62 protein-coding genes (1 of these 62 only partly in view) are annotated in these 55,386 nt (G+C 59.5%); 35 read left to right on the forward strand and 27 right to left on the reverse strand.

What is annotated here, in order from left to right; genetic code table 11:
* The first annotated feature begins 369 nt into the window (after positions 1 to 369).
* From SIL87_RS01370 to SIL87_RS01435, 14 genes are all read left to right on the forward strand, one after another.
* A complete protein-coding gene (locus SIL87_RS01370) occupies positions 370 to 663 on the forward strand; it encodes a DUF736 domain-containing protein (RefSeq protein WP_319612496.1) in 294 nt (97 codons plus the stop codon).
* A gap of 383 nt (positions 664 to 1,046) precedes the next feature.
* Positions 1,047 to 1,541, forward strand: a complete 495-nt coding sequence (locus SIL87_RS01375) for a hypothetical protein (RefSeq protein ID WP_319612497.1) — start codon at positions 1,047 to 1,049, stop codon at positions 1,539 to 1,541.
* Between the two features lie 358 nt (positions 1,542 to 1,899).
* Positions 1,900 to 3,765, forward strand: a complete 1,866-nt coding sequence (locus SIL87_RS01380; RefSeq protein WP_319612498.1) for a ParB/RepB/Spo0J family partition protein — start codon at positions 1,900 to 1,902, stop codon at positions 3,763 to 3,765.
* 278 nt (positions 3,766 to 4,043) lie between these two features.
* Positions 4,044 to 4,373, forward strand: coding sequence for a hypothetical protein (locus SIL87_RS01385; RefSeq protein WP_319612499.1), 330 nt, complete (start codon positions 4,044 to 4,046; stop codon positions 4,371 to 4,373).
* Positions 4,374 to 4,630: 257 nt separating this feature from the next.
* The gene (locus SIL87_RS01390) at positions 4,631 to 5,008 is read left to right on the forward strand and encodes a hypothetical protein (RefSeq protein WP_319612500.1); all 378 of its coding nucleotides are present in this window, start codon (positions 4,631 to 4,633) and stop codon (positions 5,006 to 5,008) included.
* 313 nt (positions 5,009 to 5,321) lie between these two features.
* Positions 5,322 to 5,975, forward strand: coding sequence for a hypothetical protein (locus SIL87_RS01395; protein WP_319612501.1), 654 nt, complete (start codon positions 5,322 to 5,324; stop codon positions 5,973 to 5,975).
* Between the two features lie 118 nt (positions 5,976 to 6,093).
* Positions 6,094 to 6,438 carry a DUF2958 domain-containing protein gene (locus SIL87_RS01400; protein WP_319612502.1) on the forward strand — a complete coding sequence of 115 codons (345 nt, stop codon included), beginning with the start codon at positions 6,094 to 6,096 and terminating at the stop codon, positions 6,436 to 6,438.
* Positions 6,439 to 6,714: 276 nt separating this feature from the next.
* Positions 6,715 to 7,410 carry a ParA family protein gene (locus tag SIL87_RS01405; RefSeq protein WP_319612503.1) on the forward strand — a complete coding sequence of 232 codons (696 nt, stop codon included), beginning with the start codon at positions 6,715 to 6,717 and terminating at the stop codon, positions 7,408 to 7,410.
* Positions 7,403 to 7,723, forward strand: a complete 321-nt coding sequence (locus tag SIL87_RS01410; protein ID WP_319612504.1) for a hypothetical protein — start codon at positions 7,403 to 7,405, stop codon at positions 7,721 to 7,723. Before SIL87_RS01405 ends, SIL87_RS01410 begins: the two co-directional genes overlap by 8 nt.
* A 151-nt stretch (positions 7,724 to 7,874) precedes the next feature.
* Positions 7,875 to 8,459, forward strand: a complete 585-nt coding sequence (locus SIL87_RS01415; protein WP_319612505.1) for an LPD29 domain-containing protein — start codon at positions 7,875 to 7,877, stop codon at positions 8,457 to 8,459.
* A gap of 149 nt (positions 8,460 to 8,608) precedes the next feature.
* Complete coding sequence (locus tag SIL87_RS01420) at positions 8,609 to 8,806, forward strand: hypothetical protein (protein ID WP_319612506.1); 198 nt, start codon at positions 8,609 to 8,611, stop codon at positions 8,804 to 8,806.
* 24 nt (positions 8,807 to 8,830) lie between these two features.
* A complete protein-coding gene (locus tag SIL87_RS01425) occupies positions 8,831 to 9,013 on the forward strand; it encodes a hypothetical protein (protein WP_319612507.1) in 183 nt (60 codons plus the stop codon).
* A complete protein-coding gene (locus SIL87_RS01430; RefSeq protein WP_319612508.1) occupies positions 9,010 to 9,279 on the forward strand; it encodes a hypothetical protein in 270 nt (89 codons plus the stop codon). Before SIL87_RS01425 ends, SIL87_RS01430 begins: the two co-directional genes overlap by 4 nt.
* A gap of 1 nt (position 9,280) precedes the next feature.
* The gene (locus SIL87_RS01435; protein ID WP_319612509.1) at positions 9,281 to 11,329 is read left to right on the forward strand and encodes a DEAD/DEAH box helicase; all 2,049 of its coding nucleotides are present in this window, start codon (positions 9,281 to 9,283) and stop codon (positions 11,327 to 11,329) included.
* Between the two features lie 12 nt (positions 11,330 to 11,341).
* Here the strand turns inward: SIL87_RS01435 and SIL87_RS01440 are convergent, their stop codons facing one another.
* On the reverse strand, positions 11,342 to 12,523 hold the full coding sequence (locus SIL87_RS01440; RefSeq protein ID WP_319612316.1) for an IS256 family transposase: 1,182 nt from the start codon (positions 12,521 to 12,523) through the stop codon (positions 11,342 to 11,344).
* A 150-nt stretch (positions 12,524 to 12,673) separates the two neighbouring features.
* Here SIL87_RS01440 and SIL87_RS01445 point away from each other — a divergent pair, with 150 nt between their 5' ends.
* Together SIL87_RS01445 and SIL87_RS01450 are read left to right on the forward strand one after the other, a co-directional pair.
* Entirely contained in the window at positions 12,674 to 13,174 is a 501-nt protein-coding gene (locus SIL87_RS01445) for a helicase associated domain-containing protein (protein ID WP_319612510.1), read from the forward strand.
* Positions 13,171 to 13,377: a hypothetical protein gene (locus SIL87_RS01450; protein WP_319612511.1), complete on the forward strand. Its 207-nt coding sequence runs from the start codon at positions 13,171 to 13,173 to the stop codon at positions 13,375 to 13,377. The genes SIL87_RS01445 and SIL87_RS01450 overlap by 4 nt, the downstream gene beginning before the upstream one ends.
* A 35-nt stretch (positions 13,378 to 13,412) precedes the next feature.
* Here the strand turns inward: SIL87_RS01450 and SIL87_RS01455 are convergent, their stop codons facing one another.
* On the reverse strand, positions 13,413 to 14,594 hold the full coding sequence (locus SIL87_RS01455; protein ID WP_319612316.1) for an IS256 family transposase: 1,182 nt from the start codon (positions 14,592 to 14,594) through the stop codon (positions 13,413 to 13,415).
* Between the two features lie 409 nt (positions 14,595 to 15,003).
* On the opposite strand from SIL87_RS01455, the gene SIL87_RS01460 reads away from it, so the two are divergent.
* The 8 genes from SIL87_RS01460 to SIL87_RS20105 all read left to right on the forward strand — a co-directional run bounded on the left by SIL87_RS01460 (position 15,004) and on the right by SIL87_RS20105 (position 20,430).
* Positions 15,004 to 15,300 carry a hypothetical protein gene (locus SIL87_RS01460; protein WP_319612512.1) on the forward strand — a complete coding sequence of 99 codons (297 nt, stop codon included), beginning with the start codon at positions 15,004 to 15,006 and terminating at the stop codon, positions 15,298 to 15,300.
* Between the two features lie 54 nt (positions 15,301 to 15,354).
* Positions 15,355 to 15,612, forward strand: coding sequence for a hypothetical protein (locus tag SIL87_RS01465; RefSeq protein ID WP_319612513.1), 258 nt, complete (start codon positions 15,355 to 15,357; stop codon positions 15,610 to 15,612).
* Between the two features lie 129 nt (positions 15,613 to 15,741).
* On the forward strand, positions 15,742 to 16,698 hold the full coding sequence (locus SIL87_RS01470) for a site-specific integrase (protein ID WP_319612514.1): 957 nt from the start codon (positions 15,742 to 15,744) through the stop codon (positions 16,696 to 16,698).
* 1 nt (position 16,699) lies between these two features.
* On the forward strand, positions 16,700 to 17,302 hold the full coding sequence (locus SIL87_RS01475; RefSeq protein ID WP_319612515.1) for a hypothetical protein: 603 nt from the start codon (positions 16,700 to 16,702) through the stop codon (positions 17,300 to 17,302).
* A gap of 802 nt (positions 17,303 to 18,104) precedes the next feature.
* Entirely contained in the window at positions 18,105 to 19,427 is a 1,323-nt protein-coding gene (repC, locus tag SIL87_RS01480; protein ID WP_319612516.1) for a plasmid replication protein RepC, read from the forward strand.
* Positions 19,428 to 19,509: 82 nt separating this feature from the next.
* Positions 19,510 to 19,728, forward strand: coding sequence for a hypothetical protein (locus SIL87_RS01485; protein ID WP_319612517.1), 219 nt, complete (start codon positions 19,510 to 19,512; stop codon positions 19,726 to 19,728).
* Positions 19,725 to 20,135 carry a hypothetical protein gene (locus SIL87_RS01490; protein WP_319612518.1) on the forward strand — a complete coding sequence of 137 codons (411 nt, stop codon included), beginning with the start codon at positions 19,725 to 19,727 and terminating at the stop codon, positions 20,133 to 20,135. The genes SIL87_RS01485 and SIL87_RS01490 overlap by 4 nt, the downstream gene beginning before the upstream one ends.
* 4 nt (positions 20,136 to 20,139) lie before the next feature.
* Positions 20,140 to 20,430, forward strand: a complete 291-nt coding sequence (locus SIL87_RS20105; protein WP_405055202.1) for a WGR domain-containing protein — start codon at positions 20,140 to 20,142, stop codon at positions 20,428 to 20,430.
* Here the strand turns inward: SIL87_RS20105 and SIL87_RS01495 are convergent.
* From SIL87_RS01495 to SIL87_RS01505, 3 genes are read right to left on the reverse strand one after another with little or no spacing between them, the layout of a single operon-like run.
* Positions 20,427 to 20,918 (reverse strand): hypothetical protein, encoded by a 492-nt coding sequence (locus SIL87_RS01495; RefSeq protein WP_319612519.1) that lies wholly within the window; start codon positions 20,916 to 20,918, stop codon positions 20,427 to 20,429. The genes SIL87_RS20105 and SIL87_RS01495 overlap by 4 nt on opposite strands.
* Positions 20,915 to 21,754: a P-loop NTPase family protein gene (locus SIL87_RS01500; protein WP_319612520.1), complete on the reverse strand. Its 840-nt coding sequence runs from the start codon at positions 21,752 to 21,754 to the stop codon at positions 20,915 to 20,917. The genes SIL87_RS01495 and SIL87_RS01500 overlap by 4 nt, the downstream gene beginning before the upstream one ends.
* Positions 21,651 to 22,331, reverse strand: coding sequence for a hypothetical protein (locus SIL87_RS01505; RefSeq protein ID WP_319612521.1), 681 nt, complete (start codon positions 22,329 to 22,331; stop codon positions 21,651 to 21,653). Before SIL87_RS01505 ends, SIL87_RS01500 begins: the two co-directional genes overlap by 104 nt.
* 80 nt (positions 22,332 to 22,411) lie before the next feature.
* Here SIL87_RS01505 and SIL87_RS01510 point away from each other — a divergent pair, with 80 nt between their 5' ends.
* The 10 genes from SIL87_RS01510 to SIL87_RS01555 all read left to right on the forward strand — a co-directional run bounded on the left by SIL87_RS01510 (position 22,412) and on the right by SIL87_RS01555 (position 32,330).
* Positions 22,412 to 22,774, forward strand: a complete 363-nt coding sequence (locus tag SIL87_RS01510; protein ID WP_319612522.1) for a plasmid mobilization protein — start codon at positions 22,412 to 22,414, stop codon at positions 22,772 to 22,774.
* A complete protein-coding gene (traI, locus tag SIL87_RS01515; protein WP_319612523.1) occupies positions 22,771 to 24,789 on the forward strand; it encodes a TraI/MobA(P) family conjugative relaxase in 2,019 nt (672 codons plus the stop codon). Before SIL87_RS01510 ends, traI begins: the two co-directional genes overlap by 4 nt.
* Positions 24,789 to 26,735: a type IV secretory system conjugative DNA transfer family protein gene (locus SIL87_RS01520; RefSeq protein WP_319612524.1), complete on the forward strand. Its 1,947-nt coding sequence runs from the start codon at positions 24,789 to 24,791 to the stop codon at positions 26,733 to 26,735. Before traI ends, SIL87_RS01520 begins: the two co-directional genes overlap by 1 nt.
* Positions 26,732 to 27,265 (forward strand): conjugative transfer signal peptidase TraF, encoded by a 534-nt coding sequence (traF, locus tag SIL87_RS01525; protein ID WP_319612525.1) that lies wholly within the window; start codon positions 26,732 to 26,734, stop codon positions 27,263 to 27,265. Before SIL87_RS01520 ends, traF begins: the two co-directional genes overlap by 4 nt.
* Positions 27,262 to 27,837, forward strand: a complete 576-nt coding sequence (locus SIL87_RS01530; RefSeq protein WP_319612526.1) for a lytic transglycosylase domain-containing protein — start codon at positions 27,262 to 27,264, stop codon at positions 27,835 to 27,837. The genes traF and SIL87_RS01530 overlap by 4 nt, the downstream gene beginning before the upstream one ends.
* Positions 27,834 to 28,010 carry a hypothetical protein gene (locus SIL87_RS01535; protein WP_319612527.1) on the forward strand — a complete coding sequence of 59 codons (177 nt, stop codon included), beginning with the start codon at positions 27,834 to 27,836 and terminating at the stop codon, positions 28,008 to 28,010. The genes SIL87_RS01530 and SIL87_RS01535 overlap by 4 nt, the downstream gene beginning before the upstream one ends.
* Positions 28,003 to 30,639, forward strand: a complete 2,637-nt coding sequence (locus SIL87_RS01540; protein ID WP_319612528.1) for a zincin-like metallopeptidase domain-containing protein — start codon at positions 28,003 to 28,005, stop codon at positions 30,637 to 30,639. Before SIL87_RS01535 ends, SIL87_RS01540 begins: the two co-directional genes overlap by 8 nt.
* Positions 30,640 to 30,854: 215 nt before the next feature.
* A complete protein-coding gene (locus tag SIL87_RS01545; RefSeq protein ID WP_319612529.1) occupies positions 30,855 to 31,244 on the forward strand; it encodes a hypothetical protein in 390 nt (129 codons plus the stop codon).
* 1 nt (position 31,245) lies between these two features.
* Positions 31,246 to 31,875 carry a hypothetical protein gene (locus SIL87_RS01550; protein WP_319612530.1) on the forward strand — a complete coding sequence of 210 codons (630 nt, stop codon included), beginning with the start codon at positions 31,246 to 31,248 and terminating at the stop codon, positions 31,873 to 31,875.
* A gap of 185 nt (positions 31,876 to 32,060) precedes the next feature.
* Positions 32,061 to 32,330 (forward strand): helix-turn-helix domain-containing protein, encoded by a 270-nt coding sequence (locus SIL87_RS01555; RefSeq protein ID WP_319612531.1) that lies wholly within the window; start codon positions 32,061 to 32,063, stop codon positions 32,328 to 32,330.
* Here the strand turns inward: SIL87_RS01555 and SIL87_RS01560 are convergent.
* From SIL87_RS01560 to SIL87_RS01645, 18 genes are all read right to left on the reverse strand, one after another.
* On the reverse strand, positions 32,327 to 33,001 hold the full coding sequence (locus SIL87_RS01560) for a hypothetical protein (protein WP_319612532.1): 675 nt from the start codon (positions 32,999 to 33,001) through the stop codon (positions 32,327 to 32,329). The genes SIL87_RS01555 and SIL87_RS01560 overlap by 4 nt on opposite strands.
* Before the next feature lie 71 nt (positions 33,002 to 33,072).
* Positions 33,073 to 33,762, reverse strand: coding sequence for a lysozyme family protein (locus SIL87_RS01565; RefSeq protein ID WP_319612533.1), 690 nt, complete (start codon positions 33,760 to 33,762; stop codon positions 33,073 to 33,075).
* A 3-nt stretch (positions 33,763 to 33,765) separates the two neighbouring features.
* A complete protein-coding gene (locus tag SIL87_RS01570; RefSeq protein WP_319612534.1) occupies positions 33,766 to 34,503 on the reverse strand; it encodes a class I SAM-dependent methyltransferase in 738 nt (245 codons plus the stop codon).
* A 19-nt stretch (positions 34,504 to 34,522) separates the two neighbouring features.
* Complete coding sequence (gene pilV / locus SIL87_RS01575; RefSeq protein WP_319612535.1) at positions 34,523 to 36,058, reverse strand: shufflon system plasmid conjugative transfer pilus tip adhesin PilV; 1,536 nt, start codon at positions 36,056 to 36,058, stop codon at positions 34,523 to 34,525.
* Between the two features lies 1 nt (position 36,059).
* Positions 36,060 to 36,551 (reverse strand): type IV pilus biogenesis protein PilM, encoded by a 492-nt coding sequence (pilM, locus tag SIL87_RS01580; RefSeq protein ID WP_319612536.1) that lies wholly within the window; start codon positions 36,549 to 36,551, stop codon positions 36,060 to 36,062.
* The gene (locus SIL87_RS01585) at positions 36,548 to 37,531 is read right to left on the reverse strand and encodes an ATPase, T2SS/T4P/T4SS family (protein WP_319612537.1); all 984 of its coding nucleotides are present in this window, start codon (positions 37,529 to 37,531) and stop codon (positions 36,548 to 36,550) included. The genes pilM and SIL87_RS01585 overlap by 4 nt, the downstream gene beginning before the upstream one ends.
* A gap of 11 nt (positions 37,532 to 37,542) precedes the next feature.
* Positions 37,543 to 38,025: a type 4 pilus major pilin gene (locus tag SIL87_RS01590; RefSeq protein ID WP_319612538.1), complete on the reverse strand. Its 483-nt coding sequence runs from the start codon at positions 38,023 to 38,025 to the stop codon at positions 37,543 to 37,545.
* A gap of 15 nt (positions 38,026 to 38,040) precedes the next feature.
* Positions 38,041 to 39,177 carry a type II secretion system F family protein gene (locus tag SIL87_RS01595; protein ID WP_319612539.1) on the reverse strand — a complete coding sequence of 379 codons (1,137 nt, stop codon included), beginning with the start codon at positions 39,175 to 39,177 and terminating at the stop codon, positions 38,041 to 38,043.
* 92 nt (positions 39,178 to 39,269) lie between these two features.
* Positions 39,270 to 40,451 (reverse strand): IS256 family transposase, encoded by a 1,182-nt coding sequence (locus SIL87_RS01600; protein ID WP_319612316.1) that lies wholly within the window; start codon positions 40,449 to 40,451, stop codon positions 39,270 to 39,272.
* Positions 40,403 to 42,145: a GspE/PulE family protein gene (locus SIL87_RS01605; RefSeq protein WP_319612540.1), complete on the reverse strand. Its 1,743-nt coding sequence runs from the start codon at positions 42,143 to 42,145 to the stop codon at positions 40,403 to 40,405. The genes SIL87_RS01600 and SIL87_RS01605 overlap by 49 nt, the downstream gene beginning before the upstream one ends.
* Complete coding sequence (pilO2, locus tag SIL87_RS01610; RefSeq protein WP_319612541.1) at positions 42,135 to 43,310, reverse strand: type 4b pilus protein PilO2; 1,176 nt, start codon at positions 43,308 to 43,310, stop codon at positions 42,135 to 42,137. Before pilO2 ends, SIL87_RS01605 begins: the two co-directional genes overlap by 11 nt.
* Positions 43,307 to 43,906 carry a type IV pilus biogenesis protein PilP gene (gene pilP / locus SIL87_RS01615; RefSeq protein WP_319612542.1) on the reverse strand — a complete coding sequence of 200 codons (600 nt, stop codon included), beginning with the start codon at positions 43,904 to 43,906 and terminating at the stop codon, positions 43,307 to 43,309. The genes pilO2 and pilP overlap by 4 nt, the downstream gene beginning before the upstream one ends.
* 17 nt (positions 43,907 to 43,923) lie before the next feature.
* The gene (locus SIL87_RS01620) at positions 43,924 to 45,543 is read right to left on the reverse strand and encodes a secretin N-terminal domain-containing protein (protein ID WP_319612543.1); all 1,620 of its coding nucleotides are present in this window, start codon (positions 45,541 to 45,543) and stop codon (positions 43,924 to 43,926) included.
* A complete protein-coding gene (locus SIL87_RS01625) occupies positions 45,540 to 47,342 on the reverse strand; it encodes a TrbI/VirB10 family protein (protein ID WP_319612544.1) in 1,803 nt (600 codons plus the stop codon). The genes SIL87_RS01620 and SIL87_RS01625 overlap by 4 nt, the downstream gene beginning before the upstream one ends.
* A gap of 89 nt (positions 47,343 to 47,431) precedes the next feature.
* Positions 47,432 to 47,851, reverse strand: a complete 420-nt coding sequence (locus SIL87_RS01630; protein ID WP_319612545.1) for a hypothetical protein — start codon at positions 47,849 to 47,851, stop codon at positions 47,432 to 47,434.
* Positions 47,851 to 48,750 carry a P-type conjugative transfer protein TrbG gene (gene trbG, locus SIL87_RS01635; protein ID WP_319612546.1) on the reverse strand — a complete coding sequence of 300 codons (900 nt, stop codon included), beginning with the start codon at positions 48,748 to 48,750 and terminating at the stop codon, positions 47,851 to 47,853. The genes SIL87_RS01630 and trbG overlap by 1 nt, the downstream gene beginning before the upstream one ends.
* Positions 48,750 to 49,481 carry a conjugal transfer protein TrbF gene (gene trbF, locus SIL87_RS01640; protein WP_319612547.1) on the reverse strand — a complete coding sequence of 244 codons (732 nt, stop codon included), beginning with the start codon at positions 49,479 to 49,481 and terminating at the stop codon, positions 48,750 to 48,752. Before trbF ends, trbG begins: the two co-directional genes overlap by 1 nt.
* 95 nt (positions 49,482 to 49,576) lie before the next feature.
* Entirely contained in the window at positions 49,577 to 50,614 is a 1,038-nt protein-coding gene (locus tag SIL87_RS01645; protein ID WP_319612548.1) for a type IV secretion system protein, read from the reverse strand.
* A gap of 78 nt (positions 50,615 to 50,692) precedes the next feature.
* Between SIL87_RS01645 and SIL87_RS01650 the strand changes: the two genes are divergently transcribed.
* On the forward strand, positions 50,693 to 52,054 hold the full coding sequence (locus SIL87_RS01650; RefSeq protein WP_319612484.1) for an IS4 family transposase: 1,362 nt from the start codon (positions 50,693 to 50,695) through the stop codon (positions 52,052 to 52,054).
* On the opposite strand, the gene SIL87_RS01655 is transcribed toward SIL87_RS01650, so the two are convergent.
* The 4 genes in view from SIL87_RS01655 to SIL87_RS01665 are tightly spaced (each overlapping or abutting the next) and all read right to left on the reverse strand, a layout consistent with a single transcriptional unit that may run on beyond the window.
* The gene (locus tag SIL87_RS01655; protein ID WP_319612549.1) at positions 52,029 to 52,331 is read right to left on the reverse strand and encodes a hypothetical protein; all 303 of its coding nucleotides are present in this window, start codon (positions 52,329 to 52,331) and stop codon (positions 52,029 to 52,031) included. The genes SIL87_RS01650 and SIL87_RS01655 overlap by 26 nt on opposite strands.
* Entirely contained in the window at positions 52,331 to 52,552 is a 222-nt protein-coding gene (locus SIL87_RS20110; protein WP_405055201.1) for an EexN family lipoprotein, read from the reverse strand. The genes SIL87_RS01655 and SIL87_RS20110 overlap by 1 nt, the downstream gene beginning before the upstream one ends.
* Positions 52,552 to 53,250: a hypothetical protein gene (locus SIL87_RS01660; protein ID WP_319612550.1), complete on the reverse strand. Its 699-nt coding sequence runs from the start codon at positions 53,248 to 53,250 to the stop codon at positions 52,552 to 52,554. The genes SIL87_RS20110 and SIL87_RS01660 overlap by 1 nt, the downstream gene beginning before the upstream one ends.
* Positions 53,231 to 55,386, reverse strand: the 3' portion of a protein-coding gene (locus SIL87_RS01665) for a VirB4 family type IV secretion/conjugal transfer ATPase (RefSeq protein ID WP_319612551.1). Its footprint extends 295 nt past the window's final position; only the last 2,156 of its 2,451 coding nucleotides appear in the window; the start codon falls outside the window, past its right edge; it ends in the stop codon at positions 53,231 to 53,233. The genes SIL87_RS01660 and SIL87_RS01665 overlap by 20 nt, the downstream gene beginning before the upstream one ends.

The raw sequence follows: 55,386 nt of genomic DNA on the forward strand, positions 1-55,386 counted from the left end.
AGCCAGACCAGCAGATCCATCCCGCGGCTGCCGCAAACCACGACACGATCTGTTCAAGCCCATTCAGCGGGGCATGAGGCCGAGCCGACCAGCTCGCCGCAACCGGCACCGAACCGCCATCCGTCTCCCCAGGCACGGGCCACCCAACGGCCTCTACCGATGGGGACGATCACCGGCCTGCCGCAACCCCGCAACCTCCACCTGCGGCTATTTTCCCCTGCCCTGCGGGCATTCCTCGCGAGGCAAAATAGCCGCCGGTTCCGGCCCTTCGCTACGCTACGGCCGCTACGCGGTGCAGAGCTTCGGCAGGCCGGTGCTTTTACGTCCCATCGAGGCCGATAGGCGGCCCGTAGCAACAGGAGACTAACCATGGCGATCATCGGCACCTTTACCCGCGACCAGCACGGCTTCAACGGCACCATCAAGACGCTCACCCTGAACGTGGCAGCACAGATCAAGAAGGTCGAAGTTTCCAGCGAGAAAGCGCCTGACTACCGGGTCTCCGCCGGCCCGGTCGAACTCGGAGCGGGATGGACGAAAACAAGCCAAGCCGGCAAGGAATATATCTCGGTCAAACTCGACGATCCGAGCTTCCCCGCGCCGGTGTTCGCTAGCCTGGTAGAACAGGACGCCGGGTTTGCACTCATCTGGAACCGCTCATAAACGGGTCACACGCGCAGCGGCGGCCTTCGGGCCGCCGTTCGCATGTCAATAACTGGCCGGCCCTGCCCGCGCCCGCAAACTGCCCACAGCGGAAATCCGCCGTCCATAACCCAACCCTCCCGACCCTGTCATTATTGGCGTGAATCTCCGGCCCTGACAGGCCGGGGGCCGATCGCCGCAGACGCGGCGACCGTAGGGAGGGGCGGAGCGCCGCCCCTCCCGCAACGGCGCGCTACAGACCGGCAGGGCCGCCCAGGGCGGCAGGGCTACGCCCCGCGCCCCGCGCAACCCGGCCGGTCCCGCGCGCCATTGCCCCCTCCCCTCGCCTTCTAACGCCAGAAAAGAGCCGGGGCGGTCCCGGTCACAGCGTGGGAGATACAACAATGTCAGAAACAACCACCCAAAACGGCCGGGCTATGGCGGCAATTCTACATCAATCATACGATCAGGTTGATTACCTGTGGCGTCAAGGGCGCATCAGCTTCACAAACTGGCGGCTCTATAAGGCGTTCTGGACATGGGGAGCGCCACGGTTTTCAGGGACAGGCAATCTGACACAAGCCGCCTATGCGGAAAAACTCGGCTGGGATGCCGTGTTTCGGAAGATAGAGCGGACAAGACGCCTGATCCAGATCATCGCCCGCCTTGGTGAAGGCAAAACTCCGTGGCCTGTTCATGTCACACCGCCCCCCACCACCTGCCGGACCATCGCCTACGGCCACGGCGCGACAGTGCAAATTTTCGAGGAATTTGCCGACGCTCGGCCATCCCTCATCGCCTTCGCCACCCGGCTTTGCCACGAATACGGCAAGCCAGGCCGCCCCGCGATGATCTGCATCGATGACGATAATGAGTTCTATGTCGGGGTTGGCCCCTGACCCTACACCCGGCGAACGCCCATCAACCACCCGCTCACCCGAGCGGGCGGTCGATGGGTATCCTGTATCTATATGACCATAATCCTTGGTTTGATGCCGTCGCCCGCGCGGAATGATGGCCGGCCCTGACGGGCCGGGGACTGCTCGCCGCAGACGCGGCGACCGTAGGGAGGGGCGGAGCGCCGCCCCTCCCGCAACGGCTCGCTACAGCCCGGCAGCGTCGCCCGCCTCGCAGGGCTACGCCCCGCTCTTCGGACAACGCGGCCGGTCCCGCGAGCCATTGCCCCCTCCCCTCGCCTTTTCACACCAGAAAATAGCCGGGGCCTGAAACCGGCATAACCAACATAGGAATTACGCAATGAACGATATCAACGTCTCCGCCGTGCCGCTGACCAAACTGGTCCCGAGCGCAATCAATGTCCGCACAACCGGACGCGACAAAGGCATTGACGGCCTAGCCGCCAGCATCGAGGCGCGAGGGTTGCTGCAAAATCTGGTGGTTCGGGAAACCGATGGCGGGAAATATGAAGTGGTCGCCGGTGGACGCCGTCTTGCCGCCCTGAAAAATCTTTGCAAGGCGAAGAAACTGCCGAAATCCTACATGGTGCCCGTGCAGATCGTCGGAGAGGATGCCGCGCTTGAAGCGAGCCTTGCCGAGAACGTCATGCGCGAGCAGATGCACCCCGCCGACCAGTTCGCCGCTTTCGCTGGCTTGATTGCTCAGGGTCACAGCATCGAGGACGTGGCCGCCCGCTTTGGTGTCACCCCCGGCGTGGTGACACGCCGCATGAAACTCGCCAGCCTTTCGCCCGTCATCATCGAGGCGTTCCGCGCCGACAAACTCACGCTTGAACAGGTTATGGGTTTCACCGTTTCAGAAGATCACGCCGAACAGGAACAGGTTTTTGCCGATATTTCCGAATGGCACCACCCGGCAGAACGCTCCCGCATCGTGCAGCTTCTCACCCATGAGAAGATGAAAACAACCGATTATCGATTCCGCTTTATTGGCGAGGATGCCTATATCGCGGCAGGGGGAGCCATCACCCGCGACCTGTTCGATGACCGCGACACCGGATATGCCGAAGATAGCGCCCTCGTGCTGCGCCTCGCCACCGAGCGCCTGACCGCCATGATCCCCGAGGTTCTGGCGCAGGGTTGGAAATGGATCGAGGCAGACCCCGCGCTGACCTACGACACATTGCGGAACTTCACCCGTATTCATCCGCGCCACGTCGAATTGAACGAGGACGACGCGGCCCGCCTCAGCGCCTTGGCCGAGGAATATGATCGGCTGGCAGAAGATGGCGACACACCCGACGACGAAACCGGCGACCGCCTGGACGCCATCGACGCAGAAATGGAGAGCTTGCGCGACAAGGAACGCGCCTTCGACCCGGCAGAAATGGCCCTCGCCGGAGGCTGGCTGGCCTTGCACAATGATGGTTCCGTCAGAATGGAGCTTGGCTATGTGCGGCAGGAGGATCGGCCCGCACTGGACACACTGCGCAGCCCAGCCCGTGAAAACGAACAGGTCACCAGCGACGAGAACGATACAACACCGGTTGCCCCCACCCCAACCGGGCCGAAGGTTCCCGAGGCGTTGCTAGCCGAACTCCACGCCGCCCGCACCATCGCGTTGCGCCTTGAACTGGTAAAGCGCCCCGATATCGCCTTGCGCGTGCTGGCCCATAGCCTCGCCGTGCGGGAAATGTCCCACGGCACCCCGGTTCTAACCGTTCATCCAAGCACCACCTACATTCCCGAAAATCAGCGTGTCGGTTGCCCCGACGAAACCCCGCTGAATGACCAGAGAAGCCGGTGGAATATGCGCATTGGTGGCGATGCCTCCCGCATGTGGGACGGTATCATGGCCCTCACAGATGAGGACGTGCTGGACCTGATCGCGGTGCTGTCCGCCTCTCTTGTCGATGTCACCTACAGCAAGGGGCAGAACGGCAGCGCCGCGAAGCCCGGCATCTATGCGGAAAAACTCGCCGCCACGCTGGACCTCGATATGCGGCAGCACTGGACGCCGACCGCCGCCACCTATTTCGGCCGGGTCAGCAAGGACGCGATCACCGAAGCCGTTACCGAAGCCGCGAGCGAGGCCGAAGCCGCGAAACTGGCCGGATTGAAAAAAGCCGCGATGGCCGAAGAAGCCGCGATCATCGCAGCCGATACCACATGGCTCCCGGCACCGCTTCGCACCACGCGAGGATGACCAACATGGGCGGGACCAACACCCCGCCCATTTTCACCCGCCAGCGTGGCTTACCCTACTTGGCGTAAATTTCCGGCCCTGCGGGCCGGGGCCAGGGGGAGGCGCGCTGGCCCGCGCCTCCCCCGAAACGCGCCCTGCCGGGCGGCAGGGCCGCTCAGGCGCACGGCAAAAGCCCTGCGCCATCGCAGCCCGGCCACCCTCGCGCGCATTTCCCCCCTCCATCGGCCTCTAACCCCAGAGGAAGACGGCGGGTGGGCCGCATATGATGGAGAAACAAAATGCGTTTTTACAAAGAATCGACACAAGATATCCTTGGTAAGTTGGAAACTATGCGCGAGACGTTAAACAATAACGACTATGCGCTCGGTATTGCTACCATCAAGGCAAACGACTTTGTTGCCTATACAGAGGATGTGTTGGCCGCGCTTGGTAAAGCCCGGAATTTCTATTGGACATATCGCGGTTCCCAAAACTTGGTCCGCTCCGCTTATCACGCAAACCGGCCTGTTGCCGAAGTGGCGGCAGAATTGCTTGAGTTGCGCAAACAAGACATTGCCCGGCAACGAAAGGCCACCCGCGAACTAAACCGGCGCATGGGATGGGCGTAGGCCCGGCAGGAAGCGGAATCACCGGCCCTACCGGGCCGGGGTCACATCGCCGCAGACGCGGCGACCGTAGGGAGGGGCGGAGCGCCGCCCCTCCCGCAACGGCGCGCTACAGACCGGCAGGGCCGCCCAGGGCGGCAGGGCTACGCCCCGCGCCCCGCGCAACCCGGCCGGTCCCGCGCGCCATTGCCCCCTCCCCTCGCCTTCTAACGCCAGAAAAAGAGCCGGGGCGGCCCCGGCCTTACCGACGGAGAACCACCATGAACCACGCTGCAAACAGCCCAGCCACCGTGAATAACCCTTCCCAGCGGGTGCAGCCGATGCGGCTGATCTTGCGGAACGGGTACCCCTATCCCTACCCGCAAAACACCAGCGAAGCCGAACATGAAACCCATTCCCGCAACGCGGGCGGAATTATGCTCGATATTCCCGGCGTCGTGCATTTCGAGTGGCTGCACACCGTCACCGTCGAGTTCGCCGATGACGAGGCGTTTGAACACGCCCAGCGCACCACCGGATGGAAAACATGGAGCTATCGGGTGCTAGAAGCACAGACGAGCGCCACCGATGGCTACCACCATCCCGCGATCATCGCCGCGAATTGCGCGTTCTGCGGCTTCAATCTGGTTCCCGATTAAAAGGGGGCAAGGGGGCGACAAGCCCCCACTCCCGGAGATGAGCCGCAGAAAAAATGAAACGGCCCTACGGGCCGGGCCTCGCCTGACGGCGAGGGGGCTGCCGCCCCCTGGCGCAAGAGTAAAGGCGCGATGCGCCCGTGCGACATTCGGCCTACAGCCTGGCTGGGCCGCGCCGATCGCAGGGCTTCACCCCGCGCTCATCGCAGCCCAGCCAGTCCCGGCCAAATATCGCCCGCTCTTGCCCCAGGCTCCCCCGCTTCACGCCAGAAAAGAAGCAACCGGCAATTCCGCCGCTACCGCTTGGAGAAAATGAATGTCCTCTCGCCTTGTCGATGATTTCGCCGCAATCCGGTTTCGGGCCGACGATCTTAACACCCTCTTTGAAACAGACCCGTTCTATGCGGATCAGTTCATGTTTTTCGAGCTGGGTGGCGACAATAATTTGTTTGAGTGCCGGAGCGGAGGCAGACAAATCCGCGTCCGGTCATGGTCCCTGCTTGGCGTCGGGCAGGACTGGCAAATCATGCAAAAAATCGTGACCTTCGCCTCGGCATGCGAAGGCGGTTGCCTGCGCTTTGCCGGCGACCGCCAGACCTTGGCAGAAAGCTATATCCGCAAGGCGCGCAGCACCCTTGGTGATGCCGTCGAACCGGCAGCACTCTACGATGCGGGCCTCTCGTGCAGCCTTGAGATCACGGTTAAGATGTCCGCCGAATGCGGACGATATGAGCAAGACCGCGTGGAGGAATTACGCAGTCATCTGCCCGCACAAGAGCAAGGCGATGTTTTGTCATGGAGCCTGTCACCCTTCCACGACATGAAACATGCCGCTCTGATGTTCATCTACAGCAGCCTAGACAAGCGGGAGATCTACAACAAAGCCCGCGTCTCAGGTCAGGAATATACGGGAACGCCGATCATGAAACGCGCCCGTGACCGTGGGCAGATGGTGATGTCAGGCTTTTAGGCCAAGCATAGGGTCATATGGTCCGGGACCATGTGACCCTTTCCGTCACGCGGGCGGGACGAAATTCACCGGCCCTGGCGGGCCGGGGCGGTCCCGGTCACAGCGAGGGAGAAATACGATGAACCTTTTAACAACGCATCAGAAAGCCATCATGATCGAGAACGGCCGCAAATCAGCGGCGGGTGACGAAATCGACCCGTTCCCGGTGGTGAAACTGTTTATGCCCGGCAGCGGCATGACCTGGCTCTTGACCGAGCTGGACCCGGACGATGGGGATCGCGCCTTCGGGCTTTGCGACCTTGGCATGGGATGCCCCGAACTCGGGTATGTCAGCCTCGCCGAACTGTGCAGCGTGCGCAACCGAATGGGCCTCGGGGTTGAGCGGGATCAGGGTTTCAATGCCTGCAAACCGCTCAGCATCTACACCGACGAAGCCCGGCAGAAACAGATGATTCTCGCGTAAGTGGGGCGCTCGCCCGTTCACACCAGAAAGGACTGACAAATACCGATATGACCGGGTAACCCCTTGGATAGATAAGCGGCCCTTACGGGCCGTTTGTCGTTTGCGCACTCAGTGGGTCATGCGGCGGGCCTGTGCGCTAGCCGGTGCTAGCATGTGCTAGCGCGCGCTTGCTCCTGCTAGCGTCTTGTAGCTAGTGCTTGCTATTGCTGCTAGCGTATGCTAGCGATAGCACGCGCTAGCTAGTGCTAGCTACTTCTAGCAACAGGAGGCTATTACATGCCGGTCATCATCGCGGCCAATCCGAAGGGCGGGGCGGGGAAGTCAACCACCACCCTTATTTTAGGGCAGACGCTTGCTGCGCTGGGGGCCAGCGTAAGCATCATAGATGCGGACCCCAACCATCCTATTGTCGATTGGCGCAGCGGCAATTCTAAGCTCGCATTAGATGTGATCGGAGACGCCAACGAAAGCTCTATCATCGCCCAAATTAAAGCCGAGAACATGAAAAAACAGTTCGTGTTCGTGGACCTTGAGGGCACCGCCAGCCGCTTAGTATCGCGGGCAATCTCGCGGGCCGACTTGGTACTTATACCACTTCAGGCGAGTGGCGTTGACGCCCGCCAGGCAAGCCGGGCGATTTCTTTGATACACGAAGAAGAAGAGGCTTTGGACGGACGCCAAATCCCCTTTCGTGTCCTACTGACCAGGACAAGCCCGATCATCAAAACCCGCATTGAGAAAGAAATTCTTGGCAGTCTCGAAGCCGCCGAGCTTCCCATTTTACGGACCGCGTTGAACGAACGACAAGCCTTCAAGGCAATCTTTGTTCGGCGCTTGGCGCTGCACGAGCTTGATCCCACTCAGGTAAATGGTCTGCCCGAGGCGATTCAAAACGCAAATGCGCTGGCCGAGGAACTGGTTAACGTTCTGACCGACGCGAAAACACACCAAAAGGAGACCGTGAATGTCTGACGATACCTTTGGCTTTGGCAAGGCCGGGGCAGTGCCTCTTAGTAAGCGACTGGCAGAGATCAAACCCAGTGGCGACAATGAGAGGGCGGCGACCGATCTCCAAGCGATCGACGAAGCCGGACAACGTGCCGGGTTTACCTCGCGCGAACCAGGCCCCGCGCCGTTCAGGCGCGTCAAGACGATTGGCCCGACGATACAGTTGAACACGCGGGCACCGGAAGATGTGGCGATAAGATTCATCCAGTTTTGCGAGCAAAATCGGCTCGCCTATTGGGAGGGAATACTTGAATTGATGAAACGCGCCAACGTCTAGTCTAGGTTTTTGATGTGCGACGTCTTGCGCTCTTCTAAGCGCATAGCTACGCCGTGAGTCATGCACCAAAATGCGTTGCATTGCACCGGATTATGGTGCATATAGGTTTCACCGAGACGCAGTGACGCGCCAGCAAATAAAGGACAAGACGATGACCTCCCATTATTTTTCATGTGCTGAAACCGCTAAGTTGGTTCGCAACGAATTGAAATCCCGGTTTCCCGGCGTTAAGTTCAGCGTCCGGAGCAATACTTATGCGGGCGGGGCTTCCATTGACGTTAGCTGGGTCGATGGCCCCGCCGCCAAAATTGTTGACGCCGTTGTGGGTCAGTTTGCTGGTGGCCGGTTCGATTCGTCGATCGATATGGCCTACAACGTTTCGCATTGGATGACACAGGACGGGCGCATCGTGATCGCCAGCAACCCAGGCACTGGTGACCAAAAAGGATCGCACAGCGCCGAGCGTAATTGGATGCCGGAACCGGATGCGAAGCTGGTCCGTTTCGGCGCAGATTTCATTTTCACAAAGCGGGCGATCAGCCCCAACCTGGCGCGGCGCGCATTGGATCGTTTGGCGGCTAAAGGATACCCGGTTGAGTGCGTTGAAATCCGCGTCAGCGATTACGACGGCGAGGCTTACATTCATCAGACCACTCGCGACGAAACACTTACTCGCGGTTTCGACATGGAGCGGGAGGCGAATGAGGCAATACAGCGCACCCATTGCGCGGCCTGAATTTTGGCGGCGGGGGGGGGCGGCGCATCTCCCCGCGCATAGCTCGCACCTAAGTCATGCGCCGATTACCGTTGCGTTGCGCCGTTGTTCGGTGCATACAGGTTTCGCCGAGACGGATTGGCTGGATCGGGGGGGGACGGAGAGAGACGATGACCAACGCAACCGAAACCGCAATCGCCGCTGATCTTGCTCTTTGCGACATCGGCATGGCTTTCACCAAAGGCCACGCTCGGCGCAAGTTCGTTTCGCACCGCACGGCTTGCTTTGCGGCTCTTAAAACCATGAACGCCGCCGATGGTCTTGACACTCTCAGCGATGACGATCTGCTCGCAGCACTGACCGCTTAGCGCTTTACTCAACGGAGAACGATGATGGCAAAAATTAAGGCGCGGATTACCAACAACGGGCGCGTCGGCGGCTTTACCGCAGAAATAATGATTAACGGAGAGTGGAAGCGTATCAATCGCTACATCGGAGGCGGTTTGGTTTCCTTTGATAGCCGCGAGCAAGCGTTGAAAGCGATTCGCCGTGAATGCAAAAAGGTCGCGGCATGACCCCTCTTGAATCCCTCGCAACAATCCGCTGGTCCTACAGCGACCTCGCCGCCGCGATCGGTCGCCCGTCCGACACCGTGCGCTCGTGGGTCCGGCGCAATTCATTCCCCGCGCCGATTGTAGAATGGCTGGCGCGGCTTGCCGATGCCCATCGGGCTTTGCCGCCGCCTGATCTCGCCGTGGTTGGGCGGTGGGTCGCAGGTGAGGCCGGTTCGATTGGCAAAAGTTGGCAAACAGTGGCGGGCGCAACCAAAGACGGGACTTAAAATGACGCATCTCGCTAGTCTGACAACACGCATTGCTCAGTGTTCGGGATTGACCCTAGAGCCGCATCAATCGGAAGCGGTGGATTGCGTGCTCGAAGCCTGGACCGGCCAGGACCGTGCCACGGTGGTCATGGCTTGCGGAACAGGGAAAACGATTGTCGGCTTGACCGTCGCGAGCAAGGCCATCGCGGCGGAAGAGGGGGCGAGCGTAGGAGTGTTTGTCCCATCACTCGGGCTTATTAAGCAGATCATTCAGGTATGGCGCGAGTTTCAGCCCTGGGGAGATCGCTTACGGGTGATCGCCGTATGTTCGGATGCCGGCGTAGAGGCTGATGATATTCCCCCTGATGAAATCCCGGCCGTTGTCACAACAGACGCCTCGGCGTTGTGCCGGTTCATCACAGAAGCCCCGCCATGCGCCGTCAACGTCATCTTTTCTACATATCATTCCGCATGGGTGGTTGCTGACGCGCTGACGGAAATGCGGCAGGCGCTCGACATTGGGATTGCGGACGAAGCGCATAACACTGCTGGCGCGGCCGATAAATCATTCGGCCTGATGCTGCATGACCACGTTTTGCCCATCCGAAAACGCCTTTTTATGACAGCCACGCCCCGAATCGTCCGCAGGGTAACTGGTGAAGTCGCATCAATGGACGATGCCGCCATCTATGGGCCAATCGCCTACAATCTTTCCTTCCGCCGAGCCGTCGAACGTGGGATCATATGCGATTGGGAAGTGCTGATTTCCGTTGTTACTCGCGATGAGGCCCAGGCCATCGGGCTTGCCAGAGCCGTGCATGGCTTGTCGGGCGAACGGCTGCAAGAGGCGGCTGGCCGCGCCGCGATCGCCAAAGCGATCGAAAGCGTGGGTATAAAAAAGGCCATTAGCTTCCACAACACCATCCTTGCTGCCCGCGACTTCGCTCAAAATCAGTCCTCAAACGATCAGGCGATGCCGGGTTTTCATATCTTTCATGTTAATGGAGCGGACAAGGTTGGCAGACGTGAGGCAATGTCGGCATTTGCGGGTGCTGAGAAGGCCCTTGTCAGTAACGCGCGGTGTTTGACGGAAGGGGTTGATATTCCGGCCATCGATCTCATTGCCTTTCTCGGTCGAAAATCTAGCAAAATTGACATTATCCAGGCGATCGGGCGCGCACTGCGCAAGGCACCGGGTAAGACTAAGGGTTATATTCTGCTGCCCGTGCTGCTCGATCCACGAACCGGGCAAACGCCGGAGGACGCGCTTGCGGAGAGTGACCTTTCCCTTATTTGGGATGTTCTTGCCGCTATGCGCGACAATGATGAGTTGTTCGCTGAAAACATCATAACTGCCGGTCGCGGCTTTCAGGAGGGGCCACCCACAACAGTATTGTCGCCGGGCTGGGTGAGGTTCCTGGGTGAAGTTGACCTTGAGGCAATCCGGCGGGGGATCGAGGTTATCGCTCTCGATGAACTTTTGTTTCCGTTTGATCATGGATACCGGCATTTAGTTGATTTTGCCAACAACACCGGGCACGGTAAAGTTCCTATCCAGCATGTTGAGCCTGACGGGTTCAAACTCGGAATATGGGTAGCCAGCCGCCGAAAGAATTACCGGCAAGGCGTTTTGTCAGCAGAGCGAATTGCAGCGCTGGAAGCCATACCAGGCTGGACGTGGGATGTATTGAATGCGCAATGGGATCAAGGCATCTTCACACTTCGCGCGTTCGTCGAGCGAGAAGGCCACGCAAACATTCATTCAAAACACGTTGAGCCTGACGGGTTCAAACTCGGAAATTGGGTTGGTGGTCGCCGCAAAGAGTATCTGGAAGGCATTTTGTCAGCAGAGCGAATTGCAGCGCTGGAAGCCATACCAGGCTGGACGTGGAGTGTATTCAGCGCGCGATGGGATGACGGAATGATCGCACTTCGCGCCTTCGTCGAGCGCGAGGGACATACCAAGGTACGTGACAGATATGTTGAGCCTGACGGGTTCAAACTCGGGATTTGGGTTGGTTCGCGCCGGTATGAGTATAGATTGAGCAACCTGATGTCTGGAAAATAGGGCGAGCGGGGGTCAGGCATCCTGGTAGTCCCACTTGATGTAGCCCTTGGTGTCGGCGGCCCATTTTTCATCGATTTCGACGAGGACGGCGCTGACGAGGCGTTCGAGGGAGGCTTCGTTGGGGAAGACCCTGATTTTGGTGGTGCGGCGTTTGAGTTCCTGCTGGATGCCGCGTTCCATGGGGTTGGAAGTGCGAAGCCGGCGCTGGTGGGGTTCTGGCAGTGTGAAGACGGTGAGGCCTTCGGGGATATTTCGTTCGAGCCAATCGGCGAGCTTTGGTGCGGTGTCGCGATAGGCATTGACGAGGGTTGTGAGAGCGATCTGGGCAGCGGCGAGGGAATTTGCGTTCCAGACGGTCCGGAGTTCTGCGCCGATGCGTTTGCGGATGGCGTGGTTGGGGGCGTGGTGGATGGCGTTTTGGGCGAGGTGGAACTGGCATCGTTGCCAGTGTGCGGCGCCGAAGACGGCGCGGCGTGCGGCGTGCAATCCGGCATGGTCATCGGAGACGATGAATTCGACGCCTCGCAGGCCACGCTGATGGAGGCTTTCGAGGAAGGCACGCCAATGGACTTCGGCCTCGGAAAGGGCGACCGAGACGCCGAGGACACGGCGGCGTTCATCGGGTCCGATGCCGATGGCCGAGAGCACGGCGGCATCGCGGACGACGCCATTATCGCGCATTTTTTCATATCTGGCGTCGAGGATGAGGTAGCGGATCTCGGCGAGGGGTCGGGTGCGCCAGGCGGCGAGTTCGTCATCGAGCAGCTTGCTGGCGCGGCTGACCTGAGCGGAGGAGAGGCTTTCGATGCCGAATTCGCGCATGACGGCCTCGACGTCGCGGGTGGAGACGCCTTTGATGTACATTTCGGCGACGGCGACCATGACGGCGCGGACCGAGCGTCGGCCGCGTTCGAGGGACTGTGGGTAGAAGGGTTCGCCCACGTGACCGGCGGTTTTGGGGACATCGACGGTGATCGACCCGGCCGGGGTATCGATCCGCTTGGGCTTGTAGCCATTGGCGTAACCCTGACGATCGGGGTTGCGCTCGTAGTGACTGGCGTGGAGGAAGCGTTCGCGCTCGATCTGCATGGCGAGTTCGAAGGTCCTGGCAAATACCGTGGCGATATCGCCTGCGCCGTTTTCGATCAGATGTTCCAAAAGTGCCTCGATAATCGTATCCTTTTTGGCGTCCATTCATCGGTCTCCATGTTGGTGTGAACAACTGCATGGAATACCAGAATGAACAGCCCTTGCCGGGGCATGCCCCGGCAAGGGCACCAACTCCCAACCCAAAATGAATTTCCAGACGTCAGGTTACACCACCATGAGTATAGGCAAGGCGTTTTGTCAGCAGAGCGAATTGCAGCGCTGGAAGCCATACCCGGCTGGACGTGGAGTGTATTCAGCGCGCGATGGGATGACGGAATCATCGCACTTCGCGCCTTCGTCGAGCGAGAAGGCCACGCAAATATTCATTCAAAACACTTTGAGCCTGACGGGTTCAAGCTCGGAAATTGGCTTGGTTCGCGCCGGTATGAGTATAGGCAAGGCGTTTTGTCAGCAGAGCGAATTGCGGCGCTGGAAGCCATACCAGGCTGGACGTGGGATGCGGTTGGCTCCGAGCAGTGGGAGAAAGGGATTGAAGCGCTTCGCGCCTTCGTAGAGCGCGAGGGACATACCTCGATTCGTCACAAACACGTTGAGCCTGACGGGTTCAAACTCGGGCATTGGGCTTGCGCTCGGCGCACGGAATACCGGCAGGGTAATCTGTCGGATAAGCGCATTGAGGAGTTGGAAAGCATACCGGGCTGGACGTGGAATGCCCTAAAAGGCAGCCGCCAATGACCAACACCCAGGCGGCGGTCGATGAAATTAATGCCATCATGACAGATCCATCCGCCTCGGGCTGGGTCAAGACCGCGCTTGACAGTGCCCTTAAACGCGATCCTGTCGATGCCGTGAATGATGCGGAATTTCTGCTCGGCGTGCTCATGCGGAGGCTTGATAATATCTTTCGCCAGGGCGAGCGATCCTCTCGTGATGATTGAGCAACCTGATGTCTGGAAAATAGGGCGAGCGGGGGTCAGGCATCCTGGTAGTCCCACTTGATGTAGCCCTTGGTGTCGGCGGCCCATTTTTCATCGATTTCGACGAGGACGGCGCTGACGAGGCGTTCGAGGGAGGCTTCGTTGGGGAAGACCCTGATTTTGGTGGTGCGGCGTTTGAGTTCCTGCTGGATGCCGCGTTCCATGGGGTTGGAAGTGCGAAGCCGGCGCTGGTGGGGTTCTGGCAGTGTGAAGACGGTGAGGCCTTCGGGGATATTTCGTTCGAGCCAATCGGCGAGCTTTGGTGCGGTGTCGCGATAGGCATTGACGAGGGTTGTGAGAGCGATCTGGGCAGCGGCGAGGGAATTTGCGTTCCAGACGGTCCGGAGTTCTGCGCCGATGCGTTTGCGGATGGCGTGGTTGGGGGCGTGGTGGATGGCGTTTTGGGCGAGGTGGAACTGGCATCGTTGCCAGTGTGCGGCGCCGAAGACGGCGCGGCGTGCGGCGTGCAATCCGGCATGGTCATCGGAGACGATGAATTCGACGCCTCGCAGGCCACGCTGATGGAGGCTTTCGAGGAAGGCACGCCAATGGACTTCGGCCTCGGAAAGGGCGACCGAGACGCCGAGGACACGGCGGCGTTCATCGGGTCCGATGCCGATGGCCGAGAGCACGGCGGCATCGCGGACGACGCCATTATCGCGCATTTTTTCATATCTGGCGTCGAGGATGAGGTAGCGGATCTCGGCGAGGGGTCGGGTGCGCCAGGCGGCGAGTTCGTCATCGAGCAGCTTGCTGGCGCGGCTGACCTGAGCGGAGGAGAGGCTTTCGATGCCGAATTCGCGCATGACGGCCTCGACGTCGCGGGTGGAGACGCCTTTGATGTACATTTCGGCGACGGCGACCATGACGGCGCGGACCGAGCGTCGGCCGCGTTCGAGGGACTGTGGGTAGAAGGGTTCGCCCACGTGACCGGCGGTTTTGGGGACATCGACGGTGATCGACCCGGCCGGGGTATCGATCCGCTTGGGCTTGTAGCCATTGGCGTAACCCTGACGATCGGGGTTGCGCTCGTAGTGACTGGCGTGGAGGAAGCGTTCGCGCTCGATCTGCATGGCGAGTTCGAAGGTCCTGGCAAATACCGTGGCGATATCGCCTGCGCCGTTTTCGATCAGATGTTCCAAAAGTGCCTCGATAATCGTATCCTTTTTGGCGTCCATTCATCGGTCTCCATGTTGGTGTGAACAACTGCATGGAATACCAGAATGAACAGCCCTTGCCGGGGCATGCCCCGGCAAGGGCACCAACTCCCAACCCAAAATGAATTTCCAGACGTCAGGTTACACCACCTCTCGTGATCCCTAGACTTCATGGTGTCATGGTTTCATAAATTCCCAGCCTATTGCCGGGTTTTTTATGGGCCGCAGACGCGGCCAAAAAGGGGGAGGCGCGCAGGCTCGCGCCTCCCCCAAAGCGCCGCCTATTGGCTGGCAGGGCCGCTCACCGGCAGGGCTTCGCCCCACCAGCTCGCAACCCGGCCAGCCACGCCCGCACTTTCCCCCCTCCATCAGCCGATTAACCCCAGGAATAAGACGCCGGGGTGGTCCCGGCCTTTTGATGGAGATGAGCATGGCATACACGGTCGCGATCTATCTGGTGGACAGGGCTTATGGCGGTCCCGAGGAAGGGGGATGGTGGTATGAATGCGGCGAGCCAGCGCTTGAGTTTGCCGCGAAAACCCGTGGCTTCGCGCGTGAAAACGACGCCTACCGCTACGCCTCGAAGCTGAATCGATCATCGTTCATCGAGGAATTGAACGAAGGCCGCCCCGACATCGGTAGCGTGCTCTCGCGGGGGCAATATTCTGCCGTGGTCGCCGGGGGCTTCCCCGCGCCATTCCCAGCCACCCAGCCGCACTATGATTAAAGGCCAACTGTTTTTATGCCATTTCCAGCCCATATCTGCTAGAAGGACACTGCAATGAGCGCGACCAACCCCGACGATACATCGACCAATCTCTATCTCCGTGAACAAATCGCGCGGATCGACCTGACGCATGAGCGGATTTTGCGGATGAGAGAGGAAGGGCAGCCACGGATTGATGCGTTGCTTGCCCAAGCGGCTAAAGATCGTGCGCTTTCCAGGAAAAACTGGCCAGCCATTATTGCTGGCATTGGAACTGGATTGTCGGGCATTGCGGCTACCATCGCGGTCCTGGTCGCAGCGCACATCATATAAAGCGAAGCCTCTCCACACCAAGCCGCCGGCATCGCCGGCGGTTTTTCTTCTGGCGTTTCTGACGCGCGATAATGTTTAATTATCGCGCCATTGCGACTCTCGCCTTATTCCCGCTATCCTGCTGGACTCATGAGTGTTCGCGAGCTATCCGAAGCCGCACGGGCGGCCCTGGACCGCGCCGAGGCCGACGCCGCCCAGGCGAAATCGGCCGCAACTGCCCGCGCTTACCGCACGGACCTCGCCGACTTTCGCGGCTTCTGCGCTGAGACCGGCCTAGCCGCCTTTCCCGCCAGCCCCGAGACCGTCGCCGCCTTTCTCTCCGCCCGTGCCACTACCCATAGCCATGCCACCTTGCGCCGGCGCCTGGCGGCCATCGGGGCCGCCCAGGCGGCCGCAGGCTTCCCCTGGCTGCCAGGCCATCCGATCATCCGGGACACGCTGCGCGGCATCGCCCGCCGCTTGCCGGCCCGCTCACGGCCCGCCGGCGCGCTAACCACCGATCTGATCCGCCGCCTGGTCGCCACCTGTGATTCCGGCATGACCGGCACACGCGACCGGGCTATGCTCCTGATCGGCTACGCCGGTGCGCTACGCCGCGCCGAGCTGGTGGCGATCGAGCGCAGCAACATCAGTTTCGAGACCTTTGGACTGCGGCTGCTAATACCTACCTCAAAAACCGATCAGGAAGGGCAGGGGGCCGAAATCGGCATTCCGCGCGGGATGAAACGCGACACTTGCCCGGTGCGGGCGATCGAGGAATGGTTGCGGCTATCTGAGTGCGATATGGGGCCAGTGTTTCGCCGGGTCGATCGCTGGGGCGGGCTCGATATGCAGGCGCTACATCCCGATGCCGTCCGGCGCATCCTGCTCCACCGCGCCCGGCTGGCGGGCATTACCATGTCCGGCCGGGACCGCTTATCGCCCCACGGATTACGGGCCGGTTTTATCACCGAAGCCTACCAGGCCGGCGCCCGCGACGAAGATATTATGCAACACTCACGGCATCGCAGCCTGGTCGCGATGCGCCGCTATGTGCGCCGGGCCAAAGCCGTGCAGGACTCACCGGCGAAACTGCTGGGGTTATGAGATGGACGGTGATCACCGCCCTCTCACCGCCCCCCAGCGCCTCGACATCCTTGCCCTGCCCTCTCCCGACTGGCTCTACCATCACCTGACCATTCGCGGCTCGCCCGACGAGATCAGCCGATTCCGTCTCGCCGCGGCCGGTGCCGGCGTCGTGCCATGGGTGCGCGACTATGACGCGATGATCGAACGCCTGGTGACACTCATGCTCCGCCCGCCGCGCACAGAGCGACGGCTTACCATCGCCGAAATGCGGTTGCTGGCCGGCAAAATGCGTGATCTGTTCTGGCAGGACGATCAGGCCGCATTGACGCACTATGACCGCAGCCGGTCATGCCCGTTCGATCTGCAACGGCTCGTTCCCGTGCCTTGGGCTATCCTCCGCCAAGGGGACGACGCGCCGGACTCACTACGCTGGTTATGGGAACATTGGGGCACCACCTGGCAGCTCCGGCGCGTGCGCGACATCACCGCGACCTTTCGGGCCGATCCCGTGACCACACGCATTTTTGAGTTCTGGTCCGCCGATTGGTCGCCCTGGCGGGCGATCACGACCATCGCCAACGCCTGGCCGGCACTGACGATCGCCCTCCGCCCGCTCTACTGACTTTCCCTTGGAGTCAACCGCGCCGAAGGCGCGCGAAAAATACTGAACATTCCGGCTTACGCCGGAATGTTTCATTTGCCGCGATCGGCCGCCAACCCTGCCTTAAGGCTAAAGGCGGTTTCTTATTTCCTCTTTTGCCGTTTTGCCGTATAGCCGGTTGTATGCTTTTGTTTGTTTGCCGTTTTGTCCCTTTATCGTGAGAGTGTCCGATGCGACGTGCCAGTTACCGCCAGGCGGTGGAGTGGATTAGAGCGCGCCTGCCGAAGCCTATCGATCCCGTCACCATCAAACAGATGGAGCTTGCGATCTTCGTGGCCTTCCTATTCGATGTGCCTGCGGATCGAGTCGTGGCGGACGTTACACGTAGCCGCCTCCGCGACGCCGATCCCGTCGCGAATCAGGACTCGTAGATGCCATCGCTTAGATACAATGGCCAAAGACGAAAGCGGCTTAGATCAACGGGTTGGACCGTTTCTCTCGACTGCTGCCATACAATGGGCTGGACGCGGCGATGATTTTGTCTCAAGGTGCGCGATACGCGCGACTCTTGCGCAACTTAACCGAGCAGGAAGGAGATTCGAGTAGGTTTATCCCATAAACGACAAAGCCCGGATTGAGGAAGCAACCTCAAACCCGGACCCGTCAAAATAGCAAAACTGGGTAAACCACCACTCGCAAGGCGGTTTATCCTACATCTCAGTTCCTTTTGCAAGACCCTTCTTGCCACGGGGATGCTTTTGCTAAATTTCTCGGTTCCGAGCGTCACGCTTCCTCCACCCGGTTCACCTCAAAGGAGAACACCGTGGAGATACAAACAGGGTCATCGACCCTCATCCGAAAATCGAGCACGCGGCGGCTGACCCCGCGTATGATCCCCGGCGACCAGATCGCAACATCCTTCACAGGAACGGATGCTGCGCCGGCTGCGATCCTGGGCGCGTTCAAAGCGGCTGCGCCGCATATGGGTATAGGCCCGCGCATTGTTCACGCGATCGACTGGCTGTTTCGGTTCACCCAGCCGCAGGATTGGCGGGAGGGCTCGCGCCCCATCGTATGGCCGAGCGCCGCGCTACAAGCCCAAGAGCTTTGCATTACGCCCACTCATGCGAAGCGCCTTAACCGGCATCTCGCCGAGCTGGGCTTAATCGTGATGAAGGACAGCCCGAACGGCAAGCGTTACGGGCGGCGCTTTCCCGCCAAGACCGGCCGCATCATCGAGGCATATGGTTTCGACCTGTCGCCGCTAGCGGTTCGCATGGCCGAATTTATCGCGGCGGCCGAGACTGGCCGCGCTGAACGAGCGGCCATCGCTCAGCTACGCCGCCGGGCGTCGATCGCAAGGAACAGCCTGCGGCAGACGTTCGAGACCTATCGGGAACAGGAGATCAATGATCCAGAGATCCCCGCCCTCAAAACCGCGTTCGAGCAAACCGCCAAGCGACTGCGCGACCTGGACACGGCCGACAAGACAGCGCCTATCGTCGCCGAGCTGGAATCGCTTGCCGCTACCGCCCGCGCTGCCCTGGAAATTAGCCTGAGACATGGCGAGAGCCTGCCAGCGGACGCACAAGCTCTTGTGAATATGTCCCCCAAGGGGCACCAAAATGTGCCCCACCAATACAGCTACAAACCAACCTTAAATCCTATTGAGGATACAGTAACGGCATTGGAAAGCAGTAGCGGCCTTCCGGCGCTGGGGGCCAAGCCAACCGATCACGCTGGCGAAGCCCAACCGAGAAAAGAAACCCCGACCCGAACGGACAGTGGATCGTGTGGCACAGTGACGCCGGACGAAATTGTCCGGCTTGCCCCCAAACTCCGGCCCTATCTGACGAGCGCTGCCCCGCGCTGGCCGGATTTGGTCGAGGCGGCCGACTGGCTGCGGCATGACCTTGGCGTATCAAAACCTCTATGGGGAGATGCGTGCCTCACCATCGGCCGGGAGCGGGCGGCTATCGCGCTGGCAATCGTTTCAGCCAAACCAGCCGGGCACTTCAAAAGCGGCCCAGCCGGATACTTCCACGGGATGATCGCCAAAGCGAAAGCGGGTGAACTCAATCTCGATCGAACGATTTGGGCGCTCCGGCGGCAGAAACCGAAATCACCGAGCGCACAATGCCAATAAGTCCCTTTGTCTTTTTGCCGGTTTTCCCTTTATTATGCCAACGGTTGCTGGTAATATCCCCGCGATGCTGAATGAGGTTAATATGGCCAGACGCCCCGCCGCTCCCGTTGACGCACCGCCAGAACCCGCGCCGGCTGTAGGTGGGCGAAAGACGAAACCCAATGATGTCGCGATGATCCGCGTCAATCTGCCGCCTGAGATTCATCGCAAACTTTGGCAAATTCGGATCGACACGCGGCAGAGCATCCAGCAGATCGTCACGGACATTCTCACCGAAAAGCTCGCGGAGATGGATAAATGATCGTTTCCGGAAACAGCGCACATTCTCCGTTTCCGGAAACGGCGCAGCCGATACCCGCTTGTTCAACCGAGCGGGTCCGACGCTACCGCGCAACCCGCGCGGCCGTCCGCGTTGAGGTTGAAGTGCCGACGCCAGATGATGCTCTGGCGGTCAAGCGATTTGCCCGGCAGCGCCGCGAGGCGGCTGCTCATCCCGCGCCGGCGACACCGGCGGCACATTCAAACAGTGCCAACCTCACACTCCTGATTGACGAACTGACTCCGGCCGCCCGAGCGGCGGTAGAAACATTCGTGCAAGCACTGGCTGCGGCAGCGGATCGCGACTTGATCGAACGGGCAGGGCGGGTTGCCGCAAACTATGAGGATGCCGTGCGACGCTCATCGCATGGCCGCAAAGTCGCCGCCTGAACCCATGGGCATTTGCCGGCGGCTCCACCTGGAAGCGCGCGATCCAGGACGGAATTGTTTTCGACAATGGCAGCTTGATGCCCAGCGCGATTTGTTCGGCAGCTACCTAGTGCAGATTACCTATGGTAGAATCGGCGCGCACGGCCGGACCATTACCAGGTCATTCAGCGATCCAAGGGAAGCTGCGCGCTATATCAGAGCCGCAGTTGCGAGGCGCCGATCCTCGCCGCGCCGCATCGGCATATCATACCGGGTTTTAGTCGATGAAGAATGGGCGGAAGGGCCGGGCGACTAAACGAACCGGCCTATCGCGATGCCCGCCACCAGAACCGCCAGCCCGGCCCATGTCCCATAGACGAGATATTCAACCCGACGAACAACACGGCTGAATTGTTCAATTTGATCGAGCGTGCGCTCGCCTACGGCTTGCGCCGATCCCTGGACGGCGCCGCTCATGAGTGCAACGCCGTCTTTCGAGGCAGCGAGAATATTTTCCTCGATCATTTCCGACAGCTCATTAGCTCGACCGCCGAACGTCGCATCATGCTGTTGCAGAAGAAGAACTACCTCCCGATGAGCGGCTTGCGCGGCCGATGAAGCGGCAATGTCCGCGATTCGCCGGACCATCGTTTCAAGGATTTTTTCATTAAGCACCACCAGCTCAACAAGCGGGTCTGTGACCCGCATCTTGACCCCGGACAGACGAATGACATCCGAGGCCAGCGCCTTAATATCGACCTCGATCGCCCGCTTTGGCGATGCACCTGCTTGACTATCCATCATACTTTGAACGACCAAAGTTTATCGAAATAGTCCCGTTGAACGAGCGTGAACCTTTGGCGCTGTAATATATTAAAGGGCGTCCCAATGCCCGGCCGGCTTTCACCCGTGATGGCCTCGTTAAAACTCATCCGGAGCTGCCGCATTTCCTGAATATCCCGGTCGAACAGATCCCCCCAGGATTCGGGCATATCGATGACCGAGGAAACACGCGCTTGCACCGCTTTGTAGCCGTCAGATTCAGTGAAGGGAACACCGTTGAGGGCAACGGGTGCCCTGTATTGGTTCAGCCAGAGCACAATCCGCGTGCTCTCCGGCGTTGTGTCAACGACGCGAGCAAAGCCCGCGGCTGTTTCTGCCATCGCATCTCCGCCGACGACAATTGAATGAACGACGACCTGCTTTCCCAACTTAGCAAGATTCTTAAAAGCATCTTGCCGCTCAAGATATCGCATCAAGGCGACGAATGTAGTAGAGCCACTATCGACCACAGCACTTACGCCTGGGTCCATTAATTCCAGCAATAATTCATCGAACGCCGGTTCATTAAGTTTTCCATCCACAACTATCGGCATACGCTTCGCGCCAAATGCCTTGTAGCTGGAAAATGTTGGATTCACCGGGTCAGTGTCATAGCAGCGCAGGTCGGTGAATTTATCTTGAAAATACTCGGCCAACAATGTTGCAACAAACGACTTTCCAACGCCGCCCTTACCCTGCAAAACTAGGTGAATCTCATTTGTCCTCTTTTCGATCTTTTGGGGGATACCAGCGATCGAGGGTGGATTCGAGGTTTCCGAAGTCGGTGAACTTTCGAGGCTGATATTCGCTGCTTTCATGAGGCTCTATCCTTTCAGGGGGTGGCGCTGGGGCCGAAGCATCCGGCAAAGGTGACGGATAAGTTGGATTGCTTGGCCGGGTTTCCGGGGCTGGGTTGACCTTCGCCGACACCCGCCCGCCCCGAGAACCGGCTTTGCCGGTAATTTCACGGGCCACAAACCGGCGGAACCACTCGTAGCCGGACGGGATGCGGTCTTTCAGCTCGTCGTAGATCATAATCACAGGCTTCTGAGCCGCCAGCCCAGCTTCAATTTCTGGCCGTAACGCATGAAGCGCGACCTTCATTGCTCCCTTTCGGGGTTTTGAAGCGGAATTTTTCACAAGATTTCTATACCTGACGGCGACCTGGAAGCGCAATGGCAATCTTTGCCACCATCGTTGGATATCCTTTGATATCGTTGGTTTTCGTTCGCTGATCGCTGTTATTGGTTGGATATAATACGTCGATCGTTGGTTATCGTTGGATATCGTTCGTTTTGCTTCTCGCCCAACGAAAACCAAACCATAGACCATCAATATCCTCACAATCTCCACCTTGGAGTAGCAGGCAAGATGGGTGTTTGTCATGACAAACACGATGGGCTACACCTTACTCGCCTGCGGCTCGACGGGCAAGAAACTGGCGCGCCGCGCCAGTTGGAAAGGAGATGACACCAATGAAGCGGCCCGGCGTGCGGCGACCCCGAGAGGCAAAAGAGGGCCGGACGGTGAAGGTCGAAACGCGCTGCACGCCAAGCGAGCGTGACGCGATACGCGCCCGCGCCGCCTCCGTTGAGATGCGCTTGAGCGATTATCTGCGCGCCGCCGCCCTACACAGCGAGATCCGGTCCAAGGCCGACAAGCACGCTGTTCGAGCGCTGGCCGGGTTCACGGGCGAACTAGGGCGGCTGGGGGGACTGTTGAAACTCTGGCTATTGGAGCGTCGGGGCGATGGGGCCTCGGCGATCAAGGTCGATCACGTCCTGGACCAGATTTCAGCGACGATCACGCGCATGGACGAGGAAATGGAGCGTCTATGATCGTCCGGCGCGTCCCTCCCAAGGCAACACGGGCCGGCGGCTTCCGCCGGCTGGGGCAGTATGTCATCGCCCCTGTTGTGCCAGGCAGCGCGCCCGAGCCGGAAAGCGGTGTGGACGCGCTCGGCTCCTACATTGCCGATCAAGGCCGACACGCCGACCGCGTTGAGTGGACGCGGGTTACGAACTGCCAGGCGGCAACCGTCCGGGGTGCCATATCGGAGATCGATGCAACGCAAGCCCTGAATACCCGCTCAAAGGCCGACCCAAATTATCACCTGGTCATCGCGTTTCCGCCCGGCGAGACGCCGACGCGCGAGCAGATCGAGGATATCGAGGATACGCTGGTCCGGGGGCTCGGCCTCGGCGATCACCAGCGCATTTCCGCCCTACACAGTGACAAAGCGCATCTGCATCTGCATGTGGCGATCAATCTGATCCATCCGGAGACGTTCAAGGCCGCGAAGATTTTCCGCGACCACACGACGCTCGCCCAGTTGGCGGCGGGCCTTGAGGTGAAGCACGGCCTGGAACGGACAAGCCATGAAATTCCCAACGATAGGACCGGCCGGACACCAGAGGCCGCGAAAACCATGGAAACCCACACGGCTCAGGAGCCGTTCGTCGCCTGGGTCCGCCGTGTCGCCGGAGACGCGCTGATCGCGGCGGGCGCAGGTGACGGCGGATGGAAATCACTGCACGAAACTGCCGCCCGCTACGGGCTTGAAATCCGGCCGCGTGGCGCCGGGCTGGTCATAGGCAAGACTGGCGAACCAGCCCTGATGATGAAGGCCAGCGACCTCGACAGATCGCTGGCCTTCAAGCGCCTGGTGGATCGGTTTGGGGCGTTTGAGCCCGCCTCCGCCGACGTGCGCCGCATTGTGCCCGAGGCCGAATATGTGCGGACGGTTCCGCCCGAGAAACGGGAGGATCAAACGCTGTGGTCTCGCTATGCCGAGCAGCGCGATCGCGCCCTGCATGATCGCGGGCTGGCGATTGCTGACATTAACGCAGCGGATCGACGGTATCGCGACGCGGTATCAGCCCACTACGCTGCCAAGTTCGCCGAGATCAAACGCCTCAAATTGACCATGGGGATCGACCCCCGCATTCGATATGATGCCCTGAAAAGGGAGCAGGCCAGCGTGCTGCGCCGGCATCATGAGGCCACTACGGCGAAGCGGGAGACGACGCGGAGGGCGCACGTCATTCTGAGCTGGCCCGATTGGCTGCGGCGACAAGCAGAAATGGGCGAGGCCGCCGCGGTTAATGCTCTGCGGTCTATGGCGACGAAACAGGAGCGGTTCACCGATACGCTGGTCCGTAATCCTGCCAATGCCGCAAAGACCGTCACCGCGCTTGGCGTGAAGCCGAAAATGTCCCGGAATGGCGACGCCACTTATCGGTTGCCTGATGGTGGTGCCGTCGTGGACAAAAAGGACGGGCTTACCATGCCAAGCCTGTCACGCGCTGCTGCCATACTCGTCCTGGAAATGGCGCGCGATCGAGCCGAGGGGGCGCCGCTCGTGGTGGACGGCGATGCCGCACAAAAACGGGCCTTGCTCGATGCTGCCGTCCAGGGGCGGTTCGATGTTCGGTTCGCCGATGCTGCCATGGAAGCCGAGCGTGACCGCCGGGTTCGCGAGCTGGACGAGGAGCAGGGATACACCGAACCAGACCGGCGCCGGCAGACGTTGGCGATGTTCATCGCCAACCGCAACGCATGGCCGACGCCTGGCGATACGACCTTCTATCGTCCATTAGCTGAAACCGATGCCGGAGATGCAACCCTTGTAGCCACGGTTCGGCTACGAGGGGTTGATGTTGCAGTCTGGCGCCAGGGCGATGAGACCTTGGTTCAGGATATCAGTGGACAACCGGGCGCCATCGCTTATACGCTATTGCCCGGCGATCGGGCGGACATAGCGGCGATCCGTTCGGAAGAGCCTCATGGTCTGGACATCGAGACAGCTAAACCCGTCGAACGTGGCCGTGACACCGATATGGAGATTGATTGATGGCAATGTCTCGCAACACGAATCATCGCTTGAGAACAGCGAGTGCAGCGGCACTCGCTGTTCTCTTTACCGTCATCGCTTACGGTTTTTTTGCCAGTCATTGGATAGCCGGGGCGCTGGGCTATGTTCCCGCTCTCGGACGGCCGTTAACCGGCCATCTCTACCCGCCCTTTGCGTGGATTGTATGGTCCTTCAAATATTATCAAGCGGACCCGCCTGTTTTCGCTCACGCTTATTGGATTTTTGTCGTCATAACCGTTTTTGTGCTCGGAATTGCTGTGATTACCCTCGGTCTCACGACCCGTAAATTAAAAGTCGTTCCAAATGTTCACGGCTCGGCGCGGTTCATGGAAACGACGGAAGAAATTCGCGACGCTGGGCTTCTACCTGACACCGGCGTCCTATTGGCCGTTTGGGAAGAAAAAAAGGGTAAATTCATCCCAACAGTAGAAACGCATTACATCCGGCACGCGCAGATCGAACATATTCAACTGTTCGGGCCTCCCGGCTCCGGGAAAGGCGCTGCATTCGTCTATAATGCGATCAATACCTGGGATTCGTCCATGGTTGTGCTCGATCGCAAGGGTGATCTTCATACGATGGCGAGTGGTTCCTTGAAAAAACGAGGATACCGGGTTCTGCGCTGGTCGCCGCTTGAGCAGAACACGATCGGGATAAATATCATCGACACAATACGAGTTGGAACACCATACGAAACCGGCGACACAGTAAATTTCGCAAAGTCTTTTATCCCGCCAAATACAAAAAGTGACAATTCATTTTTTTCAGAAGCAGCAGCCGATTTAGTGGCCGGCGTGGTTCTTTATACAATTTACAAGATAAGAAAAGAAAAGAATAGACAAGCGACATTGGCTGATGTGGTTGACTTGTTCGGTTCGGCGACGACTACCACGGCGGATTTATATAAAGCGATGAACGACAACAAACTTGGTCCTAATAACGAACCGCACAAGTGGATTGCCGACAAAGGGGCAATGGCGATCAAGGGTGCCAAGTCCGAACGAACGGACGCCAACATTTTTCAAACAGCATATCAAAAATTGTCACCGGCCACTGACCCACTCGTGCAGGCGGCGACCGCCAACAGCCATTTTCAACTCGATGATCTGATGAATGGACCTAAAAAGATTGCATTGTTCCTGATATTGCCGCCGAGTGAAGCTAATTTGGCTCGGTTGAGTAGCCTATTTACAACAATATTATCCATGATGGTCGATATTCCGACGCGAAAAACAATCAACCCAAAGGCCGGGAAAACAGAAATTCCCCATGACCGGCCTTTAATGCTACTGCTCGACGAAATCGGGAATGTCGGCCGAATAGACGCCTTACCAAATGCGCTAACCCAACTTAGACAATATGGTGTTAAGGTAATCGGAATCTGGCAAACTATCACCCAAATCAATAAACTATATGGCGAAGATAACCCGATAATGGGCGCAAGCGAAATTCAAATGAGCTTTGCGCCTAATGATGAAGATACTGCGAAATGGTTATCTTGGCGGCTTGGTACCGCCACACTCGAAATCGACAATATTCAGTTGAGCGGCCATCGTTTTGGAATGGGTATGCACCAAGCAAATGAGGGCATTCAATATATCAAGCGACCGCTGATGACAGACGACGAGACCATGCGGCTGCCTGGCCCAAAGAAAGACAAGAACAACATGATCACGTCACCGGGCGAAATTCTTATTATGAAGCGGGGTCTTGATAATATAAGAGCGCAGCAGGCCCTATGGTGGGATATCAAGGAGATCTCCGACAACGCGCAAATCGAGCCGGTCCACACCGCCGATTCCGACGCCACGGATCTGCCATCTGAACAGCAGGATACCGGCGCGAGCAGCGGTCCCGGATATGTTGCACCGGTCGCAAGTGGGCGTCGCCGCTTCCCAACACAGCCGGGACCAAAAACGGCGTGAACGCGCGCCGGACAGGCATCATCACCCTCCTTCTTGGAGCTGGCATCATCGCGATAGCCAGCGCCAAGCCTGTCATGCTCAATACCACCAGCTCGGAGCCTGAGGGCCTTTATGTTGTGGTTGAAAGGCAACCAGCTCGGGTTACACGCGGCGTTTATGTTTCAGCGTGCCCGCCGATGTCTGCCGTCATCCATCTTGGCGTCATCCGCCATTATCTCGCCGCTGGCACATGCCCTGACGGGACGGTGCCAGTGCTCAAACAGGTTGAAGCCGTCGCCGGTGATCGCATCGAATTTTCCGCGGCAGGCTTTGTGGTAGATGGACGGCTTTTACCGAATACTGCCCCGGTCGGCCGCGACCCTCACGGGCGGCCTTTGCCGCATTACCCTTTTGGCACTTACACTGTAGCACCTAACCAGGTGTGGTTGCTCTCGACATTCTCTCCCTTGAGTTTTGATGGCCGTTACTTTGGACCGATCCCGGCGGCCGATATCCAGGCCATCGTGCGGCCACTTTGGACAGAACAATGATCGCAGCTTATGCCACTTGCGCCCCCTTTATCGCCCCCCCAACCTTGGCGGCTGTTATTCAGGTGGAGAGTGGTGGTGATCCGCTCGCTCTCAATGTGAACGGTATCGGTCGATTTAAGCCGACTTCGCGCGCCGACGCCGAAGCGATTGCAAAGCATTTCATCTCCCGTGGCCGGCGCGTCGATATCGGACTCATGCAGGTCGATAGCACCAATCTTGCGGGCATGGGCTATTCGGTCAACGCCATGCTTGACCCCTGCACGAATATCCAGGCTGGCGCGAAAATTTTATCCGAGGACTATCAAACCGCCCTCAGCGCAGGTCAGCACGGACAGCAGGCATTGGCCGCGGCCTTGTCCGCCTACAACACCGGCAGCCTCACGGCAGGCTTCCAGAACGGATATGTCGCCCGATACCATCTGACGGTCCGCCTGCCTGTCATACCGGCGGCAGCGCCGATGACCGTCTATCAAAACGCCAGTGTCGCGCCTCACCCCTCCCCGGCTTCTACCGTCAAAGCCGGACCTACCGCAGCACCACCCATGACGGTCTATCGAAAGGACGATTCATGAACCCGCCGCGCCAGATCCGTTCAACCGACCCCGCCGACATCATGCGGCCGGGATTTGTGGTCGAGATCGATCACGATCTTGCTGATGAACTCGGTGCCTTTGTCGAGGACGCCATCTCCCTTGAGGACGCTATCGAGTCCGATATTGATGTGGAGGAACCCGCCAATGGCTAGTAATGACTATGCTCAAAAAGTCGCTGCGGTCCTCATCGAACAACTGAAACAAGGGACCGCGCCATGGACTAAGCCCTGGCAACCAGGCGCAGATCGCAGCCTGCCCTACAATGGTTCTACAGGCGTTCCCTATAAGGGTGCAAACTCGCTCTACCTGTATGCCGTAGGGCAACTACGCGGCTATGACGACAATCGCTGGATGACCTATGTGCAGGCGGAAAAACTTGGCGCTCAGGTCCGCCGTGGTGAGACCAGCACGCAAATCCAGTTTTGGCAGTGGTCGAGCCGCGTTGCGATGACCGATGATGCCGGGCAGCCACTCAAGAACGATAAGGGCGAGCCGCTTTACCAAATCATCCAGCACGACAAACCCCTTATTCGCGCTGCCAATGTTTTTAACGCCGCTCAGATCGATGGTTTGCCACCCGCCGAGGTAAGGCCCGTGCCGCCCATTGAGGAACGCCACGAGCGCGCAGCACGATTGCTTGAGGCATCACAGGCCATCATCCGCGAAGTGTCCGGCGACCGCGCCTATTACAGCCTCACGACCGACGAAATCACGATCCCTGATCGTCGGCAGTTCGTGGCACCGGACGGCACCGCGGCCCTGGACGGATTTTTTGCAACCGCCCTGCACGAGCTGGGGCATTGGACCGGCCATCCCGATCGCTTGAATCGCGATATGGCACATCCGTTTGGCTCTGAGGCTTATGCCCGCGAAGAACTGCGGGCGGAAATCGCGAGCCTGATGTTAGGTGAAGAACTCGGTATCGGTCACGATCCAGGGCAGCACGCAGCTTATGTCGGCTCTTGGATCAAGGCGCTTGAAAACGATCCGCAGGAGATTTTTCGCGCGTCCACGGCTGCACAAAACATCATGAATTATGTTCTCGGCTTCGAGAAGGCGCGCGAGATCACGACTGATGAAGCGGTCGAAGCGGAGACGACAAAGCCAGTGCGCAGCACCGCGCGCCAGCCTGACCTTCTTGAGCAGCAGGAGACAGAAATGGCAAACAACAAGCGCCGGTATCTCGCCGTTCCCTATGCCGAGAAGAACCAAGCCCGCGAGCTGGGCGCACGTTGGGACAAAACAGCCAAGGCGTGGTGGATCGGCGCATCTGTTGATCCCGCGCCATTCTCACGCTGGATAGAAGGCGCCAGCAGCATCACCACGGCGGCGACAGCAGACCCGCAGACGGCTTTCGCCGACGCCTTGCGGGCCGCAGGGCTCAAGCTGCCAGGAGCACCCGTGATGGACGGCACGATCCACCGCGTCGCCGTAGACGGAGATCACGGCGCGCAGCGTAGCGGCGCCTATGTCGGCTATCTCGATGGCCGACCGGCTGGGGTGATCCAAAACTTCAAGACCGGCGCAAAAATCAACTGGAAATCCGACCTTGATGCGCCGATGGATAAGGATGCGGCCGCGAGGCTTGCCGTCGAAGCCGCGCAGCGCCGCCAAGAGCGAGACCAGGCCCTCCGCGTCGAACAAGCCGAAGCCGCGAACAAGGCTGTGGCACAGCTCCGGGATGCCCAGGCCGTCACCGAGCACGAATATCTCTCCCGTAAAGGGATTGATGCCAATGGCGTGAAGCAGGACGCGATCGGACGCCTCATGGTTCCCATTGCCGACTATGAGGGCAAGATTGCCTCGCTACAGACGATCGACGCCGACGGCACCAAAGGCTTCATGAAGGGGGGTAAAATCGCCGGCGGCCAATTCATGATCGGCGACAACGATCCGACCAAGCCGCTCTACATCGCCGAGGGCTTCGCCACCGGAGCGACCATCCACCAGATGACCGGAGAAGCCGTCTCCGTCGCGTTCAATGCCAGCAACCTCTTGCCGGTTGCCGAAGCGGCCAGAGAGAAATGGCCGGAACGGACGATCATAATCGTCGGAGACAATGACGAGGCATTGACCCGCAAGACCTTCCCTGATGGGAGACCCATGCCAAACATTGGCGTTGAGAAGGCCGAGGCCGCTGGTCGAGCGATTGGCGCGGCCGTCGTCATTCCACCGGCCGGGCCGGGCGGTCAGTCCGCTGATTGGAATGACCATCGGCAAACCGTCGGCCAAGACCAAGCAATGCGGGATTTCAAGGAACGCCAGACAATAGCAATGATCGAGTTGAGGGTTGACCGAGAGATCGAACGTGAATCCGAAATGGCAGCACTAGGACGCAATCCAGATGATGCGACCCGCGACACGACACGGGATCTTGTGCAGGCATATGCTTCCGGCATTCTCTCTGACCGTGCCGACGCCGCCGGAGAACGTAGCGATCTTGACATTAAATATGAAACGCTAGCGCAAGAACGCGAGGAACGGTTTCAGCAGGATATCCTTATGGTGCCGGCAAGAGTGGCAGAGATCACAAAAACACTTACTGAGACACATGCGGATGATCCCTATTGGTCCACCGCGCGCATAGAAGCCGAAGCCACACGGCTGGCAGGTTTGGAGCCCCGCACAAACTTCATGAGATCATGGAAGGCCGAACAGCAGATGCGCATGGAAGAGGACAGGGACTATCGCCGCGACTTTAACCGCACCGCCGAAGAAGAGCGCCGAGGCGCGCAAGAGGATTATGTGGATTCGACGAGCGGAGATGAACTAGAAATGTGATCCCGTCGGCCAACCGCAAACCGGGAGCAGTCGGCTGGCGGCGTCTTACACACCAAATCGATTAGATAATTGTTGGATGGATAACGACGATCTTTTGCCGGTTTATTCTCGGTGAGAATGACGGTTTTCCTTGTGTTTCCAGGTTCGTTATGGCATTATGTCTTTACGGCATTTTGCCTTTTCGGCATTTCTTTTGGGTGGAGGATTGATGTGTCATGCGTGGCAAGAAGAAGATACTGGATGAGTTTGTGCTGTTCACCCTGGTCGAGCCGGTTTTCACGGTGCTGCTGGGGCTGGTCGGGGTCATCATCGCCATCGTGAGGTTGTCCTGGACGGTGCTGCTGGGCTTCCTGTTGATCGGCTGGATCAGTGAAACGATCCTAGCTCTGATCGCATGGAACGAGCGGGGTTTGATCTTCTGGTTCTATTTCGGCGGAGTTTTCCTGGCTGGGCTCATCGCCAAGCGAATTGCCACCTTCCCGGTGAAGAAGGCGACCGAGTGGTTCCTGGCGGGTGGTTTCTCCCGGCGGCAGCGTGATGTGCCCTTTGCCGACGTGCCAGCCGATCGTCCGGTCATCCAGTTTGCTACAGGCCCGAAGGCGTAGGATGCGCTATCGCTATCGACACCGCCAGCATCTACTCGTCCTCGCCGTGCTGCTATTCGGCTTATATGTCCTACAACATCCCTGGATTGTTCAGGAGATTAAATCCAGCCTGGCAGACGGCCAGTTGCCCGCGATGGGTTTTAGCGGCGGTCCGGTCTTTGCTTCGATCGAAGCGCCGAACGGTGCGGTTTCCGGGCTGCCTAACCCTTCTCTGACGCCGGGGGCACTCAATAATGCCGTTACACCAAACGACCTCTACAGCACGGTTTGCCGGCGCGGGTGGACCCGCACGATCAGACCACCGGAAGATTATACCGAGCGGTTAAAGCGCGAGCAGATCCGGCAATATGGCTATCCTGATCGGCGCTTGGGCGCATATGAAGAAGATCACCTGATCAGCCTCGAACTCGGCGGCTCACCAACGTCGCCAGAAAATCTATGGCCCGAACCGCACCAAGCCGAAGGCGGGTGGGGAAGTTACGCCAAAGATAGGCTTGAAAATCGCCTCAATCACCTGGTTTGTGACCACCAGATTTCACTCTCGGCCGCGCAAACGATGATCGCCACGAACTGGATCGCCGCCTATCAGCGATATATCGGCCCCACGCCTGATAATCGACCATCCTACTGAATCCCCCTCTCTTGGCGTCACTCTCAGCCGGCACAGCGTGCCGGCGTTTTTTTGTCTTTGGCTTTACGCTACAATGAGCTGCCAGCCGCGCGACCGCCGGAGGCTCCACCAGGCAGGGTATGATGGCGATCCGAGGGCAGATAGCAGACAAACGCCGAAAGCCACGGGCAACCCCGGAGCGGGCCGTGTTTGGCACCAATTTCAAGAAGGCGCGGGAAAAGCTCGGAATCAGCCAGCGTGAGGCAGCGCGGCGCTTGAAGGTCAATCAGCCGTTCATTAGCGCGGCCGAGACTGGCGCGGCTAATCTCACCATCGAGAGGATGGCATTGCTGGCTCGATTTGTGGGGATGCCGCTCTTTGAGCTGTTGCGGCCGACAGCAATAGACGAGGGGATCGGCGACAATCCCCCCGGCGATGGCGCTGATGGCGCCGACGCCGGGGGGGAAGTAAATTAGAATCGGTAGGCGACGCCGAATGTGACCACCGGCCACCAGTTCAAGAAATTCAGCTTCGAGTTTACGGAACGCTGGGCAGCGGCGACATCGGCCGCGAGCTGGGGGTTGCTGGCCGCGCCGGTTGCACTCAGGCGCACTTGCGGGTTGCCTTCATACATTGCCCCGGCATTGGCCAGGAACGTCCAGCGGCCGCCATCGAAAGGGTTGCCCCAGCCCACACCAACATAGGGTGCAACCTGGCTGAAATGCGTCTTACCGCTCATCGAGCCAACCTGCGAGGCGGTATAGCGATTGCCGTTGATCGTGTAGATCCCGCCCGCATCCGGGGTTGCCGTCGCCGACACCTGGTTTTGATTGATATAGACGCCGGCATTGAGCGAGAAATTACCGTGGAACGGATACCAGGCCAGAACGATAGGAATCGCGCCAAGACGAAGGTGCGAACTGAAATTCGCATTGTCGGCCGTAAAATGGAAATTATGCCCAAACCTGGACAGGCCGATATTGAGGTTCAGCGTGTGCGGAACGAGCTGGGTTGAAATTCCCCCGCCGATCCCTTCCGTGCCGACGCCGAGGTTTACCGCCACGGGCGGCATCGTGACAGCGGCATGGGCGAGCCCAGGGCCAGCGAGGGCCGTGGATAGAGCGAGAATGGAAAGCGCCTTCTTCATGAAACATCTCCTGTTGCGAGCGGTGAAACCGCATTCAGGAATAGCACTTCATGATGATACTCTCAAGCCTATCATTTTAGATTATTCCAGACCATACGGGCGTATTTCGTGTTCCATTTCGGCGTATGCGAGTTGTAGTCACCGACATGCTGCCAGTATTGCACAGGATCGTGCGGGTCTGCCCCCGTCATCGCCTGCGCCAGAATCCATGCCCCCAACGACACGTTCAGACAGCCGTTATTGATCACCATGGAGCGCGTAATTCCCGACCGCGCCAAAGTGGGCAGCCAGGTCGAATTGATCTGTGCTGGCCCCATGTCGTAGCTGCCATTGGAGTTGCGATGGATTTGACCGACCGTGCCGCCTTCGGTGCGCAACACAGCGGAAAACAAGGCGACCGGCAGGTGGTAGAACCGCGCCGCGCCTTCTATACAGGCCGGCGTCACCGCGTCAGGCCGGTCGATCGCTTGAGCACTGGCGGGCAGCACCGGCGAGGGCGGCGCGGAAGGTGCTGGCGCCTTTAGACCTGATTGCATTTGGTCGAACGCCATGATCCATGCGCCGGCTTCGATGTTTGTGCAGCGATCATGAATGACCTTGTTTGGCGTGAATCCAACCCGGCCAAGAATGGCGAGCCAGGCCGCCGGGATGTGCATCGGACCGACCCCGCCCGCGCTGGCAGGGCGTGATATCACCGCCTCGATCGCAGGCACGGTGACACCATAATGCGATGCGGCGACCCCGGCACACGACAGAGCCATCGGTTATGCCGCCACTTTCTGAAAGATGACCGAGTGTGATGGTGTTCTCGATCGGGACCGGCGATGCGGAACAAACCCATATTCGGCAAATAACCATGTCAGATTGCGGAAGTTGAACCATTGCAAATGCTCCGGCGGGCAGATATCCCCCCATTGCGCGAGATCGGCCGGCACGGCCGGGTGGCCTGCATCCGGTGCTGATATATAGGCGAAGCCATTAGGACTAACACAATCGCGAAGAGTCATCATGAACTCGCGCGGATCAAGAACGTGTTCGAGCACTTCTGACGAGAACACGAAATCGAACTGCTCACCTCGCCTGGCGAACTCTGAGAGAGGTTCGGCGTAAAAGCGATGCCGAGGGAAGGCCCGCTTCGCATAGGCAATGCTATTTTCCGAGATATCGACGCCGACCGCCTCGCGCGCGAAACGCCCAAGTGCATCGACCATGAAGCCGCCGCCACACCCGAGATCGAGCACCCGGCGCCCAGCGGCGTAAGGAATGAACAAGAGACTTTGCCAGAAGCCGCGCCATTTCCGGTCAAAGGCTTTGGGGTAAAAGGTCTCGTTCGCCCCGCGATAATTCTGCGCATAGTGATCGATCACCACGGATTCCGGCGGGCGCGGAGCCACGAATAAGAACTCACAGCGTTGGCAACGCCGCACCGGAAACCCGTCTTTTTCAAGCGCAAGGCTGGTCGTTTCACGACAGACTTCGCACGCCAAAACATAGTCAAGCATATCAGCATTCATTAGTGTATTACCTTGTTACCATGAGTGAGCAGGACATATTTGAGCCAACAACATCGAAATAGTCACCAGCGGGAACTACGGCGGAAGCAGAAGGAATGCCTACAAAATTGGCGTCACTACCGCCTTCTTGGACCTGCCCGTTACTATTAGAAATTTGTTGTCCGGCTGAGTTGCGAACGATAATTGTCACGTTCTCGACGTATCCCGACGAGTATGGCGTCGCGTTGCAATTGGACGCCAAGAACATCGGCCCTGATCCGGTATTTTGATACCAGGTGCCGTTGCCTACGCCCATCTGGTAAGACTGTGTGAAACCTGTGCCACCCGCTGCCTGCCAGGTTCCATTCACACACGCCATGAGTTGTCCGGTGCCATTGGCATTTGCTGCGATTTCACCGTTCGGACTACAGCCGGCGCCGGCATTTGCCTGACCAAATGCCGTCCCTAATTGCAAGCGCGCACCTACGGTGAATGTGTCGGTTACACCGGCATAACCATTATTATACGCATAAAAGGATTGAGCACCGGCCGGTGTGTTGACACTCACGTTACCGTCAGTAGCAATAGAGGCGTCATTATTGGAGCCATTATCCGGCACGTTCATGGTCGCGTAGGCACCGGCGCTATTTCCCACAGTAACATGCGACTGGTTGTTGTCTGATTCTATGATGGATTCGACCGCATTATTCGGACTGACTGTTTGAACAAGCCCACCCGCCCCGGCTTGGCCCGATAAATCGGCCAGAATGCTTCCATTCGAGCCAGACCCCACGCTGCCGTTCGCGTATAGATCCCATGTATGAACTCCGCCGGCCCAGCCCGCTGGATACCCAGAAGCAGCGGGCTCGCCCAATGCGCCGATCCGGCCGTTCGCTTGGATATTATTGGCGTTGTCAACGTCGTTGTTTCCCATATTCAACGCGGTCTGCATCGTGTTCAGTTGCGGCTGGCCCGGCACTGCCACCCGATAGAGGTAGTCATTTTCAAGGTTGCCATTGTTGAACGCCAAAAGGGCAGCAAGGTGCCCTGGACCGGGATTGGTATAACCGTTCAGCGCCACGCTCCAATGCCCATACGCGCCTTGCGCGGCCGCCGCCGACAGCGATCCGTATTGACCGTTGTAGGGCACAAAGCCGCCTTCCTGGCCGGTTTGCGTGGCGATGGCGGGCGCCTGCTTTTCCGGGATTGTCGCCCCACCCGTTGATAGCACGAGGGCTTGGAGTTGACCCGGCGAAGGCTGCAAAACCTGCACAACCCATGTCTGGCCGAAAGGATTTGTTGGAGAGATCGAGGGCGGCAGATAGCCGGTGCTTTCCAGCATGGGAACGGTGATCGTCGCCGGCGAGCTGGCGGTGCTGTTCGCCTCGACCGCAGCATAATTCGCTTGGATATAGGCTTGCGCGGCGGTTGAAATTTGCCGCATCTGTCCGGCAGTTGCGGCGGACTGGACGTTGTGCAGGGCGGTTTCCTGGTAAACGATGATCGGCCGAACGGCGAGCAAGCCGATCAATACCGCAAACAGCGCGCCTAATATCGGTCCCATGTCAGCCTCCTAGCTGCACAACTGAAATCATATCACCAGCAGGGATGCCGCCCGGCAGTGACCCCATCGTTCCATCGGCAGGGGTTTCCCAAACAGCGCCCTCCGCCCGGCCGATCGAAAGATCGCCGCCAAACTGCATTACCGTAGCCGCGACAGCCCCGTTCGGGGCTGGCGACCAAGTGTAAACAACACGAGAGCCGTTCGGGCCGGGCGTTATCAAATTGCCGATGCCGGTGGGTAAATTGCTTAATGTCACACCCGGCGGCAGGGTCAGCAATTGCGGCGAGACGTTCGTGTTGCCACCCGCTCCAACGCCTGCATTCGCCTCAGCATAAGCGAGAACCGCATTTCTATAGATCATGAAGTCTTGACCTGTTGCCAATGCCGCAGGCTGCGGGGCGGCCGCCGGCGGGTTCGGCGCCAGGCCGCGATCGATGGCACCGATTCCGATAAACGACATCACAATGACCACCGATAATATGGCCCACATCATGGCGAACCGCCTCCCAAAAATAGCCTTCTCTGCCGTTCGATTTCGCTTCCGAGCTGGTCGAAATTGCCCGACCGAATGGCCGAGCGCACCTGGTCGCGCGTGCCATCAACAACCAGCAGCGGCGAGACCGTCAGGAGACGATCAGGCGGTGATGACTGGCCGGGCAGGCCAGGCGGCAACGGCACGCCCGGCATGAGACGCGGGTTGCGTAGCGTCAGATGAAATACCGCCGTGAGCGCGTGCGCCAGCGCATCATTCTGATCGCCGGTCGAACGTGCGAACCGCAGCAAGCCAGTCGGTAGGTCCGGCCCATGAAATGTCGTGACGACCGGATGCCCCGACGTGCTCAGGTTTAGAACCTCACGCGCCGCCACATCCGTCTTGACCTCGCCACAGAATAATAAATTGGCCGCGCTGCGCAGCATTCCGCGCAAGGCCGGTCCCATGTCATCGTCCGATTCAACCTCGGTCTGATAGACGATCCCTTTGCCATGGCGGCCTTCCAGATCCATCTCGATCGGCGCTTCGACGGTCATGGCGACACCGCCGTGACGCGAGATATATTCCACCGTGAAGCTCGATGCCGCCGTGGTCTTGCCGGCGGCCATCGAGCCGATGAACAGGATCAGCCCGTTGCGAACCGGGCGGCTTAATAGCCGGTCAACGACCGCGGCGGGTATCCCCAGCTCAATCATTGGTTTCGGCGTGCCGGTAAACCGCCGGCAAACGAATAGCGGTTCGATATGCGCCGTCGTCAACGGCTTCACGCGCAGCCGCTCACGACGGGACGTTCCCCACTCGATGCTAAATGATTGCGTGGTCGAACGCGCGAGCAGGTCTCGCCGCAGCCCATCGATCTCTGAAAATAGTGCCTCTGGCACAAACTCCATCTCACGCGCATCCGGCGTCGCCTTAAGCCAAGACGACGCCGGATCGGCCCCTACGAACAAATCCGAAAACGGAAGATCCAGAAGCTCCACCGCGGCCCCAGTTACGACGTAAACGTGAATTGAATCTGATTGTTGCTTCCCGCCGAGCATTGGGTCGCCACAGTGCCCGGATCGACAGGCGCGGAATCTGCCGTGCCGTTGATCGAAATGCTCTTATACGATGAAACCGCCGTCGCCAGCTTGTTGCACGCCGACTGCGGGATGCCCGCGAGGATAATATCGAACTCGCCGGGGTTGGCGTCCGGCTGCACGGTGACAGCACCGGCCCAGGGGTCCAACAACGTGTTCCCGCTGACCATGCTATCAGGCGCCGCTTTCGCTGAAATCACCACCGTATCACTCAGCGACGCCGTGCTGGCCGTGCCGCCATAAAGCTGCGCGACATTGGATTGCAGCGTGGTTACATCGGCCGCTGCGGTCGAGACCTTGTTGCTGGATAGTGCCTCATACAACACCACCACCACAGCAACGATCGCCAATAAGCCAAGCAAATATTTGAACAGGGTTCCAAGAATTTCCGACATGGGCTTTTACTCTCCTTATGACAGACCGGGGACATTCCCGATTTGGACAGACAAACTATTGATCCCGAGCAACACGATGAGCATCAGCGCATACATCGCGATATCGAAGGCAAAGCCGAGCGCCCGCACGCGCGCTTTCGTGATCCATTCCAGCTCATCGGCCCACTGGACGGCGCGGCGCATGATCCGCTCGGGGAAATCATCGAAATCGGACATCGAGCCGATATCATCAATCAATTCCGGGTTCGGAAACCCAAACCCAGCACTTTCCAGGGCCGGTGCAAGGCCCTGTCCGTTCAGCATCCGCCGCCTCACAGCGATAAGGCGTTGCCGGAGCCATGGCGTCGCGAAGCGCGCCTGGTCATCCAGGACGCGCGTATCGCTCATGCCCGCGCGCAGCATCGAGGCAAAGGTCAACAGCCAGACATAACCCTGAATGTCCCGGTAGAAATTGAACGGGAAGAACCGCTCGACGGTCACACGCTGCGCGCCGGTCCAACGTGGCAATGCCCATGTTGTCCACCCTGCCCCTCCCACCAGAAGAAGAACCGGAATCAGCATCCAGGGGCCGGTCGCAAAATTGCCGAGCGTGTAGAGCAGCGCGCCGGCCCCATGCACGGCATCCGCCGGCACCGTCCTGGCAATGCTCGGAAGAAAGAACGTGCCGATCGCCCACAACATGCCGTAAATCGCAAACAGATAGACCAGCGGCGTCGTGAATGCGCTAACCATGGTTCGGCGCACATTGGCGATCCTGGCCTTGGACTCCACCAGAAGGTCGAAGGCTTGCTCGATCCGGCCTGCGGTTTCACCGCCGGCAATCGTCAACGCCTCATCCATCGGCACCCAGCGGCGCAACGCGACGGACAATTGCCCGCCGTCCCGCATCCGCCGAATCACATCCTCGACCACCGCCACACAGCTCTTGCGCTTCTGCCGTTTCAGGCGCCGCACGAACGTCTCAAGCGCCGCAATCTCACCAATATGATTGCCGACCTGCACGGACATATGCCGATAAAGTGCCGAGCGCACCGACCATGAAAACGCCAGCCGGTTCAACCGTGCTTCAAACGCGCTGCCTTTGACCTTGAACCCACTTCTTGGTGTCAACCGATCAATCAGCGCCCGCGCGCGTCTCATTGCGAGATTCATTCATCGACCCTTTCCGCAGGCACAACCACATCGACATAACGGCCGACATCGGATTGAGCAACCTGATGTCTGGAAAATAGGGCGAGCGGGGGTCAGGCATCCTGGTAGTCCCACTTGATGTAGCCCTTGGTGTCGGCGGCCCATTTTTCATCGATTTCGACGAGGACGGCGCTGACGAGGCGTTCGAGGGAGGCTTCGTTGGGGAAGACCCTGATTTTGGTGGTGCGGCGTTTGAGTTCCTGCTGGATGCCGCGTTCCATGGGGTTGGAAGTGCGAAGCCGGCGCTGGTGGGGTTCTGGCAGTGTGAAGACGGTGAGGCCTTCGGGGATATTTCGTTCGAGCCAATCGGCGAGCTTTGGTGCGGTGTCGCGATAGGCATTGACGAGGGTTGTGAGAGCGATCTGGGCAGCGGCGAGGGAATTTGCGTTCCAGACGGTCCGGAGTTCTGCGCCGATGCGTTTGCGGATGGCGTGGTTGGGGGCGTGGTGGATGGCGTTTTGGGCGAGGTGGAACTGGCATCGTTGCCAGTGTGCGGCGCCGAAGACGGCGCGGCGTGCGGCGTGCAATCCGGCATGGTCATCGGAGACGATGAATTCGACGCCTCGCAGGCCACGCTGATGGAGGCTTTCGAGGAAGGCACGCCAATGGACTTCGGCCTCGGAAAGGGCGACCGAGACGCCGAGGACACGGCGGCGTTCATCGGGTCCGATGCCGATGGCCGAGAGCACGGCGGCATCGCGGACGACGCCATTATCGCGCATTTTTTCATATCTGGCGTCGAGGATGAGGTAGCGGATCTCGGCGAGGGGTCGGGTGCGCCAGGCGGCGAGTTCGTCATCGAGCAGCTTGCTGGCGCGGCTGACCTGAGCGGAGGAGAGGCTTTCGATGCCGAATTCGCGCATGACGGCCTCGACGTCGCGGGTGGAGACGCCTTTGATGTACATTTCGGCGACGGCGACCATGACGGCGCGGACCGAGCGTCGGCCGCGTTCGAGGGACTGTGGGTAGAAGGGTTCGCCCACGTGACCGGCGGTTTTGGGGACATCGACGGTGATCGACCCGGCCGGGGTATCGATCCGCTTGGGCTTGTAGCCATTGGCGTAACCCTGACGATCGGGGTTGCGCTCGTAGTGACTGGCGTGGAGGAAGCGTTCGCGCTCGATCTGCATGGCGAGTTCGAAGGTCCTGGCAAATACCGTGGCGATATCGCCTGCGCCGTTTTCGATCAGATGTTCCAAAAGTGCCTCGATAATCGTATCCTTTTTGGCGTCCATTCATCGGTCTCCATGTTGGTGTGAACAACTGCATGGAATACCAGAATGAACAGCCCTTGCCGGGGCATGCCCCGGCAAGGGCACCAACTCCCAACCCAAAATGAATTTCCAGACGTCAGGTTACACCACCCGACATCGCGGGGATCGATCCGACCGGCCATCACGCCGTCCATCGCGGTATGCAATACCGACCAGTCTGCATCGGCACGTTTGCGATAATTCCGGCGCGCGGTGTCCGCCCCATGATCAACGAAATCCCGCATCAGATCGGCATCTGTGACGATCACCTCGGCGATGGCAATTCGCCGGCTGATGCCGTCATGATGACAGGCCGCACATCCCGCGCCACGCAACTTGACGCGGGAAAGGTCCCCATATTGCGGCCAGGCCGTCGCGTAGGTATCGAGAGCCGCACTCAGTCTCGGCCAGAGCGCATCGCTTCCGGCCGCCGACAACGGCACCGCGCAATGCGGGCAAAGCTGCGGGACAAGCCGCTGATTAACGATCCCCCGGATCATCTTGCTGTTGCAGAACATCTGACGCGGCAACCGGGCTGCATCCATGATTTCGATGCGGTCCGGCACCGAGAACGGATCTTCCGTATGAATTGTGCTGACCACCTTGTGGCCGGTCAGCGATGCCTCGAAAGCCGTCAGTGCCACGCCAGCCGAGCGGATTTCGCCGAGGAAAATCCAGTCAGGGTCCATACGCAGCGAATGGCGCAGATAATCGCCGAAAGCATCGCCTTCATCGTCACCCACGCCATCACCCGTGATCGAAAGCTGGACGGCCCAGGGCATCGGATATTCTACTGGCTTTTCGATCGAGACCAGTCGCAGCATCGGCGACAGCCGTGCCGATTCCCGGAGAAGCTCGTAGATCGACGTGGTTTTGCCCGAGCCAGTTGGCCCGGTGAACAGGACAATGCCGCTCGATCCCTCGATCAGATAGCGCAGCTTGTCGGCCTGCTTGGCCAGATACCCCATTTCTTCCAGCCGGAGAGTGCCGTCCGGACGACGCGGGTAATCCAGGATGGTCCGGCCACCGCCCTGCTTCCGGGCCGCGGCCGTATCCATGTATTGCAAACGAAGGACCATGAACCCGCCACCTGTCTCGACCGGATGCGCGGGACCGCGCACGATGCGAACCGATGACAGGCCATATTCCTGCACGATCGGCCCGCTGATCTGCGCGTTTTGCGTCTCTAGCGGGGTGAAGCTCGCATCCTTCACGACCGCGATCCCCTGGTAAAACGCGCGGATGATCGCCTCGCCTTCCTCTTGCGTCAGGCGCTCCGCGACGCGCAGCTCGCCCTTCACCCGAAACTGAACCTCAGTGTGCGAACCCCGCAGCAGGATATGAATGTCGGAGGCCGTGTAATTTGCACCGCGCGCCAGGATGTTCATGGCGGCTTCGCGGTTTTCGAGCGCAGCGTCATTACCGGATGTTGCTGTCCTAACAATCGGACGCAGCCCGTTGCGCCGCCACTCCACAATCTCATCGAGATCAAGGGAGACCACATCGAATTTCACGCCACGCTGACGGCAGCGGTCCAGCCAGGTCAGCAGCAGAGGGTCCGCTTTGCGGCGGGGCTCGACATAGAGTTTTTGCGTCGCGTGATCGATCGCGATAAATTCGCTCAAATGCTCCGGCAGCGCCGGCAGATCACGACCAATACGAGCATCACCGTCCATAAATCATCCCCTGAATCGACCAGCCATCTTTTGTTTGTTTCAAAAAGGTCAGCCTCAATCCCGGTATCCCGTTGAACCCTATCCCGAACGGTGCCACCGGCAGGGTGAACGCCACGGATTGCGCCGGGATTGGCGGTGGTTTCGTGGTGTCTGTTGAGCCTGGCAGATGAGGGGGCGCAGGCGGCGCAGAGATGCGCGCTTGCACCCCGAGCGGTTGCAGCAGCGCGTAGAGTGCGTTGTCGGCAGCAGCCAAGCCCTGCGCGTTATCAGCTCCATGGGGCAATGCAGGCCAAGAAATCGATTGAACCACACTATTACCATCGCCCGATAAGGCACCGGGTGGCCGCTGGGATACTGTGGCACCCGTGTCCCGCTTCCAGGTCACGGTTGCACTGGTGCCGCCGCAGGTAATTCCCGCATTGACCCAGCCATCATCCGACACATCCACCGGGCCAATCGCGGCCGCGCAGGCCGCAAGCCACTGGTCGGGCGCCGGAGAACTCAGCAATGGTGAAATGGCTTTCTGTTCCGCGAGGATACGCGCCCGCTCAGCTGCGAGCGCTTCCATGCGATGCCGTTGCTCCAACTCCACATGACGATGCCAAAGCCATACTCCGCCGGCGACAACAAGCATCGCCGCGATGGCCGGCAGAATCAAACGCCATGGCGATACCGGCTCCACCGAACGAACCGGAACAAGGGCGTCAGACCCCCGTGCCGCCGCCAAAATCGGCAGGAGATCATCGCCCAGCGTGCCTTTGAGGTATTTCCAGTCCGCGTAGTTTTCGTGCCGCTGGCGCGCTTCCAGAATTGTCTCATAGCTGCCAACAACGTCACCATCCGGTAGCACCGCCTGGCCGTCGCGAACCGCCAGATACCACCAGAGATCATCGGAAAGCTGGTAAATCCCAAGCCACGGCTGTTCCTGCGACTGTGCGATTGCCGCCGCCAGCGAGAAAATCCGCGTCGGCCTATCGCTCTCGACCGCAGGACAGAAACCGGCCTGGATGACCTGACTGGTGCCCCGGACGGCTACCCAATCCGCCCCGAGATCCTTGGCGTCCTCTCGAAGCTCTGAGAGCTTCGGGCGATCAGCAAATGAACGCCAAACAAGCCCAGCAATCCATTGCCGGTCGCCCGCCTTGATGATCCGGGCGCTTGTCATTGACCGGCGCCGGGCAGAGACGGCGGATAAGCAAGCGGGGCCGGCACGCTGACGGGCGCGGCGGACTCCTGCGGCGCTTGTGTGCTGGCTTGGGGGCTGGCCTGGCCGCTGACGAATGGCAGCGGCAGCAGATTGCCCCCCTTCATCACCCGGACCCCCGAGGCGGTCACATCATGGACGGTGAGGCCGTCGCCAAGGCCGAGGCCAGGCGTCGCCACGACCTCGCCACCATCCGGCATCATCAGCACGGCCGACAGCCGACTACCCCGCCCATCGATCGAGACGACGCGCGGCATTAACGCTTGGGGCGCTGGCGTGGCCGCCACTGGTTGCTGCGGCTGACCATACCCAATGCCTGGAAAACCCGTTGGCGTTGTCGGCGATGAACCGCTGCCACTCTTACCGGCATTAGATATACCGGCCTTAAGCTTGGCAATTTGAAGTTCCTGCTTGAGCACTGCGATCTGATCGTGCAGCGCATCGAGCTGGCTGATTGTGGTGCTCGGCGTTGATGGCGGCGTAGGATCGGCAAGCCCAAGCGAAGGGACCATCATAGAAATCGAGGACGCCAACAACAGCGCCGCTTTACGGACCATGATTTTATCTCCCTTGCTCATAGCGACCGCGCACTGACCACGATTGCGATCAGGGTTTTTTTCACCTGCGCATCGCCTCCCCCACCGAGGAACGTAAAGAACGGCGTGCCAACACCATTGTTTGTGGTGTTGCCATCGGCTTCCTTGTAGCCGGTGATCATCAGCGTGCTGCCCGAGCGCAGCGATGCCGACTGATTGACGACGGTATCTGTCGTGGTCGGCACCTGAATCGAAGCCCCGCCGCTGCTCACCGTCTTAAGGTTCACCAGCGACGAGATCGTCATGTTCATGCCGAGCAAAATCCGGTTGCCAACAACACGCGGCGTGACCGTTCCGGTGAAACCCGTTGTCACCGTTCCCGGTATCAGGCCCGTGGTGCTGCCCACGTTCGCCGCCTGATTGATCTGGCTTTCCGCCAGATACCCGGTTTGCTGCGCCACCTGGATTGCAGCCGGTTCGCCATTCAGCGTGACCCGCGACTGGCTGAACACTTGGCTGACATGGCCGAGCGTCGCGAGCGCCTGCACGGCCGCCTGCGTGCCGGCGAACTCACCCGCGGACCCTTGCGCCGTGTTCAGGATGGACGCACCAAACGAGAAGGTCGAGGTTCCCGAGGCCACCGCCGGGGCGGGTGCGCCGGCCAGAGACAGGCCAAACGACTTGGCCGCATTCTGGAAAGCGAGCGTCGGATTGAACCCATAATTCTGTTCGTTCGTGAGCTGAACATTGTAGATATGGATCGTGATCGCGACCTGCTTCGAGAGGGTTTGCTGTAAGGTCGAGACCCAACTCGCGACCTGGCTCACCTGGTCCGGCGTCCCCGTCACGGTAATCGTGCCGGAGGACGCATCCGCCGTCACCTTGGCGCCACCACTGACCGCCTCGGCCGTCTTTTCCATTCCTTTCCAGATATCCGTCGTAGACTTATTCGTGATCGACGTATTGCCGTTCGAGCTATTACCGCCCGACCCTCCGCCACCACCCGAACTCAGGCCGAGCGCGCCGGACGAGCTGGTGGCGCCCGCACTGGCGACGATCTTGCTTTCTGTCGTCGTTGTCGTCGGCAACGCCGGAATCAAAAATGTCCGGGACTCGATCTTGAATAGGGTTATCACGCCATGCTTGAGCCGCCACGACAATCCCGCGCGGGCGGTAATCGTATCAAGCAGGCCGCGCAACGTGCCGTGATAGCGCAGCGCCAGAGACGGCACATGCACAGTCTCCCCGTCGCTAGAAGCAGCCGAGAACAGCGCCGCCGGAGGCGGCGGTAGCGCTCCGGCCGATGCGGCGGCCGGCAACGCCGGAATGGCGTCAAGCCCGCTCGATGGTATCGACAGACCCGTGACCCGCACCGGCACCCCGGTTATATCGGTAATCCGGCCAGCCAACTCTCGGATCGAAAGCGGCTGGGCCGTAACCAGCGTTACGTTTTCAAGCAGCAAGGGGTTCGGGGGAGGTGCAATATGCACGGGCGGTCCCATCAGAAACGGCGCCGGCGTGGTCTTCACCACCTTTGGGTAATACGCCGAAGCGCCCTCCGCCTCGGCTTTCGCCTTGGCGTTCATATCCGCGGCTTGATGGAATGTCGCGCAGCCGGACAGAGCCGTCGCGGCGAGCAGAATTGTCCAGCGTTTCATTGATTAACTCCAGTCACAACGAGAGTGTGGTTGCCGCGATAAAAGGTGGCGTGAATGGGGGCGCCCTGTGCCGCCAGATCTTCGATGACCTGGCTCGCCGCGCCGGAGAACGTGCCTTGGAAATTGCTGGCACGCGGTACAGGCCAATCCTGCCCCACGTTCCAGATGACGTGCCAACCCGCGCTTTGACCCCATGCGCTAATCTGCCGGCCGACAAGCTGCCCCGCCGGCAGCGACCATGTGGGAAGCGGCGGGGGCACGGGCGGCAGCGGCGCAGCCACAACCGCATTCGGCGGCACGGGCAGCGACGGCACGGAAACAACCCCGCCAAGAGTGTGCGGGGCGGTCGAGGATACTGGCAATGTTCCCAGCAAGGATTGCGGCTTGTGCGACGAACCGCTGGCCGGGCCATCGTTTGCTGGCGCCGTCACCAATTGCTGATGGGAAAGATGGTTATGTTGCAGAGGCTCCGCGACCCACATCGCATGATGGGTTTCCGGCGCTGCATCGTTGCCTGCCTCGGCGGATAAAGATGCGACCGATTGCCAAGGCTTAATGACGAGATCGCGTGTGATCATCACGTCAAATTTGTAGCCTTGCCGAATTTTGAGCGTCGGCGCGATGCCAATATCCCGGTTGATCAGGTTTTGGCCGGTCTGACCCAGTTGCTGCCCGAGAGACCCGGCGATAACCTGCTGACTCGAATAGGTGCTGGACGGCGATGCCTGCGGCTGGGAAAGTTGCACGCCAGCCGAAAAAACCGACATCAGCAAGGCGTCGCCAAATATCCGGAAATAGTGATTATTCACCTGGTCATGAAAACCGGCATAGCCGCTGGGGCTTGACCCCGGCATTGAATCGATATCGAGGCTCGATCCGTCCGGATAAATGATACGGTTCCACACCACGAGCACGCGGCTTTGGCCGTTTGCGACCTGATCGTCATACGTGCCGATCAGCTCGGCCCCTTGTGGCACCAACACTTGCGACCCGTCCGGGGTATTGTAGACATTGCTGGCGACCCGCGCGAGGATCTGCCCCGGCAGATCACTATCGATGCCCGTCTCCATCACCGCCGGAATCACGCTGCCAGCGCGCAGAACATTCGGCGATATCGGTGCTTCGCGGCCTGTCGGCAGATAGTCCGGATTACCGCGCAGCTTCCCGAGATAGGATGATTTTTGTGCAGCCGAAAGCGCGGCGGATTCACCTGCGGAACCGCCGTCGAAGGATACCGCCCCATCTCCTGCCCCGCCTTCGTTCGGCGTCAAACTCGCACCTGGCGTCGTGCTGTTGATCATGCCCGCGAGCGGATTACCGCCACCAGCGGGCGTGAACGACGCTGGCGTCGTCGCAACCGATCCAGCGGCACCAGGACTACCGCCGCTCGATGCCGCCAGCCCTGACGAAAGCGCCCGGCGCCGCTGATCGGTCATTTTTTGCGTTTGCTGAATAACACCCGACACATATTGAACCCAGGCTTGTTGCACGATCTGCTGCGTTGGGCTGACGGTTTTATTTTGGTTGGCAAGCGCCGTCGTCCTGGCCCCTGCCCCGGTATTCTTTCCATTACCCGGTGGAGGCGCCTTCGGCGTGGTTGCGGGCGGCGTCGCGCCGCCTTCCGCACGCAACCGCGCCATTATTGCCGACGACGTAGCAGCCGCCTCTTGTCCCGTGCCTTGAGCTCCCGACGATACCGCTGCGGCAGGGGCCGGCTTCTTATGCACACGAACATACGTGCCATCCGCCACCACCAACGCCATGACACCCGCCGCGCCCACGCCGACAACAGCAATCATCGGAGACAGTCGCCGCACCTGTGACGATCTTTTTTTACTTGTCGGTGTTAAGCTGATGCCCCCATTGCCAGGGGGGCGAGTATTTCCGCTCATCCGGCCCGCCCGACTGTGATTGGCGAAACCGGCACCAGCTTGCCAGACTTATCCGGCTGATAGGCCCGCGTCAGCACCTCATTGTTGGTCCACACGCGCAACAGAACCGATTGGTCGAAGGGTGACACGGCATAGCGAACATTGATGCCGGTATGGCTGGATACACCAAAACCCCGCGCACGAAGCGCCGCATCCAGCGTAGTGCCGAAACGCTTGCCGGCCGAACCAGAGGCCGGTTGCAACATTACGGTGGTGTGCGCCGGTGGTAGCGCGTGGGCCACCAATCCGGTCAGGTTTGCCGCAATCTGCTGATTTTTGATCGATGTCGGCACAGACACAAATGACCCCGCGCCCATAGACGTTGCGCAGCCACTCAAGCCGAGCATCGCGACCAACATCGCTTGCCGCGCCCGCATCAGAACCTCCGCCCTGTATATCTGATCCGCACCGCGCGCTGACCCGATCCGACGCCGGCGATCAGTTCGGCCCGCGTCAACACACGATCGACAATATAGACGGACCCATCGACCCGGTAATTGACCAGCTCGGTTTTTCCATTGCTACCAAGAGCAAGCAAGACCGGCGCCGTCGTAACCAGCATCTTGTCGGGGAAGTCGATGTAAGTTTTGGTGCCATCGGTATAGACCCGCACCGGGCGCCAATCCGGATTGGCGCCACTCAGCCGATAATTGAAATCGAGCTTCGCAACAGACTGGCCGGACGGTAGCAGATTGTCTGTCTGCTCCTTATCCATTTTGGCGTGATAGGCGGCCCAGGCGGCCTGCACATCGCTAGGATATTGGAAGGACACCACGGGCATCCACCGCTGCCGATCCGAAATGAGCTGGATTGTGTAGGTTCGCCGATTGGTAGAGATCACCATGTCCGTCGAAAGACCGGAGTTGACGGGCTTGATCAGAACATGGGTGACGGCATCAGAGCCGTCGCCACTCACGGCAGGTATTGCCTGCCATTCCGCTGAATCACCGATATTGATCTGCTTCACGACTTCGCCAGGTTGCAGGCGAACATCACAAACGCGCAGCGGCGCACACACCAGCGTTGGCAACGTAGCGCCATAGCGAAACTGGACCGCGCCATTGCTGCCAGGTGTCGGCAGGTTATGGGAGCCGGCCCACGCTTGACTGATCCGCAAGCCAGCCGCCGCTTTCGCCCCGAGCGGCACCACCTTGTTCGACAGGAGCGGAATGGGTGGCGGCAGCTCATTCGGGTTGATTGCCGGCACGGCTTGTTGGGCCAAGGCCGAGGCCGGCACCATCATACATGCGGCCACGATGGCCCAAACATTACGCATCAGTTTACGCTCCGCGACCACGAGAAATTCGTGATGTAAATGCCCATGGGATTCTTCATGATGGCCGATGCGGAGGCCGGCGGCTCGATTTTGATCGTGATGATCGCCGACCAGTTCTCAGTATTGTCAGTCCCATCGTGACGGCCGCGATCATCCTCTGTCCAGGTCACGCGATAAACATTCGGCGATATCGGCAGAACATCATGCACATTGACCGACACCGCATCGTCATGGCTGCGCTTGTAGGGATTGTTCTGTTGAAGCCACTGATTGAGAGACACGAATGCCTGGCTGTCCGGTGCGATCGACGTATAGGCGTCACCGAGGATCGTGGTTTCAGCCCGCGGATCGTGGAACACAGATCTGACATCGAAAACCCAGCGCGCGAGCTGGGCTGCGATAACGCGGCCATCTTCTGGCGGTGCTTCGGTCAATGGCGCAACCGCCACCGCATCGCCCAGCTTGTTCACTCGCACGACAAACGGCACAAACCGACTTTGTGAGGACCGATACCCGGCCCACCCGACCGCGACGAATGCCACGGCCAGCGCACCGAGGGCGACCATGCGCCATTGCGCGGCCTGTTTGACGAAATCGCCATAGCGTTCATTCCACTCGCGTCGACCTTCCAAATAAGGGCTGGCCCCATCAGACGATGGGGCCAGCCTGTCGAAGTCTGCCGAGGTTTCCTGAAAAACTGGCGGTTGCCGACGAGTTAGAGGATTACGCATGGTCTATACCTTACGATAGCGGGCGGCGATTGTCACTATGATTTCGCACAATTTCGGCTGATTTTTCTCATTTCATCGGCTATAGCGCACGCCATTTATGGGTCCGGTGTCAGGCGGGGAACGTCGGATTTCAATGTGTTCGCGCTACGAATGCGACGCGCCATCCGGCCGCCCATCGTGCCGCCACGGGATGCTGGATCGCCTTCTAGGCGGCCCTGCATATCCGCCATCGCCGCACGTCCAAGGATACCTGCGGTGCGGGCCATCAATTGGCCCTTACCCATGCTCGCCGCGCCACCACCGGCTGCGCCGGCGGCGCCACCTTCACCGGCGCCTCCACCTGCCGCCGCGCCCAATGCGCCGGCCGCGCCTTCTCCACCGCTTGCGGCTGCCGCCAATTGTGCAGCTTCCCCAGCCGCGCCCGCTAGTCCTGCGCCGCCCATAGCTACGGACGCCGCACCTGCCGCTGCACCTGCCAATGTCGCGGCTAATTCGCCGCCACGACAAACAGCCGCTCCACTGATTACACTTTGGATGAGGTCAGGTATCTTTTTAACCAGCGCGACAAATACTACTGCGGCACCAACAAGAGATAAATCAGACGCAAGAGTTGCGTGTAACGCATTTTTTGCAAATGACTCTATAACAGTTTGTCCTACGCCAACAATTATCAACATAACGAACAATTTCGTTGCTACAGATATAACGTAATTTACCATTTTCATCATATACCCGCTGGTCCAGCGTGAAGGCCCCAAGCCCATAAATAGCATACCGATGACAACAGCGATTTTTGATTCGATCACGACAAAAAGAATATCTGCCGCTATGGTCGCGAACATAAATATTATGATTATCGCACATATAATCATCGCGAGATCCGTCGGGATCGCTGATAGTTTATAGATTAGACTATTAATAACATCCGTGCCGATCTGCATTCCAGATGCGAATATATTTCCGGCATTTGCAGCGGAACCTGTTGCCGCTATCGAAGCGGCATCGCGAAGTCCATTCACGACATCATTTGCCAACGATACAAAATGGGTCATCAAATAATAAAGGAAGCCGACAGACACCCCTTGCTGTATTAACTCAACCACCCAATCGGCAATATCTCCCCGTCCTAACACCTACGGCATTCACACATTTTTCTTGCTGTTTGAGTTGGGCTCTGATTCTCGATGATCTCTGCAGTGATGGGGAACGAGATGGCGGTTCGAGGCGGAGCTTTGGGACATTTTGGTGATGCGCGGCGCGCGGCGATCGGCAACACACTGGTTGAGCGGGTAGTGGAAACTGGCTCTCTGGTCATACGCAAACTCGGGGGCACGCGGGCGCGGGAGATTGCGATCCATCGGTTCCTTTCGGCCCCCTCGGTGACGTGTGGCGAGATGGTTGAGACGCTGGCGCATTGCACGGCAGTGGCCTGCAAGGGGCGTCGGATTGTGGCGGCGCAGGACACGACAGAGATCAATTTTGCCGGCCGCGAGGAGCGTCGTCGGGGCCTTGGTCCGGCCGGAGATGGCGTATCGGCGGGGTTTTTCCTGCACCCGGTGATTGCGATCGACAGCGAGACGGAGGCGGTGCTCGGCCTGATCGACGCGAAAATATGGACCCGTTCTGATGGGTTCGATCCGACACCTGCGCGTGAGCGGGCGTTGGAGGACAAGGAGAGTGTGCGATGGTTGGAGGGCGCTTCACACGCCGCTGACCGCCTGACCGATGCCGCCTCGGTCGTGGTTGTGGCCGACCGCGAGGGTGACATCTATGCGGGCTTTGCCAGGCGTCCGGCGTCGATCGAGATGATCGTCCGTGCTGCTCAGGATCGTGTTCTGGATGACGGTAGACGCCTGTTTGCCGCCCCCGAAGCGTGGCCTGAACTGGTCCGCAGCGAGGTGCGCGTCGCGCCATCGCGCACCGGCATTGCCGCACGGGTTGCGACCGTGGCGCTGCGTGCTGGAACGGTGACGATCTGCCGTCCGCGCCATGGCGGTGACGTGGGCGGACCAGCGCATCTGACCCTGACCATGGTGGAGGCGCGCGAGGTCGACTGGAATGGCGAAGGCACCCCGCTCTTGTGGCGCCTGCTCACCACGATCGAGACCATCGACGCTGACGGTGCCGCCGAAATCGTACGCCTCTACCGGCTGAGATGGAGGATTGAAGAGGTTTTCCGGTCTTTGAAAAGTGACGGTCTCAGGCTTGAAGAAACCCAGATGCAAGATGCCGGACGGCTGTTCAAGCTGGCCTTGATCGGCCTCGCCGCAGCGACCCGCACCGTACAACTCGTCGATGCCCGCGACGGCAGCGACCGGCCGGCAACCGACGTCATCGATCCCGGATTACTCCCGGCCGCCGATGCCATTGCCCCCACTCTCGAAGGCAAGACACCGCGGCAAAAAAACCCCCATCCACCGCGATCCCTCGCATGGCTCGCCTGGATCATCGCCCGCCTCGGCGGGTGGAATTGCTACTACAAGCCGCCAGGACCAAAGACCATGCGCGCAGGGTGGGCAACCTTCGCTTCCATGGCCACAGGCTTCATCATCGCAGCTCAATCAAATCCGTGAATCCCGTAGGTCCTAACACGAGGCGACTAGCTGACCATGCGACTTCAATGGCGGCTAGGACAAAAAATAAATCCTCCGCGAGTTGTTCCAAGCGCTGCGCCATGGGCGCGGCTGCTTGCTTATAGACATTGATGATTTGGTTCATTACGTCCGCCGGAGCTAGGCCGGCGGCATAACTACCAGCCGGCGGGGTGGCGGCGTGGGCGGCACCTGGCAGTGATAAAATCCATACCGCGACAAAAAAAACGCCAATGAACAACAGATGCCGCTGGTTCATCAGTCGTTTTCTCCATTAAACTTGACTGGCGGCGCTGCCAACATATTCTTTTCTTGTGCTTTGGTCGCTGTCTTGCAGACCCCGCTATTATTAGACGGTCCACAACGCCTTAATGTTTCTGATAAATGGTGCGGATGTTGTCTATACCACGCCACAGAGTGCGTTTTATGGCAACCAGCTAACGATATGGTCGCGAGCACGAGCACAATCACCTTCTTCATCAGTCATTCTCCCCATTGAACGTGATTGGAGGTGCCGCATCTTCTTGTTGCGCTGCGGCTGCTCCCTCTTGTTCACTAAGCGCCGCCTGTTCCTGCGCACGATCCGCGCTCGACAGAAGCGCATTCTGTTCGGTGAGCTGGCTCGCAACATTACCGACGAGCTGGTTCGTGGCCTGGATTGCCGCCGTCGGACCCGGTGCGCCGGCGGACTCATTCTCAGCCGTGGAGATCGAGTTTGATATTTCCGGCTGCGCTTGCGCAATCTGGTCCTGGATCTGCATCGCACTGGTAATCGCCTGCCGGTTCTGCACCTGCATCGCCGCAATCGCCGACTGCATCTGCATCGGGGTCTGACCGGTAAAACTCGTCGGATATGACTGGTTCAGATTGCTCAACAGGCTGGCGCTGGTTTGCTGGATGCCCTGGATCTGATTGATCAGCCCCGAAGTCTCACCCACGACCGGCAAGAGATTGCCAAGGGCAGATTGCGGCAGGCTTTCGAGCATCGCCTTTTGGGCTTGCAACTGCTGTTCCAGGTTGCTGATTTCCTGCGCGCCCTGGCTGACCTGCTGTATCAACTGCCCGTAACTGGCGCCGTCGAATACGGCAATCTGCGCATAGGCGGGGCCAGACATGCCGGCCACAACCGCCAGCGCCCCGGCCGCCATCGTGGCACGCTTAATCAAGATATTCATCATAACGAACTCCCTCCTGACGTAACCAATGCAACGCCCAGCCCTCGCGATCGCGCGCTGCCATCGCCTTGACCGCCTCCACACTCGGCTTATCGCTGACCGTCACGAAGGCCCGAGCAACTGGCCCCAGGGCCAGATCAATCAGGCGCCGCCCTTCCGGGCCGGTGACGTAATACTCGCGCTTCCGCTCCGCCTGGCGCACGAGCTGGATTTCCGTCTCATTGAGGCCGAGCTGGGTGTAGAACTCGATGATCCCATCCTTCGCCGCCTCGGGGTTCGGCAGCAGGATCACGCGCGGGCACGACTCACGCAGCACATCCATCATGCCCGACCGCTGCGCATCCGAAAGCGATTGTGTCGCAATGACCACAGCGCAATTCGCCTTGCGCAGCGTTTTCAACCAATCGCGCAGCTTCTCCCGGAACACGGGATGCCCCAGCATCACCCACGCCTCATCGAGCACCAGAAGTGCCGGCTGGCCGCGCAAGCCTTTCTCAAACAGGCGAAACAAATAAAGCAGCGTCGGTATCACCGCCCGCTCGCCCATCTCCATCAGATCGCCAATTTCAAAGACCTGGAATTGCGCCGAGCCGTAGAGCTGATCCGCCTGCCCATCGAGCAGCGGTCCCATTGGATGTGTCAGCGTGTAGAATTTCAACGCATCCCGGACATCAGCATCCTGGACCGTCGTGACAAAATCCGTGATCGAGCGGCTGCCCGCGTCGCGCAAAAGGTTCAGCGCCCGGATAATCTCATTGCGCTGCGCTGGCGTGCAGGACGCATTGGATTGCAGCCGGTAGCAGGTCTCCACCCACTCACTGGCCCAGGCAACATCCGACTCACTCGACAGATCCCCCAACGGACAAAGCATCCCCGAGGCCCCGCCATCATCCCCATTGGGGTTAATCTCGAAATGCTGGCCGCCAGCGGCCAGCACCGTTGCCAACATTGACCGGCCCTTGTCGAACGCCACCACCGATGCCCCCGGATACCGGAGGAACTGGACGGCAATCGTCGCCAAAAGGACCGATTTACCCGCACCCGTTGGCCCAAAGATCAGCGTATGGCCGAGATCATCGACATGCAGGTTAAGGCGGAACGGCGTCGTGCCGCCCGTCGCCGCATAGAGCAGCGGCGGGCTATCCGGCGGATAGAACGGACACGGCGCGAACGGCTTGCCAGCCCATACGCTGGATAGCGGCAGCAGGTCGGCCAGATTTAGCGTGTGAATCAATGGCCGGCGCACATTCGGATAGGCATGGCCCGGCAAAGTGCCGTGCCATGCCTCGACGGCGTTCGCCGCCTCGATCCGCGCCGCAAAGCCGAGACGGCCGACCTCGCGCACCACAAGCCGGGCTTGTTCTTCCAGATCATCCCACCGCGGCCCGATCATCACGATGACCGGCGTATAGTAGCCATAGGTGACAAGGCCGCCCTCGGCATGACCACGCGCGCGCGAGGTTTCCGCCGCCATCTGCACGGCATCCTCATTGACCGGCGCATTCGGGATTTTCAGAAGTTGGGCCTTGAAATCACGAATTTTGAAGGCCCACCGCTTGCGGTATTTTTCCAGCTCGCTGGTCGCTTCGCGCGCATCCAGGAATATGAACCGAGATGACCAGCGCGTGCTCATTGGCAGCCCGTCCAGCAGATCGAGGATGCCGGGATGCGATTCAGCCGGAAACCCTTCAAGGGCGACCGAGCAGATATAATTCTCGCCCAATTTCGGGGTTTCCCCCGTCCAGAAATCTCGCCCGCCGATCAACGCATCCAGATAGAAACCGGGCAGATTCAGGGAGGCGGGTTCGCCCGTGAGGGTCGAATAGAGATGATCGACCAGGCTATCCCGCCGCTGCACCCGGCCATAGCCATCATCGATCTCGTATCGGCCGAACCGGGCCAGCCCGAGCACTTGGCCGGCCGCATCCTCGAATTGCGACATGGCCCGCTTGAACTGCATCAGCGCCAGGTCGCCCGGCGCGCGTTCATCCTCGCCCGCATTGCTATACATGAACTTTTGCAAACGCCGCCCGATCTTCGATGCCGGTTTCCACTGAAAAACGATCGTGTGGCGCGTATCGTAGAACGTGCCTTGCGAGCGGAACTGGCGTTCCCGCTCTCGATCGATCATCCGCGATA

Origin of the sequence: Acidiphilium acidophilum (assembly GCF_033842475.1) — a bacterium.
Lineage (GTDB): Bacteria > Pseudomonadota > Alphaproteobacteria > Acetobacterales > Acetobacteraceae > Acidiphilium > Acidiphilium acidophilum.

What these genes read in the sequence shown, in the direction of transcription:
- SIL87_RS01370 (WP_319612496.1), top strand. Translation starts at nt 370, where the DNA reads ATGGCGATCATCGGCACCTTTACCCGCGACCAGCACGGCTTCAACGGC.
- SIL87_RS01375 (WP_319612497.1), top strand. Translation starts at nt 1,047, where the DNA reads ATGTCAGAAACAACCACCCAAAACGGCCGGGCTATGGCGGCAATTCTA.
- SIL87_RS01380 (WP_319612498.1), top strand. Translation starts at nt 1,900, where the DNA reads ATGAACGATATCAACGTCTCCGCCGTGCCGCTGACCAAACTGGTCCCG.
- SIL87_RS01385 (WP_319612499.1), top strand. Translation starts at nt 4,044, where the DNA reads ATGCGTTTTTACAAAGAATCGACACAAGATATCCTTGGTAAGTTGGAA.
- SIL87_RS01390 (WP_319612500.1), top strand. Translation starts at nt 4,631, where the DNA reads ATGAACCACGCTGCAAACAGCCCAGCCACCGTGAATAACCCTTCCCAG.
- SIL87_RS01395 (WP_319612501.1), top strand. Translation starts at nt 5,322, where the DNA reads ATGTCCTCTCGCCTTGTCGATGATTTCGCCGCAATCCGGTTTCGGGCC.
- SIL87_RS01400 (WP_319612502.1), top strand. Translation starts at nt 6,094, where the DNA reads ATGAACCTTTTAACAACGCATCAGAAAGCCATCATGATCGAGAACGGC.
- SIL87_RS01405 (WP_319612503.1), top strand. Translation starts at nt 6,715, where the DNA reads ATGCCGGTCATCATCGCGGCCAATCCGAAGGGCGGGGCGGGGAAGTCA.
- SIL87_RS01410 (WP_319612504.1), top strand. Translation starts at nt 7,403, where the DNA reads ATGTCTGACGATACCTTTGGCTTTGGCAAGGCCGGGGCAGTGCCTCTT.
- SIL87_RS01415 (WP_319612505.1), top strand. Translation starts at nt 7,875, where the DNA reads ATGACCTCCCATTATTTTTCATGTGCTGAAACCGCTAAGTTGGTTCGC.
- SIL87_RS01420 (WP_319612506.1), top strand. Translation starts at nt 8,609, where the DNA reads ATGACCAACGCAACCGAAACCGCAATCGCCGCTGATCTTGCTCTTTGC.
- SIL87_RS01425 (WP_319612507.1), top strand. Translation starts at nt 8,831, where the DNA reads ATGGCAAAAATTAAGGCGCGGATTACCAACAACGGGCGCGTCGGCGGC.
- SIL87_RS01430 (WP_319612508.1), top strand. Translation starts at nt 9,010, where the DNA reads ATGACCCCTCTTGAATCCCTCGCAACAATCCGCTGGTCCTACAGCGAC.
- SIL87_RS01435 (WP_319612509.1), top strand. Translation starts at nt 9,281, where the DNA reads ATGACGCATCTCGCTAGTCTGACAACACGCATTGCTCAGTGTTCGGGA.
- SIL87_RS01440 (WP_319612316.1), bottom strand. Translation starts at nt 12,523, where the DNA reads ATGGACGCCAAAAAGGATACGATTATCGAGGCACTTTTGGAACATCTG.
- SIL87_RS01450 (WP_319612511.1), top strand. Translation starts at nt 13,171, where the DNA reads ATGACCAACACCCAGGCGGCGGTCGATGAAATTAATGCCATCATGACA.
- SIL87_RS01455 (WP_319612316.1), bottom strand. Translation starts at nt 14,594, where the DNA reads ATGGACGCCAAAAAGGATACGATTATCGAGGCACTTTTGGAACATCTG.
- SIL87_RS01460 (WP_319612512.1), top strand. Translation starts at nt 15,004, where the DNA reads ATGGCATACACGGTCGCGATCTATCTGGTGGACAGGGCTTATGGCGGT.
- SIL87_RS01465 (WP_319612513.1), top strand. Translation starts at nt 15,355, where the DNA reads ATGAGCGCGACCAACCCCGACGATACATCGACCAATCTCTATCTCCGT.
- SIL87_RS01470 (WP_319612514.1), top strand. Translation starts at nt 15,742, where the DNA reads ATGAGTGTTCGCGAGCTATCCGAAGCCGCACGGGCGGCCCTGGACCGC.
- SIL87_RS01475 (WP_319612515.1), top strand. Translation starts at nt 16,700, where the DNA reads ATGGACGGTGATCACCGCCCTCTCACCGCCCCCCAGCGCCTCGACATC.
- SIL87_RS01485 (WP_319612517.1), top strand. Translation starts at nt 19,510, where the DNA reads ATGGCCAGACGCCCCGCCGCTCCCGTTGACGCACCGCCAGAACCCGCG.
- SIL87_RS01490 (WP_319612518.1), top strand. Translation starts at nt 19,725, where the DNA reads ATGATCGTTTCCGGAAACAGCGCACATTCTCCGTTTCCGGAAACGGCG.
- SIL87_RS20105 (WP_405055202.1), top strand. Translation starts at nt 20,140, where the DNA reads ATGGGCATTTGCCGGCGGCTCCACCTGGAAGCGCGCGATCCAGGACGG.
- SIL87_RS01495 (WP_319612519.1), bottom strand. Translation starts at nt 20,918, where the DNA reads ATGATGGATAGTCAAGCAGGTGCATCGCCAAAGCGGGCGATCGAGGTC.
- SIL87_RS01500 (WP_319612520.1), bottom strand. Translation starts at nt 21,754, where the DNA reads ATGAAAGCAGCGAATATCAGCCTCGAAAGTTCACCGACTTCGGAAACC.
- SIL87_RS01510 (WP_319612522.1), top strand. Translation starts at nt 22,412, where the DNA reads ATGAAGCGGCCCGGCGTGCGGCGACCCCGAGAGGCAAAAGAGGGCCGG.
- traI (WP_319612523.1), top strand. Translation starts at nt 22,771, where the DNA reads ATGATCGTCCGGCGCGTCCCTCCCAAGGCAACACGGGCCGGCGGCTTC.
- SIL87_RS01520 (WP_319612524.1), top strand. Translation starts at nt 24,789, where the DNA reads ATGGCAATGTCTCGCAACACGAATCATCGCTTGAGAACAGCGAGTGCA.
- SIL87_RS01530 (WP_319612526.1), top strand. Translation starts at nt 27,262, where the DNA reads ATGATCGCAGCTTATGCCACTTGCGCCCCCTTTATCGCCCCCCCAACC.
- SIL87_RS01535 (WP_319612527.1), top strand. Translation starts at nt 27,834, where the DNA reads ATGAACCCGCCGCGCCAGATCCGTTCAACCGACCCCGCCGACATCATG.
- SIL87_RS01540 (WP_319612528.1), top strand. Translation starts at nt 28,003, where the DNA reads ATGGCTAGTAATGACTATGCTCAAAAAGTCGCTGCGGTCCTCATCGAA.
- SIL87_RS01545 (WP_319612529.1), top strand. Translation starts at nt 30,855, where the DNA reads ATGCGTGGCAAGAAGAAGATACTGGATGAGTTTGTGCTGTTCACCCTG.
- SIL87_RS01550 (WP_319612530.1), top strand. Translation starts at nt 31,246, where the DNA reads ATGCGCTATCGCTATCGACACCGCCAGCATCTACTCGTCCTCGCCGTG.
- SIL87_RS01560 (WP_319612532.1), bottom strand. Translation starts at nt 33,001, where the DNA reads ATGAAGAAGGCGCTTTCCATTCTCGCTCTATCCACGGCCCTCGCTGGC.
- SIL87_RS01565 (WP_319612533.1), bottom strand. Translation starts at nt 33,762, where the DNA reads ATGGCTCTGTCGTGTGCCGGGGTCGCCGCATCGCATTATGGTGTCACC.
- SIL87_RS01570 (WP_319612534.1), bottom strand. Translation starts at nt 34,503, where the DNA reads ATGCTTGACTATGTTTTGGCGTGCGAAGTCTGTCGTGAAACGACCAGC.
- pilV (WP_319612535.1), bottom strand. Translation starts at nt 36,058, where the DNA reads ATGGGACCGATATTAGGCGCGCTGTTTGCGGTATTGATCGGCTTGCTC.
- pilM (WP_319612536.1), bottom strand. Translation starts at nt 36,551, where the DNA reads ATGATGTGGGCCATATTATCGGTGGTCATTGTGATGTCGTTTATCGGA.
- SIL87_RS01590 (WP_319612538.1), bottom strand. Translation starts at nt 38,025, where the DNA reads ATGTCGGAAATTCTTGGAACCCTGTTCAAATATTTGCTTGGCTTATTG.
- SIL87_RS01595 (WP_319612539.1), bottom strand. Translation starts at nt 39,177, where the DNA reads ATGAATCTCGCAATGAGACGCGCGCGGGCGCTGATTGATCGGTTGACA.
- SIL87_RS01600 (WP_319612316.1), bottom strand. Translation starts at nt 40,451, where the DNA reads ATGGACGCCAAAAAGGATACGATTATCGAGGCACTTTTGGAACATCTG.
- SIL87_RS01605 (WP_319612540.1), bottom strand. Translation starts at nt 42,145, where the DNA reads ATGGACGGTGATGCTCGTATTGGTCGTGATCTGCCGGCGCTGCCGGAG.
- pilO2 (WP_319612541.1), bottom strand. Translation starts at nt 43,310, where the DNA reads ATGACAAGCGCCCGGATCATCAAGGCGGGCGACCGGCAATGGATTGCT.
- pilP (WP_319612542.1), bottom strand. Translation starts at nt 43,906, where the DNA reads ATGGTCCGTAAAGCGGCGCTGTTGTTGGCGTCCTCGATTTCTATGATG.
- SIL87_RS01620 (WP_319612543.1), bottom strand. Translation starts at nt 45,543, where the DNA reads ATGAAACGCTGGACAATTCTGCTCGCCGCGACGGCTCTGTCCGGCTGC.
- SIL87_RS01625 (WP_319612544.1), bottom strand. Translation starts at nt 47,342, where the DNA reads ATGATTGCTGTTGTCGGCGTGGGCGCGGCGGGTGTCATGGCGTTGGTG.
- SIL87_RS01630 (WP_319612545.1), bottom strand. Translation starts at nt 47,851, where the DNA reads ATGCGGGCGCGGCAAGCGATGTTGGTCGCGATGCTCGGCTTGAGTGGC.
- trbG (WP_319612546.1), bottom strand. Translation starts at nt 48,750, where the DNA reads ATGCGTAATGTTTGGGCCATCGTGGCCGCATGTATGATGGTGCCGGCC.
- trbF (WP_319612547.1), bottom strand. Translation starts at nt 49,481, where the DNA reads ATGCGTAATCCTCTAACTCGTCGGCAACCGCCAGTTTTTCAGGAAACC.
- SIL87_RS01650 (WP_319612484.1), top strand. Translation starts at nt 50,693, where the DNA reads ATGGCGGTTCGAGGCGGAGCTTTGGGACATTTTGGTGATGCGCGGCGC.
- SIL87_RS01655 (WP_319612549.1), bottom strand. Translation starts at nt 52,331, where the DNA reads ATGAACCAGCGGCATCTGTTGTTCATTGGCGTTTTTTTTGTCGCGGTA.
- SIL87_RS20110 (WP_405055201.1), bottom strand. Translation starts at nt 52,552, where the DNA reads ATGAAGAAGGTGATTGTGCTCGTGCTCGCGACCATATCGTTAGCTGGT.
- SIL87_RS01660 (WP_319612550.1), bottom strand. Translation starts at nt 53,250, where the DNA reads ATGATGAATATCTTGATTAAGCGTGCCACGATGGCGGCCGGGGCGCTG.